We start from the raw sequence: 55,654 nt of genomic DNA, 5'->3' as shown, positions 1-55,654 counted from the left end.
GCGTTCGCCCAAGGCGCTGCGATCCACGCCTGCCCGCAGGGACCGGCCGATCAGCCGCTGGATTTCCTGGGTGCGGCCCGATTGCTTGCCCGCCGCGGCTTCGCGCCGGTTGCGGGTGTTGGTGGCGCGCGGCAGCATCCCGTATTCCGCCGTGACCCAGCCCAGTCCCGTGCCCTTCAGGAAGCGCGGCGGCGTTTCCTCCAGCGAGGCAGTGCACAGCACATGGGTATTGCCGACGCGGATCAGGCACGACCCTTCGGCATGGGCCATGACGCCGGTTTCGATTGAAATCGGACGCATTTGGCTTAGATTCCGGCCAGACGGGCGCATGGTTCATTCCTTTCGCGAAGATGCCGCCCCATACCGCCCCGGCGGCCCATCACGCAACCCTTCGAGGGACATGGACCAGAAGACACCCTTGCAGGACATGAACGACCGATCGCGCGAGATCTTCCGCCGCGTGGTCGAGATCTATCTGGAAACCGGCGAGCCGGTGGGTTCGCGCACCCTGACACGTGCCTTGTCCGAACGGCTCAGCGCAGCGACCGTCAGGAACGTGATGCAGGATCTGGAACTGATGGGGCTTCTGGACAGTCCTCATGTATCCGCCGGGCGGATGCCCTCGCAGCAGGGGCTGCGGCTGTTCGTGGACGGCATGATGGAGGTCGATACCGTCAACGCCACCGACCGCGCCGCCATCGACCAGACGCTGGGCAACGACGATCCGGAAACCGGCGTGCTGCTGGACCGGGTCAGCACCGCCCTGTCCTCGATCACGCGCGGCGCATCGCTGGTTCTGATGCCCAAGCACGAGGCGCCGATCCGCCATATCGAGTTTGTCAGCCTGGGGGCGGACCGGGCGCTTGTGGTGCTGGTCTTTGCCGACGGCCATGTGGAGAACCGCCTGTTCACGCCCCCCGTGGGCCAGACTCCGTCGTCGATGCGCGAGGCGGGCAATTTCCTGAACGCCATGGCCGAGGGAAAGACCCTGTCCGAACTGCGCGGCCATATCGGCCGGGAAATTGCCTCGCGCCGGCAGGAGCTGGACGTGCTGGCCGCCGAACTGGTGCAGTCGGGGATGGCGCTGTGGGACACCGAATCCCACGATCCGCGCTTGATCGTGCGAGGGCGTGCGAACCTTCTGGACCAGGAGGCCGCGGATCTTGACCGCATCCGCGTGCTGTTCGACGACCTGGAACGCAAGCGCGACATCGTCGAGTTCCTGGAACTGGCGGAAAAGGGCGACGGGGTGCGGATCTTCATCGGGTCGGAAAACAAGCTTTTTTCGCTTTCGGGTTCCGCTCTGGTGGTTTCACCCTATATGAATGCCGACCGAAAGATTGTAGGCGCGGTTGGCGTCATCGGACCGACGCGGCTGAACTATGGCCGCATCGTGCCGATTGTCGATTATACCGCGCAGCTGGTCGGGCGGGTGCTGTCCGGCCGGAAAGGATGAAAGACGATGAACGAGCAGAACGAACAGCCCATTGACGACATCCTGGCGGATCCGCTGGCCGATCCGGCGGGCGAGATCGCGGCCCTGACCGCCGAGCGCGACGAATTGCGCGACAAGTGGATGCGCGCCCTGGCCGATGCCGAGAACTCGCGCAAGCGCGCCGACAAGGACCGCCGCGACGCCGAGCAGTATGGCGGATCGCGCCTGGCCCGCGACCTGCTGCCGGTCCACGACGCCCTGACACGCGCCTTGGATGCGGCCGGCGACGAACAGCGCGCCGCGGCCGCCGCCCTCATCGAGGGGGTCGAGCTGACCCTGCGCGAGCTGTCCAACGTCTTCGCCAAGCACGGCATCACCGTCATCACCCCCGCCGCCGGCGACAAGTTCGACCCCAGCGAACACGAGGCCATGTTCGAGGCTGCCGTTCCCGGCACCATCGCCGGAGAGATCATCCAGGTGATGGACAATGGCTTCCGCCTGCATGACCGGCTGCTGCGCCCGGCCAAGGTCGGTGTTTCCTCGACCCCCGCAAGCTGATCCGGCAAGCTGGCCATCGGGGCGCCCCGGCCGCCGGGGCGCTACAACCTTCATCTGACTTGCCGAAATGTCCCGATGGCGCGACGTTGGGAAGACGTTCGGTTCATCGGGAGGGAAGGACCATGGCCAGCACTGATGGGGTAAAGATACACCCCGCCGTGGATCACGGCATAAAGCAAGGTAATTCCAGTTTTGCGGGCGGCACGCTGACCTGCAAATGCGCCACGAACCCCGTGAAGGTCCGGGTCGGCGCCCAGACCGCCCATAACCATGTTTGCGGCTGCACCAAGTGCTGGAAGCCCGATGGGGCGATCTTCAGCATGGTGGCGGTCGTGTCGCGCGACGCGATCCAGGTTCTGGAGAACGGCGACAAGCTGAAGGTCGTCAACAAGGACGCGCCGATCCAGCGGTATGCCTGCACCGGCTGCGGCGTTCACATGTATGGCCGGATCGAGAACAAGGACCATCCATTCTACGGCCTTGATTTCGTCCATACCGAACTGTCGGACGAGCCCGGCTGGTCGGCCCCCGAATTCGCGGCCTTTGTCAGTTCCGTCATCGAGTCCGGCGTCGATCCGTCGCGCATGGACGGCATCCGGGCGCGGCTGCGCGAACTGGGGCTGGAACCCTATGACGCGCTGTCGCCGCCCCTGATGGACGCCATCGCGACCCACCTGGCCAAGCGTTCCGGCGCCCTCGCTGCTTGACGGACCGCAGATCCCTGAACAAAACCAGGGGGCCGCGACGCGGCCCCTTCGGCCTTGACCGCCCGTGGCACCACGGGACGCCCGAACGAACAGGAGACAGACAATGAGAACCCGTGCAGCCGTGGCCCTTGAGGCTGGCAAGCCGCTGGAAGTGATGGAAGTCAACCTCGAAGGCCCGAAAGAGGGCGAGGTGATGATCGAGATCAAGGCCACCGGCATCTGCCACACCGACGAATTCACCCGGTCTGGCGACGATCCGGAAGGTCTGTTCCCGGCGATCCTGGGCCATGAAGGCGCGGGCGTGGTGGTCGAGGTCGGCCCCGGCGTGAAGTCGGTCAAGCCGGGCGACCACGTGATCCCGCTTTACACGCCCGAATGCCGCGAATGCCCGTCCTGCCTGTCGGGCAAGACCAACCTCTGCACCCGGATCCGCGCGACCCAGGGCCAGGGCCTGATGCCGGATGGGACCAGCCGGTTCTCGATGCTGGATGGCACGCCGATCCACCACTACATGGGCTGCTCAACCTTCTCGAACTACACCGTGCTGCCGGAAATCGCGGTGGCCAAGGTCCGCGAGGACGCGCCCTTCGACAAGATCTGCTATATCGGCTGCGGCGTCACCACCGGCATCGGCGCGGTGATCAACACCGCCAAGGTGGAAATCGGCGCCAAGGCGGTGGTCTTTGGCCTGGGCGGGATCGGGCTGAACGTGATCCAGGGCCTGCGGTTGGCGGGCGCGGACATGATCATCGGCGTGGACCTGAACAACGACAAGAAGGAAATGGCCGAACGCTTCGGCATGACCCACTTCGTCAACCCCAGGGAAATCGACGGTTCCATCGTCCAGCACATCGTCGAGATGACGAAGACGCCCTTCGACCAGATCGGCGGCGCGGATTACTCCTTCGACGCGACCGGCAGCACCAAGGTGATGCGCGACGCGCTGGAGTGCACCCATCGCGGCTGGGGACAGTCGGTCATCATCGGCGTGGCGGCCGCAGGCGCGGAAATCAGCACGCGTCCGTTCCAACTGGTCACCGGCCGGGTCTGGAAAGGCACTGCCTTCGGCGGCGCGCGCGGGCGCACCGATGTGCCGAAGATCGTCGACTGGTACATGGACGGCAAGATCGAGATCGACCCGATGATCACCCACACCATGCCGCTGGACGACATCAACAAGGGTTTCGACCTGATGCACAAGGGCGAGTCGATCCGCTCGGTCGTCCTTTACTGATCCTTCAGGGCTGCTTAGGTAAAAGAACGGCGGGGCCATGGTCCCGCCGTCGCCATGAGATAAAAGGAGCAGGCCGATGCGTCACCAGTGGCTGGACGATGACGACGACGAACCGGAAGAGGACGACCGCCGCCACGAGGGCGAGAAGGACGGCGGCCTGGGCCTTCCCGAAGGCGACAAGATCGGCAAGCTGTACTTCAAGTCGCGCACGGTGATCGTCGCGGGCACGATCAACGACAAGCTGGCGCAGCGCACCGTAGCCCATCTGCTGGCCCTGGCCGAGGACAGCGACAAGCCGATCAACATGCTGATCTCCTCGCCCGGCGGGCATGTGGAATCGGGCGACATGATCCATGACGTGATCAAGTTCATCCGTCCCACCGTGCGCACCATCGGATCCGGCTGGGTCGCCAGTGCCGGCGCGCTGATCTTCGTCGCGGCAAAGCAGGAAAACCGCTATTGCCTGCCCAACACGCGCTTCCTGATCCATCAGCCCTCGGGCGGGATCGGCGGCACGTCGTCGGACATGATGATCCAGGCGGAACAGGTGCGCCTGATGCGCGACCGGCTGAACCAGATCTTCGCCGACGCGACCGGCCAGACGGTCGAGCGGATCGAGAAGGACACGCAGCGTGACTTCTGGTTGAACACCCAGGAAGCACTGGACTATGGCCTGCTGGGCAAGGTCATCCGCAGCGTGGACGAATTGAAATGACGGGGCAGGGCGGAATCACCATCCGCCCCGCCGCCAGTGCCGACCAAGACGCCATCTGGGCGATCCTGGAACCGGTCTATCGCGCGGGTGAAACCTATTGCATCCCGCGCGACATTTCCCGCGATGACGCCTTGGCCGACTGGTTCGGCAAGCCCTTCACGGCCTTCGTGGCCTTGGCCGACGGCCGGATTCTGGGCACCAGCCATGTCGGCGCGAACCGGCCGGGCGGCGGATCCCACGTCGCCAACGCGTCCTTCGCCACGCATCCAGACGCGCGCGGCAAGGGCATCGCCCGCGCCCTGGTCGATCATGCCAAGTCCTGGGCCGCCGCGCAGGGCTTTGCCGCGATGCAGTTCAACTTCGTCGTCTCGACCAATGCCGACGCCCTCCATTTGTGGCAGAAGGCCGGATTTGCCATTGTCGGCCGCCTGCCGGGGGCGTTTCTTCACCCCAGCCTGGGGCCTGTCGACGGCCTGGTCATGTTTCAAAAACTGGAGGTGTCGCATGACGCTTGAAACCCTTTCGGAAAACCGCAGCTTCGGCGGCACGCAGGGCGTTTACCGCCACCGTTCGCAATCGACCGGCACCGACATGACCTTTGCGGTCTTCATGCCGGAACTGGTGGCGCATGAACGCGTGCCGGTGCTGTGGTATCTGTCGGGCCTGACCTGCACGCATGAAAACGCCATGACCAAGGCCGCCGCCCAGCAGTGGTGCGCCGAGGCGGGGATCGCCATCGTCTTTCCCGACACCTCGCCCCGCGGCGACGGAGTGGCCGATGACGAGGCCTATGACCTGGGCAAGGGTGCAGGCTTCTATGTCAACGCGACGCAGGATCCCTGGGCCCCGCATTTCCAGATGTGGCAATACATCGTCCACGAACTGCCCGAGCTGGTCGCCGGCAACTTCGCCATCGACGCCGAGGCGATGGGCATCACCGGCCATTCGATGGGCGGGCACGGCGCGCTGACCATCGCCATGACCCATCCCGAACGCTTCCGGTCCGTCTCGGCTTTCGCGCCCATCGCGAACCCCACCGAATCCGACTGGGGCCAGAAGCAGCTTTCGGCCTATCTTGGCGATGACCGCAGCTCCTGGCGCGCCCATGACGCGACGATCCTGATGACGGAACGCGGCTACCCCGGCGAGGTGCTGATCGACCAGGGCAGCGCGGATCAGTTCCTGGACAAGCTGCGGCCCGAATCGCTGGCCCAGGCCATGATGGCACGCCGCCAGCCGGGGCAGTTCCGGATGCAGCCGGGCTATGACCACAGCTATTTCTTTGTCCAGTCCTTCATGGCCGATCATGTGATGTGGCACGCCGAAAGGCTGCTGTAAAAGCTTGCCGAAGTTTCCCGTCCGTCCTGGCAATTCAGACCTAAGACTTTAGGGGCAATTGCCGGGACGGCTGATTGACGCAAGGCATTGTCCACCAAAGACTACCTCCAGGACGGCGATGGGAGGAGGGAACCCGTCGCACGCTTCCAACAGCGGAGGAACACATCCATGAAAAGATTGCTGAACAGCACGGTTGCCGTGCTGCTTCTGACGGGCACGGCAGGCTGGGCCAATGACAGCGTCCTGGCCGAAACCGCCAAGCCGGAACAATGGGCGATCCAGACCGGCAACTATGCCAACACGCGCTATTCCGAATTGGACCAGATCAACCGCGACAACGTGGGCGATCTGCGGGTGGCCTGGACCTTCTCGACCGGCGTGCTGCGCGGGCACGAGGGCAGCCCCCTTGTGATCGGGGACATCATGTATGTCCACACGCCCTTCCCGAACAACATTTTCGCCCTGGACCTGGCCAATGAGGGCAGGATCCTGTGGCGCTACGAGCCGCAGCAGGATCCCGAAGTCATCGCGGTCATGTGCTGCGACACCGTGTTCCGTGGCGTGGCCTATGCCGACGGGCTGATCCTGTCGCACCAGGCGGACACGACGCTGGTCGCCCTTGACGCCAAGACGGGCGAAGTGAAGTGGCAGGTCAAGACCGGCGATCCGGCCATCGGCGAGACGAACACCGCGACCGTCCTGCCGGTCAAGGACAAGGTGATCGTCGGCGTCTCGGGCGGCGAATACGGCGTGCGCGGCCGCGTCACCGCCTATAGCCTGGCCGACGGATCCGAGGTCTGGAAGGCCTATTCGACCGGCCCGGACGCGGAAATGCTGGTCGACCCCGAAAACACGACCCATCTGGGCAAGCCGATCGGCGCCGACAGCAGCCTCAACAGCTGGGAAGGCGACCAGTGGAAGATCGGTGGCGGCACCACCTGGGGCTGGTATTCCTATGATCCGGATCTGAACCTGATCTATTACGGGACCGGCAACCCCTCGACCTGGAACCCGTCGCAGCGGCCGGGCGACAACAAGTGGTCGATGACCATCATGGCCCGCGACGCCGATACCGGCATGGCCAAGTGGTTCTACCAGATGACGCCCCATGACGAGTGGGATTACGACGGCGTCAACGAGATGATCCTGACGGATCAAGAAATCGACGGACAGCCGCGCAAGCTGCTGACCCATTTCGACCGCAACGGCCTGGCCTATACGCTGGACCGCGAGACCGGCGAACTGCTGGTGGCCGAGAAGTATGACCCGGCGGTGAACTGGACCACCGGCGTGGACATGGATCCGAACTCGGAAACCTATGGCCGTCCGCAGGTCGTGGCCGAATACTCGACCGCCCAGAACGGCGAGGACACGAACACCACCGGCATCTGCCCCGCGGCCCTTGGTACCAAGGACCAGCAGCCGGCGGCCTATTCGCCCAAGACCCAGACCTTCTACGTGCCGACGAACCACGTCTGCATGGACTACGAACCCTTCCGCGTCGCCTATACTGCGGGCCAGCCCTATGTCGGCGCCACGCTGTCGATGTATCCGGCGCCCGACAGCCATGGCGGCATGGGCAACTTCATCGCCTGGGACAACGTCGAGGGCAAGATCAAGTGGTCCCTGCCCGAGAAGTTCTCGGTCTGGTCCGGCGCCCTTGCGACGGCTGGCGACGTGGTCTTCTACGGCACGCTCGAAGGCCACCTGAAGGCGATCGATGCCGAAACGGGCGAGGAGCTTTACCGCTTCAAGACCCCGTCCGGGATCATCGGCAACGTGATGACCTATGTCCATGGCGGCAAGCAGTATATCGGCATCCTGTCGGGCGTCGGTGGTTGGGCGGGCATCGGCCTTGCGGCTGGTCTGACCAACCCGAACGAAGGCCTGGGCGCCGTTGGCGGCTATGCGGCGCTGTCGGACTATACCGAACTCGGCGGCCAGCTGACCGTGTTCGAACTGCCCGGCGAAGCCTCGGCCTCGGCCGCGCCTGCTGCCGACCCTGCAGCGGAACCGGCCCCGGCGGAAGGCGGCACCAGCGGCTAATACTTTCGGCCCGCTAACGTAAAGTTGCGCTATCCAACATTCCCCCGAGGTTAATCTCGGGGGGAATTTTGCCTGAAGAGGACGGGTAAATTGGACTTTGGGAGGAAAGACAGCATGAAAGCCATCACCAGCCTTGTGTCGCTGGTTCTTGTCACAACGGTGGCAACGACCGCCCTGGCGCAGGACACGACAACCCAGACCCGCCGGCCGCCGAGGCAGGCGCAGGCGCGGCTGCCGCGACCTCTGGCGCTGCCCCGGCGGCGGAACCTGCGGCCGAGGCCGGGGATACGGCCGGCGGAAATGACGCGCCCGTCGAGATGGCCGAAGGTGAAACCACCCTGCCGAACGGCATGGACGTCACCGCTGTCACGCAGGAAAACGGCCGCTGGTACAATGCCGAAGGCATTCCGACCTTCAAGATCGAGAACGGCGTGGTCGATTTCGCCACCTTCAACGGCTTCCGCCGCTATCACGCGGAATGCCATGTCTGCCACGGACCCGACGGCGAAGGCTCGACCTATGCGCCCGCCTTGAAGAATTCGGTGCTGCGGATGGATTATTACGAGTTCCAGGAAGTGGTGGCATCGGGCAGGCAGGGCACCAACTCGGTCATGCCGGCCTTCGGGACCAACAAGAACGTCTGGTGCTATGTCGACGACATCTATGTCTATCTGCTGGCCCACGGGACAGGGGAAATCCCGCGCGGTCGGCCGGCGGAACGCGCCGACAAGTCCGAGGAATACACGGCGCAGGAAGATTCCTGCATGTCGATGTAAGATGGCTGTCATCCGCTGGCTGATGGTGGCATTGGCCCTGGGCGCGGCTCCGGCCACGGCCCAGGTTGCGGATCTGCGTTCGACGACGCAGTTCCGCGTCTGCGCGGACCCCGCCAATGCGCCCATGTCGACGCGCGACGGATCGGGGTTCGAGAACAAGCTGGCCGAGGCTTTCGGTGAATGGCTGGGCCTGCCGGTTGCCTATACCTGGTTCCCGTCGGGCATGGGCTTCATCGCCAAGACTTTGCGGGCGGGGGAATGCGACGTGGTCATGGGCTATGCCCAGGGCGACGAACTGGTGCAGAACACCAACCATTACTACACCTCGGTCTTTGGCATCATCACCCGCAAGGACAGCGACCTGGCGGGCGTCGACCACTTGTCCGACCCGGCGCTGAAGGGCCATCCGATCGGCGTGATCGCCGGATCGCCGCCCGCCTCGATCATGGCGCGGGCGGGGCTTGCCAAGGACATGCGGGGCGCCGACCTGTTCGTGGACCGTCGGGTCGAGGATCCGGTGGGCGACCTGATTGCAGGCGTCAAGGACGGCACGCTGGACGCGGCCGTGCTGTGGGGCCCGCTGGCCGGCCCCCGGGTCAAGGCCGATCCCGAATTGCAGTTCACGCCGCTGTTGAAGGAAACCGCGGGGCCGAAGATGTTCTATCGCATCACGATGGGGGTGCGTCTGCCGGAACAGGAATGGAAGCGGGAACTGAACAGCCTGATCCGCCGCCACCAGGACGAGATCAACGCCATCCTGACCGAGGCTGGCGTGCCACTTGTCGACGACTATGGCAAGGAACTGATCCAATGATCCGTGCGGTCCTGCTGGCCTTGCTGCTGGCGGGACCGGCCGCCGGCCAGGTGCCCGAACCGGACAGCTACCGGGGCGAGCCCTACCGGGCCCCCGTGCCCGAAACGCTGCAGGGCGCGACTGTCGTGGATGCGGCCCAGGCCTTGCGCCTGCACGCGGAGGGCGTGCCGTTCCTGGACGTCCTGCCGCGCAAGAAGCGACCCGAAGGCCTGCCCGAGGGCACGATCTGGCGCGAACCGCCGCATGACACCATCCCCGGAGCGATCTGGCTGTCCGATACCGGATGGGAGGCTCTGGCCCCGGCCGAACAGGCGCGGCTGGAACGCGGGCTGGAACAGGCGACGGGGGGCGATCGCGCCCGGCCACTGGTGATCTTTTGCCGCAGCGACTGCTGGATGAGCTGGAATGCCGCCCGCCGGGCGGTTGCCTTGGGCTATACCGCCGTCCACTGGTTCCCGGGCGGGATCGAGGGGTGGCAGCAGGCCGGTGGCGCGCCGCTGGTCAGGGCGACACCTGCCGACCCGTGAATTGCCCAAAGGCGCGGGGACCGGATGGCAGACCGATCTCGGCGGTGATGGCCAGGGTTTCGGCATCGACCACGACCAGCGTGTCGGATTCCCAATTGGCGACCGCCACGCCGTCGCCATCCGGCAGCGCGCCGATGCCTTCGGGATAGTCGCCGACGGCGATTTCATCCTGCACCGTCAAGGTGGCCGGGTCGAAGACCGTCAGCGTGCCGTCATACTGGTTGGTCGCGAAACCCCGTCCCCCCGCAAGGCCACGGCATAGGGATGGCTGCCGGTGGCAACCTGTCCCGCAAGCATCCCCGCCACCGGGTCGATCACGGACAGGCTGTCGCCCTGCACATCCGCCGTCCAGAACCGCCCGTCGTGCCAGGTGATGCCGAAGGGATGGGGACCGGCGGTCTTGACGCGGTGGAGCAGGGCACCGGTCCGCCCGTCGAAGATGCTGACCTGATCGTCGTCGCGATCCGCGGTGGCGACCAGGGCGCCGTCCGCGCTGGCCGCGACCCCAGCGGGTGCGGCGCCGGTCGGAACCTCCCACGCCTTCTGCAGGTTCCGGTCCAGGTGGATCAGTCGCGCCGCGACCAGTCGGTGACGAACAGCCCGCCTTGCGGCGCTGCAGCCAGCCCGAAGGCCCCTTCGCCCAGGTTGCGGCTGGCCTTCACCCCGCCGCGTTCGTCCAGCACGTAAAGCCGCCCGGTATCGGCGGCCATTACATAAGCCCGCGCCGCAACGGGGTCATAGGCCACCGCCGCGGGCTTTCCCGCCACCGGCGTCTGGGCCAGAACCTCGCCCGATTGCAGATCCACCAGTGTCACCATTTCGGCGTTCTGGCTGGTCACGAAGCCAAATCCCCCGCGAATGCGGGGATGCCGACAGGATCAGGGCAAGGACTGTGCGCCTCACTCGGCCTTGCCGAAGCGTTCGGCCAAGGCGTCGAGGCCCGCCTGATAGATGCCGTCCACGGCGGCCATGGCCGTATCGTCGTTCAGATTGGCCGGCGGATCGTTGTTGGGATAGCCGCGATAGAAGCCGCCCTTCCAGACCACTTCGGCCTTGCCGTCCTTGTCCTTGACCTGAAGGGTCGAGGAATAGTTCGTCACCGGCAAGACCTCGACCGCGACATCGGTGATCATGTACTTGTATTGCCGCTTTTCAGGGTCGATCGCCATCAGCTGTTCAGTGATGGTCGGGTCGCCGCTTTCGGCCTTCAGGTGCAGGATTCGCGTCGATTCGTCGGGAACATCGGCGGCGGCGCCTTCGGGCGTCATTTCGGTGCGGTCCACCGCAGGGTGCCAGCTCATGTCGTCGAACTTGCCGATGGCCTCCCACACCTCGTCGGGGGTGGCGTTCAGGACGACCGACTTCTCGGTCTTCAGCGAGAGGGTCCGTGCGCCTCGGCGGTGACGGTCAGGGCAGCGTCGCGGCGACGGCCAGGCCCAGGATCTTGTGCATCATCTGTTCCGCTTTCCTTCCAATCCCCGTCGACCATGCGACGACCGCCCCCGCCCGTCCATAAGACCTAAGACTGATCCAAATCTTCCCGGCCGCCGCGGGAACAAAAACCGTCTTGCCGCAGAGCCGGCCGCATCCCAACATGATCCCAGGGAGACGTAAAATGTTCAAGGGAATCATAGGACTTTTGGTTGGTGCCTCGGCACTGGCCGGGGCCGCATTGGCCCAGCAGCCCCAGCCCGAGATGCAGCTGATCCGGGCTGCCGTCCTGCGCGTCGACGAGGAAAGATTGCCCCCCATCTCGCGTCTCGACCTGCCGGTCGAGGACCAGGGATTCGCGGGCGCGCGCCTGGCGATCGAGGACAACGACACGACCGGCCGCTTCATGGGGCAGGACTTCGAGGCCGTCGAGGTCATCGCCAGCCCCGAAACCGCGGGGGCCGAGCTGGACAAGCTTCTGGCCGAGGGCATCCAGTTCGTCGTTCTTCTGGCCGATGACCGGACCACTCTGGCCCTTGCCGACCAGGCGGGCGACCGCGCGATGCTGCTGAACGCCCGCGCGCGGGGCGACAACCTGCGCGGGGCCGACTGCCGCTTCAACACCATCCACGTCGCGCCCAGCCACGCCATGCTGGCCGACGGGCTGGCGCAGTTCCTGATGTGGAAGAACTGGCCCGACTGGCTGCTGGTCACCGGCAGCCACCCCGAGGACGAGGCCCTTGCCGCCGCCTATCGCCGCGCGGCCGCCAAGTTCGGCGCAAGGATCGTCGAGGAACGCGTGTTCGAAGATACCGGCGGCGCCCGCAGCACCGATTCCGGCCATGTCCAGGTTCAGGCGCAGATGCCCGTCTTCACGCAGCGCGCCCCAGACTACGACGTGCTGATCGCCACGGACGAAAGCGACGTCTTCGCGCCCTATCTGCCCTATCTGACCTGGGATCCGCGCCCGGTGGCCGGATCGGCGGGGCTGGTTCCGCGCAGTTGGCACCCGGCGATGGAGGCCTGGGGCGGGATGCAGTTCCAGAACCGCTTCGAGCGCTTGGCGAACCGCCCCATCCGAGAGGAGGATTACCAGGCTTGGCTGGCGTTGCGCATCGTGGGCGAGGCCGCGACCCGCACCCAGTCCGCCGATCCCGCCGAACTGCGCGCCTTCATCCTGTCCCCGCAGTTCGACGTGGCGGGCTTCAAGGGCAAAAGCTGACCGTGCGGGACTGGACCACCAGGTCCGCCAGCCGATCCTGCTGACCACCGGGCTTCTGACCACTCGGTCAGCCCGCAGGACCAGTATCTGCACCAGACCAGTGCGCTTGACACGCTGGGGATCGACCGTCCCGAACCGAATGTTCATTCTGAGAGGTTCCATGCGCTCCATGAAGCGACTTCTGGTCCTGGCCCCCGCGATGGTTCTGCTGCCGAACCCGCGCTTGCCAACCGCGTCTTCGTCTCCAACGAAAGGGCAATGACGTCACCGTTCTGGACAGCGAGACGCCTGGAGGTGATCGGCACCTATCCCGTCGGCAACCGCCCGCGCGGCATCACCATTTCTCCCGACGGGACCGAGCTTTACGTCTGCGCGTCCGACGACAACCTGGTCCGGGTCTTCGATCCGAACACGATGGAGGAGATGCATACCCTGCCGTCCGGCCCCGACCCGGAACTGTTCGTGCTGCACCCGTCCGGCAACCCGCTCTATATCGCCAACGAGGATGACACTCGTCACCGTCGTGGACGTGAAGTCCAAGCAGGTGCTGGCCGAAATCCCCGTGGGGGTCGAGCCCGAGGGAATGGGCGTCAGCCCCGACGGCAAGATCGTCATCAACACGTCGGAAACGACGAACATGGCGCATTTCATCGACACCGACACCTTCGAGATCGTGGCCAATGTCCTGGTCGATTCCCGCCCGCTTTGCCGAGTTCAACCATGACGGCACGAAGCTGTATGTCAGCGCGGAAATCGGCGGCACGATCAGCGTGATCGACCCGCCACGCAGGAAATCACCAAGAAGATCACCTTCGAGGTGCCGGGCGTGCTGCCCGAGGCGATCCAGCCGGTCGGCGTGCGGGTGACGAATGACGGCAAGAAGGTCTTCGTGGCGCTTGGGCCGTCGAACCGCGTGGCCGTGATCGACGGCGAGACGGACGAGGTCAAGGACTACCTGCTGGTCGGCCAGCGGGTCTGGCAGATGGCCTTCACCCCGGACGAGAAATACCTGTTCACCACCAACGGCAACTCGAACGACGTGTCGGTCATCGATGTCGCCGCCGAGGAGGTGATCAAGTCCGTCCAGGTGGGCCAGCAGCCCTGGGGCGTGGTGGTCGCGCCCAACTGATCCGGTCCCAACAGATTCATCAACAAAGGATAAAACATGACCCGTTTGCTGACCGTTCTGATGATCATGGCCGGCCTGTCCGTCCCCGCGGCCGCGCAGGACGCCGCCACCACCGAAGGCGCCGCTGCGACCGAAGCCGCGCCCGATGCCGCCGCCGCACCCGAGGAAGACGAAGAAGAGGAAGAGGAGGAGGAGGCGGACGGCGAGGCGGCCGCCACCTATGATGCCCAGGGCAAGTTCGATTATGGCTTCTCCGGCATCATGGCGCGGGACAACCGCACCGACCTGGCGCCGCTGACTCTGGCATCGGGTTCGCCAGTCGCGGGGGACGAATACACGCTGAAATCGGGCGGTTTCTACCGCATCGCCATCAATGCCGACGGCAGCCAGGAGCTTGCGCTGTCGGGGGGCGACTTCTTCCGGTCGATCTGGATCAACGAGATCGTCATCAACGACATCGAGATCCGCCCGATGGGTGTCCACAGCATCGAGTTCGACAATGCCGGAACCGCTGTGATCAGCTTCGTGGCGATTACGCCGGGCCGCTATACGCTGTCGATCCCGGGGTCGTCGGGCGAAAGCCAGCAGGCCGTCTTCAACATCCAATGACCCGATCCGGGACCATGCGCCGACTTGACAGCGCAGGTCCCGCCTGACGAGGTGCGCAGGGGCGGATGTCAAATCCGCCCCGACAGCAATACAGGACCACCATGGACGCGCTTCGCATCACCGGCCTGTCGCACAATTTCGGCAGCGTCCAGGCATTGTCGGACGTGTCGCTGACCGTTCCGCGCGGCAGCTTCACCGCGCTTCTTGGGGTGAACGGCGCGGGCAAGACCACGCTGTTCTCGCTGGTGACGCGGCTCTACAGCAATGTCTCGGGCAGCATCGAGGTTGCCGGCCACGACCTGCGCCGCCAGCCTGCGCAGGCGATGGCCCAGCTGGGCGTCGTCTTCCAGAGCCGCGCCTTGGATTCGGACCTGACGGTCGCGCAGAACCTGGCCTATCACGCCGCACTGCACGGCATCGCCCGCCGCGCCGCCCGCGACCGGACCCGGCAGGTCCTGGCCCAGGTGGGGCTTGAGGCGCGGGCCGATGACCGGGTCTCGGCCCTGTCAGGCGGCCAGCAGCGCCGGGCCGAGATCGCGCGCGCGCTGATGCACCGCCCCGACCTGCTGCTGCTGGACGAGGCGACGGTAGGCCTAGACGTGAAGTCGCGGGCCGAGGTGCTGGCCCTGACCCGCCGCCTGATCGCAGCCGAGGGCGTGTCGGCATTGTGGGCCACCCATATCATGGACGAGATCCAGCCCGACGACGACCTGGTGATCCTGCACAAGGGACGCGTCCTCAGCCAGGGCAAGGCATCCTCAATTGCCGGACCCTCGGGCCTGACCCAGTCCTTCCTTGCCCTGACGGGAACCGCCGCATGACGGAACGCCGTTTTCCCGCATCCGCCTGGGCCACCGCCTTCCGCGGCATCGCCTGGCGCGAGACGCTGCGCTTCGTCCAGCAGCGCGGCCGGTTCCTGGCGGCCCTGGTGCGTCCGCTGGTCTGGCTGTTCATCTTCGCGGCTGGTTTCCGCGCCGTGCTGGGCCTGTCGATCACGCCGCCCTACCAGACCTATGTCCTCTACGAGGTCTATGTGACCCCCGGGCTGGTCGCGATGATCCAGCTGTTCAACGGGATGCAGTCATCGCTGTCGATGGTCTATGACCGCGAGACCGGGGCGATGCGGACGCTGCTGGTCAGCCCCTTTCCCCGCTGGTTCCTTTTGGGATCGAAGCTGATGGCGGGGGTGATCGTTTCGATCATCCAGGCCTATGCCTTTCTGCTGATCGCCTGGTTCTGGGACATCCGGCCGCCTGCCTGGGGCTATGTCGCGGTGCTGCCAGCCCTGGTCCTGTCGGGGCTGATGCTGGGCGCGTTGGGGCTGTTCCTGTCATCCGCGATCCGGCAGTTGGAAAACTTTGCGGGCGTGATGAACTTCGTGATCTTCCCGATGTTCTTCGCGTCATCGGCGCTTTATCCGCTGTGGCGGATGCAGGAAAGCTCGCCCCTGCTGCACGACATCTGCGCGGCCAATCCCTTCACCTATGCGGTCGAACTGATCCGCTTCGCGCTGTACCTGCAGATCAACTGGCAGGCCCTGGGGATCGTCGCGGGATGCCTTGCGGTCTTCTTCGGGGGCGCCGTCTTCATGTATGATCCCGCCAAGGGCCTGTGGGCCAGAAGGAAGGAGAGGGGATGAAATACCTTGTCGCACTGGCGATCCTCGCCGCCGCGCCCGCTTTCGCGGCCACCGGGACCGATCCCGAATGGCCCTGCATCCAGCGGAAGCAGCCGCATCTGTCGCTGGGCCAGGTCTGGACGGGTCCCGTGCCCGACGACCGGATCGCCGAACTGGCCCGCGACCCGCAGATTGACGCGCTTGCCGCCCGGCTGGAACAGCGCCGCCTGCCGATCGAGGAGGCCGAGGCCGCCATCGCCGACTTTGCCGCAGGGGCCGACGATGCCCGCCTGACCGCCCTGATGGTCGCGATCTTCAACAAGATCGAGCCTGACCGGTCCGCCTTGATCGACGGCATCGCCCGATACGGGCGCAGCCAGGTTTCGCTGTCCCAGCGGATCGAGGAACGCCGCGCGCAGATGGCGGAACTTGAAGCCGCCGCCGATCCCGACTTCGACGCCATCGACGCCGCCGAGGAGGCGCTTGACTGGGATCAGCGCATCTTCACCGAACGCCAGCAATCGCTGACCTATGTCTGCGAAACGCCGGTGATCCTGGAACAGCGCGCCTTCGCCCTGGGCCGCGCCATCGCAGGTCACCTGGGCGACTAGCGGGGCTTGGGCGCCTCCCACGGGCGCAGTTCGGCCTCCATCCAGGTGCCGTGGGCCGCGTTGGGGAAGACGATCCAGTCTTCGCCAAAGCGGTCGGCGTGGTCACTGGCAAGTTGGTGCTGCTCCTCCAGCGTGACGCCCGCGAAGCAGCCGTGGAAATCGTGCAGCGTGTCGCCCAGGTGCAGGATGATGCGGTGGTCGCGTTCCACGGCGGCGCGGCGCTCGGCCTTGGGCGGGCCGAACAGCAGGACCTGGTCCGCATGGACCTGCGGCAGGCCCAGGCGGGACAGGGTGGCGATGGTCGCCAGCTTGTTTTCCTCGAACCGGTCCGAGACATAGAAGATCGTCACGCCCAGCCTGTCGGCCAGGTGGAAGAAATCGCTCGCGCCCGGCAGCAGATGCGGCGTGCCCTCGCGTTCCCACATCTTCCAGGTCTCGAACCCGTCCAGATGTTCGCCCAGGGTCATGGCATGGGCCATGACGGCGGTATTGTCCAGGATCGTCTCGTCGATGTCGCTGACCACGGCCAGGCCCCTGCCGGTGCCGTTGGCGTCAACCGCCGCGCGCAGGCGCAGTGTCGCCAGGGCATAGCATTGGCGTTGCAGGGCCTTCACCTCGGCCGACAGTTGCTGGTAGCGGATCGCAATGGCGCGTTCCGAAGGGTGGTGGCGGGGCGGGCTTGTCATGGGCGAATCCTGTCCTGGGCGCGGGCCGGACCCTAGGGCCGCGCCCGCCCCAGGTCAAACCGTCGGAACGGCTGCTGGCAGGCGGGACGGCGCCTCGCGCACGGGCAGGTGGATCAGCGCGCTCAGCGCCCCGACCCCCACGCCGACCCACCAGACCATCGTGTAGTCGCCGTGCAGGTCGTACAGCTTGCCGCCCAGCCAGACGCCCAGGAAGGATCCGATCTGGTGGGACAGGAACACGAAGCCGTAAAGCGTGCCCATGTAGCGCAGCCCATAGATATAGGCGATCAACCCCGAGGTCAGCGGCACGGTGGCCAGCCACAGCGCCCCCATCACCAGCGAGAAGATCACCACGCTTGCGGGCGTGATCGGCAGCAGGATGAAGGCGGCGGCGGCGATGGTGCGCAGGGTATAGATGCCCGCCAGCAGGTATTTTTTCGTGTATCTCTTGCCCAGCCAGCCCGCCATGATCGAGCCCGCGATATTGGCCAGTCCGATCAGGCTGATCGCCACCGCCCCCAGGGCCGAGGTCGTGGTGATGCCGATGCTGGCCAGCGTGCCCATCGGATTGATCGGCCCGCACATCTCGGTGATCATGGCGGGGAAATGGGCGGTGATGAAGCCAAGCTGATAGCCGCAGGAAAAGAAGCCGACGAAGATCATCAGGAAGGACGGATCGCGAAAGGCGCGGCCCAGGACGCTGCCCAGGCTTTCCTCAAGCTCGTGGCGGCTGGCGGGCTTGCCGTCGCCCAGCATCGGCAGGAAGGCCATGCAGGCCAGCACGATCACCCCGAAGATGACGAACACCATCTGCCAGCTGTAGAAGCCCAGCAGAACCTCGGCCAAGGGGGCGCCGAAGACCTGGCCCGCTGACCCGGCGGCGGTGGCGATGCCCAGGGCAAGGCTGCGGTTCTCGTCGCTGGCGGCACGACCGACGACCGCCAGGATCACGCCGAAGCCCGTGCCCGCGATGCCAAAGCCCACCATCACCTCAAGCAATTGCATGGTGGCAGGCGAGGTTGCGAAGGCGGTCAGAATCAGGCCTGCCGAATACAGGATGGCCCCCAGGATGATCGCCCAGCGGTCGCCCCAGCGTTCGGCAAGCGCCCCGAAGATCGGCTGTCCGATCCCCCAGGCCAGGTTCTGGATGGCGATGGCCAGCGAAAATTCGGCGCGCGGCCAGCCGAAATCGGCGGCGATGGGGATCTGGAAGACGCCGAAACTGGCCCGGAGGGCGAAGTTGATCAGCAGGATCAGCGATCCGCCGATCAGGATGGGTGTGAAGAGACGAGAAGAGGGCATGACGGAACCCGCGCGGCCATGTGTCGCGGCCAGCGTTGAACCTGTCATGCCCCAAGATCAAGCCCTGTCGGCGTGATGCCTTTCATCAAGCGGGCTGATGGAAAGGCCCGCTTCGATCAGTTGCGCCGCGCCAACTCGTTGTTGATCGAGAATTTCGACGCGGGAATCGAGCCACCCTCGCGCATCTCGCCAAGGATGACGGTGGTCTTCTGGCCGCTGTCGTCGGTCACGATCCACTGGCGCAATTGCGTGGGGCCCGCGGTAAAGACCATCTGGATGTTGCCGTATTGCGGGTTTTGCGGATCCTGCGCGGTCACCACAGTGGCGTTCTTCGATTCCGTATGCGCCGTGACCATATTGGCGCGGCCCAGGTTCACGTTGGCGTCCAGGATGATCGACAGGGGCGTCTGCGACAGCGGATATTGCTGCGGGCCGCTCGACTTGGGATCGAACACCGCGACGTTGCCGCCCGAGGCCAGCACCAGCGTGTTGTCGTTGTTGTATTCGAAGCGCACCCGGCCCGGCCGCTGGATAAAGACCGTCCCGGTCGAGATCGAGCCGTCGGGATTGACCTGCGTGAACTCGGACGTCGCTGTCGTCATCCGGTTCAGGTAACGCGACAGTTCGTTCAGCGGAATCTTCTCGGCCAAGGCCGGAAAGGCAAGGCCAAGGACAAGGGCGGGCGCAAGGGCGAGCGATCTGATGTTCATGGCGCCGATCATATCCTTCCTGATGCCGGTTGCACATCACGACTGGCGGATGCGCAGGCGGCGAACGCTCTCGTGTATGTGAGGGTTCCGATCTCGTAGACGTTGAACGGAACGCACCGGGAACATATATTCCCGACATGGCACAGCGAACCCTTCAGCAGAAGCTGGCGATCCTGTCGGACGCCGCAAAATACGACGCCTCTTGCGCCAGCAGCGGGACGACGCGGCGCGATTCGCGCAGCGGCGGCATCGGGTCGGCAGGCGGGTCGGGCATCTGCCACGCCTATACGCCGGACGGGCGCTGCATCAGCCTGCTGAAGATCCTGATGACGAACTTCTGCATCTATGACTGCGCCTATTGCATCAACCGCGTCAGCAGCAACGTGGAACGCGCCCGCTTTTCCCCAGAAGAGGTCGTGACGCTGACGCTGGAGTTCTATCGCCGCAACATGATCGAGGGGTTGTTCCTGTCGTCGGGCATCATCCGCAGCCCCGACCAGACGATGGGCGACATGGTCCGCATCGCGCGGATGCTGCGGGTCGATCACGGTTTCAAGGGCTATATCCATCTGAAGACCATTCCCGACGCCTCGCCCGAACTGGTGGCCGAGGCGGGGCTTTACGCCGACCGGTTGTCCGTGAACATCGAACTGCCGCAGGATGCCAGTATCCGCGAGCTGGCCCCCGAAAAGCGCCCCGAGACGATCCGTGCCGCCATGGCGGACGTGCGCCTGGGCAGGGAGGCCGCGAAGGAAAAGACCCATACCGGGCGCCGCGCGGCGCGCTTCGCCCCCGCGGGCCAGTCCACGCAGATGATCATCGGCGCGGACGCGACCACCGACCGCGACATCCTGAAGACCTCGGCGAACCTGTATTCCGGCTATGACCTGAAGCGGGTCTATTATTCGGCCTTCAGCCCGATCCCCGATTCCTCGGCCATTCTGCCGCTGGTCAAGCCGCCCTTGATCCGGGAACACCGGCTGTACCAGGCCGATTGGCTGATGCGCTTCTATGGGTTCGAGGCCGACGAGATCGGCGCGGCCCATCCGTCAGGCAACCTCGACCTGTCGATCGACCCCAAATTGGCCTGGGCGCTTGCGAACCGGGCGCATTTCCCTGTGGATGTCGCGCGCGCGACCAAGGAGATGCTGCTGCGGGTTCCTGGCTTCGGCACCAAGACGGTGCAGCGCATCCTCGCCGCGCGTCGGAACGGCCCGGTGCGCTATGCCGACCTGCTTCGGATGGGCGCGATCATGTCCAAGGCCAGGGCCTTCGTGACGTTGCCCGACTGGCATCCGGGTGCCCTGACCGACAGCGCCTCGCTGCGGGCGCGCTTTGCCCCTCCGCCCGAGCAGTTGCAACTGCTGTGATCCGCGTCGACCTGCCCCGTTTCGGCCGGTTCCAGGCTTGGCGCGACGCGGCGCGGCAGCTTGCATCGAACCGCGTCAGCCCGACCGACGTGACCTGGGACGACGGGGGCCTGTTCGGGTCCGATCCCGTGCCGCCGCCTGGTCCGCAGCCGGTCACCGCCAGCAAGGATTTCCTGGACCTCGCCCGCACGGTCGCCAGCCATTCCGATCCTGAACGCTGGGCCTTGCTGTACACCGCGCTGATGCGCCTGCAGGACGACCGCGGCTTCATTGCCAACCCCGCCGATCCGTTGACCGACCGGCTGGGGCGCATGGCCAAGTCGGTGCGCCGCGACATCCACAAGATGCACGCCTTTGTCCGGTTCCACGAACTGCCAGCCCAGGGTCCGCGCCGCAGCTTCGGCGCCTGGTTCGAACCGGAACATCCGATCCTCGAGGCCGCGACGCCGTTCTTCGCCAAACGGTTTGCCGACATGGACTGGCTGATCGCCACGCCCGAAGGCACTGCCCGCTTTGACGGGACGATCACCTATGACCCGCCTGCAGACCGCCCAAACCTGCCCGAGGACGCCAGCCACGATTTGTGGCAGACCTATTTCGCCAACATTTTCAACCCCGCCCGGATCAAGACCCAGGCCATGCGGTCGGAAATGCCGGTGAAATACTGGAAGAACCTGCCGGAAACCGGGCTGATCGCGCAGATGCTGGCCGATGCGCCGCGCCGGGTGCAGGCGATGCGGGATGCCGGGGCCTCGACCGCGCCGGGTTTCGCGGCCAAGGTCACGGCGCGGATCCGCCAGGCGCCCGACGAAAGCATGCCCCAAGACATGGACAGCGCCGGCCGGCAGGCAAGCCGCTGCACGCGCTGCGACCTGTGCCATGCGGCTACGCAAACGGTCTGGGGCAAGGGCAATTCCGCCGCGCCCCTGATGATCGTGGGCGAGGCGCCCGGCGATCAGGAGGATCTGCAGGGCCTTCCCTTCGTTGGACCGGCAGGCCAGCTTCTGCACCGGACGATGGAACAGGCTGGGCTGGACGCCAGGCGTGTCTGGATGACCAATGCGGTCAAGCACTTCAAGTTCACACCGCGCGGCAAGCGCCGCATCCACCAGACCCCCAACGTATCCGAGATCAAGCACTGCCGCTGGTGGCTGGATCTGGAACGCGGCTTCGTGCAGCCCCGGCTGACGCTGGCAATGGGGGCCACAGCGGCCTTTGCGCTGACGGGAAACAACCGGCCGCTGACGCCGCGGCGCGGGCAGGTGGAACGGGCGCTCGATGGCGGGCCGGTGCTGCTGACCTGGCACCCCAGCCTGATCCTGCGGCTTGACGGCGACCGCGCGGCCGAGGCGCAGAAACAGTTCGCGCAGGATCTGGCGCAGGCCCGCCAGATGATCGCGGCCTGAAGCTTGTTTCCTTGTTCAGCCAGGGTGGAACTGCAGGCCCTTTACAAAGGCTGCCCTGTCAGCAGCCTCGGCATCGGTTCGACCGCCAGCCCCGCCGCCTGCCGCATGAAGCCACGCCGCAGCGCAGGCACGGCCGTAACCAGCCCCATCCCGATGCCGCGCGCCGCCGACAGCAGCGGATTGTCGCTGCCGAACAGCCGGTTCACCCCGTCCATGCCAAGCGCCAGGGCGGTCGCGTCGAAGCGCCGCCAGCCCTGGTATCGCTCCAGCACCAGTTCGGACCCGATATCCTCGCCGCGCCGGGCGGCATCGACCAGCACCTCGGCCAGGGCCGCGACATCGCGCAGGCCCAGGTTCAGGCCCTGTCCGGCGATGGGATGGACGCCATGGGCCGCATCGCCCACCAGGGCCACCCGGTCGGCGGCATAGCGTTCGGCCAGCGACAGGCTGAGGGGATAGGTGAAGCGCGCCCCGGCCAGGGAAATCCGGCCCAGGTAGTCGCCGAAACGCGGGCGCAGCACGTCCAGGAAGGCCTCGTCATCCAGGGCGGCGATGGCGCGGGCATTGTCATGGGTTTCGGACCAGACGACGCTGCTGCGGTTGCCAGGCAGGGGCAGGATCGCCAGCGGGCCGGTCGCCATGAAATACTGCTGCGCGATGCCCTCGTGCGGGCGGTCATGGGCGATCGCTGTGACAAGCGCGGTCTGGCCGTAATCCCAGCCCTGCCGCCGGATCCCCGCGCGCGCGGCCACGCCCGACCCACGCCCGTCGGCGCCCACCATCAGCCGGGCGCGGATGCGGCGCCCGTCGGACAACACGGCCTCGACGCCCGCGCCGGTTGCCTGATGGTCCGTGACCGACAGGCCGGTCAGGTGCTGCACGCGGTCCTGCATCGCCCGCAGCAGGGCGCGATACAGGAACCGATCCTCGAGCATGAAGCCCACCGGCCCTTCCTCGATCTCGGCGCTGTCGAAATGCAGGAAGAAGGGCGCGGCGCCTTCGCCGGGCCGGCCTTGGGACGCCTTGACCTGCCGGATCGGCTGGCTGTCGCCCGCCAGCCCGTCCCACAGCCCAAGCGCCTTCAGCAGCCGTTGCGAGGCCACGGCAAGCGCATAGGCCCGCCCGTCAAAGTTGTCGCCCGCCCGCGCATCGGCCGGGCGCGGATCGACCACCGCCACACGCAGCCCAGCTTGGGCCAGGGCCAGGGCCAGGGTAGGGCCGTTCAGCCCGCCGCCAGCGATCAGGACATCCACATCACTCATGGCCGCGATCATGCACGGGCCGGGCGCGAAGTCCATGCGGCGATCCGCCCCCGCCCCCTTCGGCAGCCAGGATCGCGTCAAGGCCGCTGCGATAGTCGGGGTAAAGCAGCGTGACCCCCAGTTCCTCCTTGATGCGCCGGTTCGAGACGCGCTTGTTGTCTTCGTAGAAGGACCGCGCCATTGGCGTCATCTCGGCATCCTCGAAGGCCACCTGGGGCGGCGGCGGAAGGTCCAGCAGGGCCGCGGCATGGGCCAGCACGTCCTGCGGCGGGGCCGGATCGTCGTCGCAGAGGTTATAGGCCCGGCCCGGCGCGGGCCGGTCGATCGAGGCCAGCAGGACCTGGGCGATGTCCTGGGCATGGATGCGGGAAAAGACTTGGCCCGGCTTGATGATCCGCCGAGCAGTGCCGTTCCGGACCTTCTCGAACGGGCCGCGTCCCGGGCCATAGATACCCGCCAGCCGAAAGATGTGCAGGGGCAGCCCGACCCGGTCGGCCAGGACGCGCCAGTCGCTCTCGGCCCGGATGCGGGCCTGGCCGCGAGGGCCGGTGGCGTCCAGCGGGCTGTCCTCGGTGACCCAACCGCCGTCGCGGTCACCATAAACGCCGGTGGTGGACAGATAGCCCAGCCACCGGGGGCGCGCCCGCGCCAGATCGTCTTGGAACGCTGCCAGGACAGGATCGCCCTGGGGTCCCGGCGCGGCCGACACCAGGATCGCGTCCGCCGTGGCGATTTCGCTGCGCAGCCGTTCTTCCTCGCCCGGCCACAGGACCGGCTCGGCCCCTGCGGACGCGACGCGGCGGGGATCGTTCCGCGTCGTGCCAAGAACCTGCCAGCCCCGCGCCCGCAGCAGGGGCGTCAGGAAGCCTGCGGAATAGCCATGACCGAAAACCAGCATCTTCATGACCGCACCGTAACGGCCCGTTCTGCCGGACGCCAGACGCTTGCCTGCGGCGGGCGTCGCTGGCAGGGTCGGGGGAAAGCAAGGACAAGACGAATGGACACGGATACCCGCTATCTTCCGGTTGACACTCCGGCGGCCCCGGGACGCCAGCAATTCACCGATGCCGGCGCGGCGGTTGCGCATCTGAAGGCGCTCTACACGCAATCGACGGGCTTCCTGCTGGATCGCTTCACCCGGGCGCTTGAAGGTGAAAAGCCCACGGCCCGCTATCGCGCCTTTTATCCGGAACTGCGCCTGACCGTGACCTCGCATCCTTCGGTCGATTCGCGGCTTGCCTTTGGCCATGTCGTGGCCCCCGGCAGCTATTCCGCCACGGTCACCCGGCCCGACCTGTTCGGCAACTACCTGCGCGAACAGATCGGGCTGCTGATCCGCAACCACGGCGTCCCGGTGACCGTTGGCGTCAGCGAAACGCCGATGCCCGTGCATTTCGCCGTTGCGCATCAAAGCGACCTGGCCGTGCCGCAGGAAGGGGTGCTGGACTTCTCGCTCCGCGATGTCTTCGACGTGCCGGATCTGAACACCATGAACGACGACATCGTGAACGGTGTGGCGGGTCCCATGCCCGACGGATCGCAGCACCTGGCGGCCTTCACGGCGCAGCGCATCGATTATTCCCTGGCGCGGCTGCAGCACTACACGGCAACGGCGGCCGAGCATTTCCAGAACTTCATCCTGTTCACCAACTACCAGTTCTACGTGGACGAGTTCGAGGCCTTCGCCCGCCGCGTCCTGGGCGACCCTTCGCTGGGCTATGACAGCTTCGTGGCCCCCGGCAACCAGGAGATCACCGATCCCGAAGCGCCCCTGGCCGCATTGGCCAAGCTGCCGCAGATGCCCGCCTATCACCTCAAGCGGGCGAACGGGCAGGGGATCACGCTGGTCAATATCGGCGTCGGACCGTCGAACGCCAAGACGGCGACCGACCACATCGCGGTGCTGCGCCCCCATGCCTGGCTGATGGTCGGCCATTGCGCGGGCCTGCGCAACAGCCAGCGGCTGGGCGACTTTGTGCTGGCCCACGCCTACCTGCGCGAGGATCACGTGCTAGACGCCGACCTGCCGGTCTGGGTCCCGCTGCCCACCCTGTCCGAGGTGCAGGTCGCCCTTCAGGAAGCCGTGGCCGAGGTCACGCAGCTGGAAGGCTACGAGCTGAAGCGCATCATGCGCACCGGCACCGTCGCAACCATCGACAACCGCAACTGGGAATTGCGCGACACGCCGATCCACCGGCTGTCCCTTGCGCGGGCCGTGGCGCTTGACATGGAAAGCGCGACCATCGCCGCCAACGGCTTCCGCTTCCGGGTGCCCTACGGCACGCTGCTGTGTGTCAGCGACAAGCCGCTGCATGGCGAACTGAAGCTGCCGGGCATGGCCACCGACTTCTATCGCAGCCAGGTCGCCAACCACCTGCTGATCGGCATCCGCGCCATGGAAAAGCTGCGAGAGATGCCGCTGGAACGGATCCATTCGCGCAAATTGCGGTCATTCCACGAGACGGCCTTTCTTTGACCTTGCGTCAACCGGCTAGCCTGCGCCCGCTTTCCCAGGAAACGGCGAAAAACTCTTGATCTGTTGGGCAAAACCGTGTGTAGCAGGCGATATGCCGCCAAAGGCGCAATTCGCAGCCCCCGCAGAACCGGGCAAGAGGAGACAGATTCATGGCAACGCCATCCGCGAAACCGATGACCAAGACCCAGCTCGTTGCCACCCTGGCCGAGGAAATGGGTTCGGACAAGAAATCGGCTTCGGCCGCACTGGACGCGATCGCCGCTGTCGTCGCCCGTGAAGTCGCCGCTGGCGGCTCGGTCACGATCCCCGGCATCGGCAAGATCGCCTGCCGCGCCCGTCCGGAACGCCAGGTCCGCAACCCGCAGACCCAGGAAATGATGACCAAGCCTGCTGACAAGCAGGTCAAGGTCACGGTCGCCAAGGCGCTGAAGGACAGCGTCAACAGCTGATCGACCTTTCCGGTCAAGAAAAGGGGGCCGCGCCATAGGGCGCGGCTCTTTTCTGTTTTGGCCTTCCTGCGACAATCCGTCTCTGCTAGCCCTTCTGCATCATCTGCAAATGGGGCCGGAATGGACATTCGCGCGATCGGGATGGGGGTGTTCTTCGCGGTGATGTGGGCCTCGGCCTTCACCTCGACCCGCATGATCGTGACCGAGGCGCCGCCGCTGTTCGCCCTTGCCCTGCGTTTCGCCATGTCCGGGGCGGCGGCCTTCGTCATCGCCCTTGCGATGGGCGAGACCTGGCGGGCGCTGACCCGCGCCCAATGGCGGGCCGTGGTGATCCTGGGCCTGTGCCAGAACGCGCTTTACCTGGGGCTGAACTGGGTGGCGATGCAGTGGATCGAGGCGGGGCTGGCCTCGATCATCGCAGCCACCATGCCGCTGATCGTGGCGATGCTGGGCTGGTCCCTGTTCGGCGAAAGGCTGCGGCCAATGGGCGTCCTGGGCTTGGCCCTGGGGCTGGCGGGCGTGGCGATCATCATGGGCGCGCGGCTGCAGGGCGGGGGCAGCGATCCGGTCGGCATCGTGATGTGCTTTGCCGCAGCCCTGGCGCTGGCCGTGGCCACGCTGACGGTGCGCGGCGCCAGTTCCGGCGGCAACGTGATGATGATCGTGGGCCTGCAGATGCTGGTCGGGTCCGCAACCCTGTGGATCGTCGCGCCCCTGGTCGAGGATTTCCGGGTCGATCTTCATCCGCGGCTGGTCTGGGCCTTTCTTTATACGGTGATCGTGCCGGGGCTGGTTGCGACCTGGATCTGGTTCAAGCTGGTGGGCCGCATCGGCGCGGTCCGTGCGGCGACCTTTCATTTCCTGACGCCCTTCTTCGGCGTGGCGACCGGCGCGCTGCTGTTGGGCGAGGAACTGGCGGCGGGCGACGTGATCGGCGTGGGGGTCATCATGGCGGGCATCCTGGCGGTGCAACTGTCCAAGGCGCCTGCCCCGGTGGTGCCCGTCCGGCGCCCGCCCCCCGCCTGAGGCGCGGGAACGGCCAACCCCGCTGCGGCGTTGATTTTCATGGAATGTTCACCATCTAGGACCCATGCGCGCCGATCAGATCCTGCACCCCACCCCGGCCGGTCTTTATTGCCCCCCCGGTGACTTCTACATCGACCCGGTCCGTCCGGTGCATCGCGCGCTGATCACTCATGGCCATGGCGACCATGCCCGGTCGGGGCACGGCGCGGTCCTTGCCACGCGCCAGACGCTGGAGATCATGGTGATCCGCTATGGCGAGGATTTCGCGGGTCAGCGTCAGGCGGCGGACGGCCCCGTCCGTGTGGGCGACACCACCGTCAGCTTCCACCCGGCGGGCCATATCCTTGGATCGGCGCAGATCGCCGTGCAGCCGGACCGCGGCCCGAAAATCGTCGTGTCGGGCGATTACTGCCGCCACCCGAATCCGGTCAGCGCGCCTTATGAACCCGTGCCCTGCGACATCTTCGTGACCGAGGCGACCTTTGGCCTGCCGGTTTTTCGCCATCCCGACCCGGCGGGCGAGATGACCCGCCTGCTGGCGAGCATGGCCGAGTTTCCCGAACGCCACCACCTGATCGGCGCCTATGCCCTGGGCAAGGCGCAGCGATTGATCATGCTGGCGCGGCAGGCGGGGATCGACGGTCCCATCGCCATCCATGGCGCGCTGCAACGGTTGTGCGATTACCATGTGGAACAGGGCATCAACCTTGGCCCCTTGGTGCCTGCCACCGCGAAACAGGTGGACGCGCAACTGGTCATCGCGCCGCCTTCGGCTTTCGCCTCGGCATGGGTGCAGCGGTTCCGCGATCCGGTGATCGGCTTTGCGTCCGGCTGGATGGCGGTGCGGGCGCGTGCCAGGCAAAGGGGCGTCGAACTTCCCCTGGTGATCAGCGACCATGTGGACTGGCCGCAGGTGACGCGAACCATCCGTGAACTGGCCCCCCAGGAAGTCTGGATCACCCACGGGGCCGAGGATGGGCTGATGCGGTGGTGCGAATTGCAGGGAATCCCGGCCCGCCCGCTGCGCCTTGTCGGATACGAGGACGAGCCGGAATGAGAGCCTTCGCAAATCTTCTGGAACGCCTGGCCTTCACGCCCGCGCGCAATGCCAAGCTGCGGCTTCTGCGGCATTACCTGGAACAGACCCCCGACCCCGATCGGGGCTATGCCCTGGCCGCCCTGACGGGCGATCTGAAGCTGCGCACCGTGACGCCCGGCCTGTTGCGCGGGCTGATGGTGGAACGCGTGGACGAACAGCTTTTCGCGATGTCCTATGATTTTGTGGGCGATCTGGCCGAAACCATCGCCTTGTTGTGGGACACGGACCGGGACGAGGACGTGCCCTTGACCCAGGCGGTGGCGCTGCTGTCGGACACCGGCAAGGCGGGCCTGCCCGCGGCCATCGCCGCGATGCTGGACCGGCTGGGCCCGTCGCAGCGCCTTGCCTTCCTGAAGCTTGCCACGGGCAACATGCGCATCGGCCTGTCGGCCCGCATGGCGCGGATGGCCTTGGCGGATATGGGCGATCCCGACGTGGCCCAGATCGAGGAGATCTGGCACGGGCTGACCCCGCCCTATCAGCCCTTGTTCGACTGGATCGCGGGCGGCACGCGTCCCGAACATGCCGCCCGTGCGCCTTTCCGCCCGGTGATGCTGTCCACGCCGGTCGATCTGGACCAGCTTGGGGCCTTCGATCCCGCCAATTACGTCGCGGAATGGAAATGGGACGGCATCCGCGTACAGGCGATCAACGACGGCGGGGTGCGCAGGCTCTATTCCCGCACCGGAGAGGATATCAGCAACAGCTTTCCCGACCTGATCGAGGCGCTGAACTTCGACGGCACTGTGGACGGTGAACTGCTGGTCAGGCGCGGTGAGGATGTCGCGGTCTTCGGCGACCTGCAAAAGCGGCTTGGCCGCAAGCAGGTGGGACGCGGGATGCTGGAAAGCCACCCTGCCGGTCTGCGCGTCTATGACCTGATGATCTGGCAGGGCCGCGATCTTCGTGAACTGCCGCTGATGGAACGACGCGCCGTGCTGGAAAGCGTGGATTTCGGCAGCGACCGCATCGACGTGTCGCCCCTGCTGGATTTCACCACCTGGGACGATCTGGCGGCCCTGCGCGCCGATCCCCCGGCGGCGGTGATCGAGGGCGTGATGATCAAGCGCCGCGACAGCCCTTACGTCGGCGGGCGCCCGCGCGGGCCGTGGTTCAAGTGGAAGCGCGATCCTCATGTGGTCGACGCCGTCCTGCTTTATGCGCAGCGCGGCCATGGCAAGCGGTCGGGCTTCTACAGCGATTTCACCTTCGGCCTGTGGGAGGCGGACCAGCTTGTCCCGGTCGGCAAGGCCTATTTCGGCTTCACCGACGAGGAACTGCGCGAACTGGACCGCTTTGTCAGGAACAACACCACCGAACGCTTTGGCCCGGTCCGGTCGGTCGCGCCCAAGCTGGTGCTTGAGGTCGCCTTCGAGGGGCTGAACGCATCCGGCCGCCACAAGTCGGGCGTCGCCATGCGCTTTCCCCGCATTAGCCGCATCCGCTGGGACAAGCCCGCGTCCGAGGCCGATCACTTGTCCACGCTGAAGGCCATGATCCCGTGACCCTTCCGCCCGAATTTCAGGACTGGTTCGCAGCCCAGGGCTGGCAGCCCCATCCCCACCAACTGGACCTTCTGGCGGCCCAGGGCGACACGCTGCTGATCGCGCCGACCGGGGGCGGCAAGACGCTGGCAGGCTTCCTGCCCTCGCTGGTCGACCTGAAGGATGGGCACAGAGGGCTGCACACGCTCTATGTCTCACCTCTGAAGGCGCTGACGGCGGATATCGCGCGCAACCTGGCGCGCCCGGTGGCCGAGCTCAACCTGCCCGTCCGGGTCGAGGATCGGACAGGCGACACGCGATCCTCGCAACGCGCGCGCCAACGGGTCGATCCGCCGCAGATCCTGCTGACCACGCCGGAATCGCTGGCCTTGATGCTGTCCTATGAGCAGGCGCCGCAGATCTTCGGCAGTTTGCGCCGCGTGGTGCTGGACGAATTGCACGCGCTTGCGGAAAACAAGCGCGGCGACCAGTTGATGCTGTGCCTGGCGCGGCTGCGGAGCCTGGCCCCCGGCCTGACCGCCACCGGCCTGTCCGCCACGGTCGAGGATCCGCGCGCCTTGGCCGATTTCATGGGCGGCGCGGCGATCATCCATGCCGATCCCGGCCCTGAACCCGACATTGCCATGCTGGCGACCGCCCGCCCCGCGCCTTGGTCCGGCGGAGGCGGTCATTACGCCGTCCCCGAGGTTCTGGCCGAGATCAGGCAGGCCCGCACCACCATCATCTTCATCAACACCCGCGCCCAGGCCGAACTGTTCTTCCAGGCCCTGTGGGCCGCCAATGACGACAACCTGCCCATCGGGTTGCACCACGGCAGCCTTGCACGCGAGGCGCGGCAACGGGTCGAGGCCGCGATGGCCGCAGGGGAACTGCGCGCCGTGGTGGCGACGGGCAGCCTGGATCTGGGCATCGACTGGGGCGCGGTCGATCTGGTGATCCAGGTCGGCGCGCCCAAGAACGTCAAGCGGCTGGTCCAGCGGATCGGGCGGGCGAACCACCGTTATAACGCGCCCTCGCGCGCGCGGATCGTGCCCGCCAACCGCTTCGAGGTGGTCGAATGCATCGCCGCCCTTGAAGCCGTCCACGAGCATGATCTTGACGGCGATCCGCGCGGCCCTGGCCCCTTGGACGTGCTGTGCCAGCATATCCTGCTGACGGCCTGCGCGGGGCCCTTCGATGCCGACGCGCTGCTGGCCGAGGTACGCACCGCCGGACCTTATCGCAGGCTGACCCGGGCGCAATTCGACGACTGCCTGGATTTCGCGGCAACCGGGGGATACGCGCTGCGGGCCTATGACCGCTGGCAGCGTCTGATGCAGCGCGACGGGCTGTGGCGTCTGCGCGATCCGCGCGCGGCCCGCGAGTTGCGCATGAACGTGGGCACCATCGTCGAGGCCGAGATGCTGAAGGTCCGGTTCCGGCGCGGCGGCGGCCTGTTGGGCGAGGTCGAGGAAGGCTTTGCCGCGACCCTGGTGCCCGGCGACACCTTCCTGATCGGCGGGCAGACCGTCAGGTACGACGCCCTGCGCGAGATGGTGGTCGAGGTGACGAAGCAGCCGACCCGGCAACCACGGATCGCGCTGTATTCTGGGATGAAGCTGGCGACATCAACCCAACTGTCGCACCGGGTCCAGGCGCTGATCGGCGATCGGTCGCGCCATTGGGTGCTGCCGCCGGACACCGCCGACTGGCTGGCGCTGCAGGAAAAGATCAGCACGCTGCCGCAGCCCGGCGTGCTGCTGAGCGAAAGCTTTCCCTTCCAGGGCAAGTGGCACTTCGCCCTTTATGGCTTCGCCGGGCGCAACGCGCTGCAGACGCTGAGCCTGCTGATGACCAAGACGATGGAGGATGCGGGCCTTGGCCCCCTTGGCTTCATCGCGACCGACTATGCGCTGCTGATCTGGTCGTTGGATGCAGTGACCGATCCCGCGCCCTTGCTGGATCGCGAAGCGCTGCGCGCGGGCTTGGGCGACTGGCTGGGGGGCAATGCCGTGATGAAGCGGACCTTCAAGAACGTCGCCGTGATCTCGGGCCTGATCCAGCGGAACATGCCGGGACAGCGCAAGTCGGGCAAGCAGGCGACCTTTTCCAGCGACATTCTTTACGATACCTTGCGCCGCTACGACCCCGACCACCTGCTGCTGCGCATCACCGCGGACGAGGCGCGGCGGGGCCTTGTCGATTTCGACCGGATCGAGGAGATGCTGGACCATCTGCCCCATCACGACCACCGCATGACGGGCCGCGTGACACCCCTGGCCGCGCCCTTGCTGCTGGAATACGGCCGCGTGCCGATCACCGGCGCGGGCCGCGACCGCATGGCCGAGGCCGAGGCCCAGGCCCTTATGGCCGAGGCGGGGCTGGCGTGACCCACGCCTTCGACTTTGCAGGCCACGCGCTCGAGGCGCGGCCGTCCGGCGCCCTGTTCTGGCCTGAACGCCGCTGGCTGGTCGTCGCCGACCTGCACCTGGGCAAGTCCGAACGGATGGCCCGGCGGGGCGGATCGCTGTTGCCCCCCTATGAGGTTCTGGCCACGTTGGACCGTCTGGAGGCCGAAATCGCGGCAACCGATCCCGAAGCGATCATCAGCCTGGGCGACGGCTTCGACGACGATGCCGCCGCGCTTGCGCTGCCCGACATGCTATGCGACCGGCTGCGCGGCATGGCCTGGAACCGCCGCTGGATCTGGGTCAGCGGCAATCATGATCCTTCTCCGGTCTGCCCGCGCCTGCCCGGAGAGACGGTGGACGAATTGGCCGACGGCCTGACCCTGCGCCACCAGGCGGGGCAGGGGCCGGATGTGTCGGGCCATTTCCACCCCTGTGTCAGGCTGGCCGGCGAACGGCGGCGCTGTTTCCTTGTCGGGCGCAACCACCTGATCCTGCCCGCCTTCGGCGCCTATACCGGCGGTCTTGCCATCGACAGTCCCGTGCTGGCGGGCCTGGTTCCGCAAGGCATTGCCATAGCCTGCGGCAACCGCGCCCTGGCGGTGCCTGTGGGCCACCCGATGCGCAGCGGAACATCGCGCCGCAGGTCATGAAAAAGCCGGGCCGCCGCAGGCGCCCGGCTTTTCATCCGTGGACAGGATCGGTGTCAGAAGCTGAAGTTCACGCCGACCTTGACGTTGTGATGCTCGGGCGTGGCATTGGTCGCAATGGCATCGGACCCCTCCGTGAAGGTGATCTCGGTCTTGCCGAAGTTCCGATACTGCCATTCCGCAAAGACCGAAAGGTTGTCGCGGATTTTCCGTTCCACACCAAGACCCAGGGAATAGCCGTCCGCAGTATAGCCTTCGGTGATTGACCCGCCATCCCCGTTGACCGAGGCGGACAGAATATAGTCAAAGTCCCCGCGCACATAGCCTGCGGTCCCATAGACAAGGGTCTGCGGGTTCACGGCATAGCCGGTCTTGAACTGGAGGCCGACGATGTGGTTGACCTTGGATTCGATGCCGACCGTGTAATCGTCGCCGTCCACACTATCCGAACCGGATTTGTCATCGCTGATGTCACCCCCTTCAAGGGTGAGTTCAGGACCGAAAACCCAGTTCCCGCGCTGCCAGCGATAGCCCAGGTGCACCCCAGCACCCAGGCCTTTGACCTTGAGGGTCGTCAGGTCGCTGAGGCTGCCCAGAAAGGCATCGTCTTCATAAATGTCGGCACCCACCTCATCATCACCACCGAAGGCATAACCGATATGTCCACCCACATAGCCGCCCGCCCAATCGCTGGCCGAGGCCGATTCGCGGACCGGGGCAGCCACCACCGGATCGGCAACAGGGGCGATATAGCCCCCGGCAAGGGCGCCCGATGTGCCTGACATCAGGCCGAGGGCGGAAATCGCCAGGAACGAGGAATGACGCATCTGATGCTCCTTCTTTCAGGAAATCCCAATCGCAGCGCCGATCGCCCCGTCGAACAAGGGGTTTAGCGCAATTTGTCTGTCACGCGATCATACATCCTATACGTGTGGACCGGAACCCCGCGCCTTGAACAAAGGCGCGGCATTTCCGCAACAGCGTCAGGTGTCCAGGTTCTCGACGCTCAGCGCGTTCTGCTGGATGAACTCGCGCCGTGGTTCGACCACGTCGCCCATCAGCTTGGTGAACAGATCCTCGGCCTCGGCCACGTCCTCGACCCGGACCTGCAGCATGGTGCGCGCGACCGGATCAAGCGTGGTTTCCCACAACTGCTCGGGGTTCATCTCGCCCAGACCCTTGTAGCGTTGCAGCGACAGGCCCTTTTCGCCTTCCAGGAAGATCGCCTGCAGCAGCCCCAGCGGCCCGAAGATCGGCTGGTCGCGGTCCTTGCGCACCAGGCGGGCAGGCTGGCCATAGATGTCCTGCAGGGCCTGCGTCATCTCGCCCAGGCGGCGGCTTTCGGCGCTGCGCAGCATCTGGCCGTCCAGGGTCCGGCTTTCCTCGACCCCGCGCAGGGTGCGCGTCAGGCGAATGCCTGCATCCTGTGTGGGACGGCCAGTCCAGCCGCGTTCGTATTCCTCGGCGATGAGGTCCAGCCGGGCGGCCACCGCATCGGCTGCGCCTTGCGCGTCCTGATCGACGCGACCCGGCAGCAGGGCACCAGCGATGGCTGCCTGCTCGGTGACATGGGGCGGATAATGCGTGGGATAGGCGCGCAGCAGGCGACGGGCGATCCGCGCCTCGCCGACAACGCGGGCCAGGTCGGCGCCCACGATTTCTTCACCCGAACCAAGCTTCAGCGCCGCGCCCTCGACCCCCTGCTGGATCAGGTAATCCTCGAGCGCGGCTTCGTCCTTGAGGTAAACTTCAGACCGGCCGCGCGACACCTTATACAGCGGCGGCTGCGCGATATACAGGTGGCCCGCGTCGATCAGTTCCGGCATCTGCCGGAAGAAGAAGGTCAGCAGCAGCGTGCGGATATGCGCGCCGTCGACATCGGCATCGGTCATGATGACGATCTTGTGGTAGCGCAGCTTGTTCAGGTTGAATTCGTCCCGCCCGATCCCCGTGCCAAGCGCAGTGATCAGCGTGCCGATCATTTCGGACGACAGCATCCGGTCGAATCGCGCCCGTTCCACGTTCAGGATCTTGCCGCGCAGGGGCAGCACCGCCTGGTTCTGCCGCGACCGGCCCTGCTTGGCGGACCCACCGGCCGAGTCACCCTCGACGATGAACAGTTCCGACAGCGCCGGATCCTTTTCCTGGCAATCGGCCAGCTTGCCGGGCAGCGAGGCCACGTCCATCGCCGTCTTGCGGCGCGTCAGTTCGCGCGCCTTGCGGGCGGCTTCGCGGGCCAGGGCGGTCTCGATGATCTTGCCGACGATCGACTTGGCCTCGGTCGGGTTTTCCTCGAACCACTCGGCCAGCTTTTCGCCCACCAGGTTCTCGACTGCCGGGCGCACCTCGCTGGAGACCAGCTTGTCCTTGGTCTGGCTGGAGAACTTGGGATCGGGCACCTTCACGGACAGCACGCAGGTCAGGCCTTCGCGCGCGTCGTCGCCGGTGAAGTCCACCTTTTCCCGTTTCGCGATGCCGCTGTCCTGGGCGTATTTGCCGATCACGCGCGTCAACGCGCCGCGGAAGCCCGCCAGATGCGTGCCGCCGTCGCGCTGCGGGATGTTGTTGGTGAAGGGCAGCACGGTTTCGTGGTAGCTGTCGTTCCACCACATCGCGACCTCGACCCCGATGCCGTTGCGCTCGCCGGCCATGAAGATCGGCTCGGGCATGACGGCGGTCTTGGAGCGGTCGAGGAACTTCACGAATTCCCGCACGCCGCCTTCGTAGAAAAGCTCGGTCTTCTGGACCTCGGCATGACGCTCGTCTTCCAGGATGATGCGGACGCCGCTGTTCAGGAAGGCCAGTTCCCGCAGACGGTTTTCCAGCGTCTTGTAGACATAATCGAGGTTGCTGAACGTGCCGGCCGGATCGTTGGTCTTGGTCGATGCCAGGAACCGCACCTCGGTGCCCTTCTCGCCCGGCGCGGCATCGCCCACCACGCGCAGATGCTCGACCGTGTCGCCATGTTCGAAGCGTGCGTAATGTTCCTTGCCGTTGCGCCACACGCGCAGTTCCAGCCAGTCCGACAGCGCGTTCACGACCGACACGCCCACGCCGTGCAACCCGCCCGAGACCTTGTAGCTGTTCTGGTCGAACTTCCCGCCCGCGTGAAGCTGGGTCATGATGACCTCGGCCGCGGAAACGCCTTCGCCGGCATGGATGTCGGTGGGAATGCCGCGGCCGTTGTCTCGGACCGAGACGCTGCTGTCGGCGTGGATTTTCACCTTCACATAATCGGCATGGCCGGCCAAAGCCTCGTCGATGCCGTTGTCGACGACCTCGTAGACCATGTGATGAAGGCCTGACCCGTCATCGGTATCGCCGATATACATGCCGGGCCGCTTCCTGACGGCTTCCAACCCTTTGAGAACCTTGATGGAATCAGCGCCGTATTCGGCGGTCTGCGGGATCGTGTCGGCCATGGGTGAAATTGTCCTGTTCCTGTGCAGCCGATATAAGCATCCGGCAGGGGAAAGTCACGGGAAAGACCGGATTTTATTGCGATTCCGGCAGGGTTCAGCCGGCAATTTCGCGGGCCGCGGACAACCCGTCCGTCTTTGTCACGCCCAACCGGCGGGCACGGGGTCCGAAGGCGTCGAAAAGTTCGGGGCCGGTCCCGGTCAGCAGGCTTTGCGCGGGCAGGCCGCAGATGCGGTCGTAAAGCGCCGCGCGCCGGTCGGCATCCAGATGGGCCGCGACCTCGTCCAGCAGCAGCACGACCGGCTGGCCAGACAGCGCGCGGGCATTGGCCAGCACCAGCGACAAGAGCAGCGCTTTCTGTTCCCCGGTCGAGGACAGCGCGGCAGGCATGTCCTGCGGTCCCCAATGCGCGCCCAGGTCGGCGCGGTGCGGCCCGGACAGGCTGCGGCCCGCCGCCATGTCGCGCGAACGCATCGCGGACAGGCGATCGGCGATGCTGTCGGGATCGGGGTCGTCGGCCTGACCTTCGCCCGGCAGCAGCAGCAGGGTCGCGGCGGGAAAATCGCCATCGTCCTGCGCGGCCATGATCGCCGTCAGCGCCCCCTGGCGATTGCGGGTCAGGGCCGCGCCCGCATCGCCCATCTGCGCCTCCAACGCACGATACCAGCCCGGATCCGCGATCTGGTCCTTCAGCAGGCGATTGCGTTCGCGCATCGCCTTGTCATAGGTCAGCGCCAGATCCGCATGGTCGGGAAACAGCGACAGCGTCACGCGGTCCAGAAAGCGCCGCCGCGCCTCGGGTGGGTCGGACCACAGCCGGTCCATCGCGGGAACCAGCCAGATGATGCGCAGCAGGCGGCCAAGCGCGGTCTGCGCCACCGGCTTGTCGTCGATTGCAACGCCGCGCGGCTGGCCGGGCGGTGCCTGCGTTTCAATGGCGTGATCGCCCAGGGCCGCGCGGATCCGCCAGCCCGCGCCGGGGCCCTGCCGCGCCTGTTCGGGGGCAGGGGCCGCGCGCAAGCCGCGGCCGGGGGCCAGCATGGACACGGCTTCCAGAATATTCGTCTTGCCCGATCCGTTCGGGCCAAAGATCGCCAGCGGCTGATCGTTCAGGTCCAGGTCAAGCCGGGACCATGACCGGAACTGCGCCAGCGAAACCTGCCTCAGCGTCACACGCGCATCGGCATGACGACATAAACCGCGCTCTGGTCCCCGCCTTCGCGGATCAGCGCGGCATCGCCCGAGCCGTTGAACATGAACACCGCATTGTCGCGATCCACCTGGCTGGCGATTTCCTGCAGGTATTTGGCGTTGAAGCCGATCTCCAGCGGGTCATCGGCATAGGCCACGATCAGTTCCTCCTCGGCCGCGCCCGCATCGGGGGCATTGACCGACAGGATCAGCCGGTCCTGGTCCAGGGCCAGCTTGACCGCGCGGGACCGTTCGCTGCTGACCGTCGCCACCCTGTCCACCGCGCGGGCAAAGTCGGTCGCATCGACCTCCAGCTTGCGGCTGTTGTTCAGGGGGATCACGCGCGAGTAATCGGGGAATGTCCCGTCGATCACCTTCGAGGTCAGCGTCAGCGTGGGCGTGGCGAAGCGCACCTTGGTCTCGCTGACCGACACCGCGATATCGGTATCGTCGTCATCCAGCAGCTTGCGCAATTCGGCCACGGTCTTGCGCGGCACGATCACGCCCGGCATTTCGTCCGCGCCCACCGGCAGGGGCGCGTCGATCCGCGCCAGGCGGTGCCCGTCGGTCGCCACGCAGCGCAGCATCGGCTGGCCGTCAACCTGGGCCACATGCATGTAGACGCCGTTCAGGTAATAGCGCGTTTCCTCCGTCGATATCGCGAACTTGGCCTTGTCGAACAGCCGGCGCAGCATGTCGGCCTTGGCCTTGAAATTAGCGCTGTACTCGGACGACGCCATGACGGGGAAATCCTCGCGCGGCAGCGTGGCCAGGCTGAAGCTGGACCGCCCCGCCTGCACCGACAGCCGTCCGGCCGCATCGTCGCTGCTGATCTGCACCAGGGCGCCGTCCGGCAGCTTGCGCGCGATCTCGTTCAGCATGACCGCGCTGACGGTAGTGGCGCCGGGGCGTTCCACCTGGGCAGGGGCCTGGTCCACGACCTCGGTGTCCAGGTCGGTGGCCCGGAAACTGACGCCGTCGGGCGTGGCCTCGATCAGGACGTTTGCCAGGATCGGGATGGTGTTGCGACGTTCCACAACCGACTGGGCCTGAGAGACGGCCTTGACCAGAACCGCGCGCTCGATCGAGAATTTCATCGCATTTCCCTGTGCCTGTGGCCATCCCGGCCCGTAAACGGACCTGATTTGTAACCAGCCCTGAGGATGCTCACAAGCGTTTCCTGTGTCAGGCTTCCAGCAGGCGCTTCAGCAGGGCGACATCCTCGGCCAGAGCGTGATCCTCGGTCACCAGCTCCTCGACCTTGCGGATGCCGTGCATGATCGTGGTGTGGTCGCGCCCGCCGAAGCGGCGGCCGATTTCCGGCAGGCTGCGGCTGGTCAGTTGCTTGGACAGATACATGGCGATCTGGCGCGGGCGGGCGACGTTTCGGGCGCGCTTAGGGCCCACCATGTCGGCCAGGCGGATGTTGTAATGTTCGGCAACCTTGCGCTGGATGTCGTCGATGGAGATCTTGCGGTCGTTGGTGCGCAGGATGTCGGCCAGGCATTCCTGGGCGACCTCCAGCGTGATCTCGCGGCGCAGAAGGCTGGCATGGGCGAACAGGCGCTGCAGCGCGCCTTCCAGCACGCGGACGTTGGTGGTGATGCGGTGCGCCAGGAATTCCAGCACGCCCGCGCCGATCTCCAGGTCAGGCTGCTGGGTGCGGAACACCTCGGTCTTGGATTGCAGGATGCCCAGGCGCAGTTCGTAGGTCGTGGGATGCACGTCCACGATCAGGCCCGAGGACAGGCGCGACTTGATGCGTTCCTCGAGGCCCTTGATCTCGGCAGGCGCGCGGTCGGCGGAAATGACGATCTGCTTGCCCTGATCGACCAGGGCATTGAAGGTATGGAAGAATTCTTCCTGCGTGCTGTCCTTGCCGGCGATGAACTGCACGTCGTCGACCATCAGCATGTTCACGTTGCGGAACATGCCCTTGAAATCCATGATCGTGCTTTCGCGCAGCGCCTGGACGAAGCGGTACATGAACTGTTCGGCAGAGAGATACAGCACCTGCGCCATCGGGTGGCGGCGGTGATATTCATGGGCGATGGCGTGCATCAGGTGGGTCTTGCCCAGGCCCACGCCGCCATACAGGAACAGCGGGTTGAAGCCAACGGGACCGCCCTCGGCCACGCGGCGCGCGGCGGCATGGGCCAGTTCGTTGGGCTTGCCCACGACGAAATTGCCAAAGGTATAGCGGGGATCCAACGGGGCGCCCAGGTCGGTGCGACCCACGCGGGCCGTGGCCGGGGCTGCGGCCGACGCCACGGGGCGGGCGGGCTTTGCCGGGGCGGCAGGGGCTGCGGCGCGGGCGCGCCCGGGCGCGGTCTGCGGCACCACCTCGAAGCGCAGGCGTTCCACGGGGGCGCCGTGGCGGCTGAGCTCGCCCAGGATGTCCTTGGCGAAATGGCGGTTCACCCAGTCCGAGATGAAGCGCGTGGGGCTGGCGAAATGGGCAATGCCCTCGTCCACGCCCGTCAGGCGCAGGGGCTTGATCCAGTGGTTGAAGTTGTTCGGCCCCACGCTTGTCTCAAGCGCGGCGCATGCCTGTCCCCAGATCTCGTCCATGGTCTTGCCCTATCTATCCTGTCCCCAGCCTTCGCCGGACCTTCCGGCGAAACAGGATCCGCGACGCGCATCGGAACGGCGGAACTGCGGCAACACCCCACCCTGCGGCCCCAGCGGGCCGCCTGACGGGGCTTTCGCCCAAGATCCCATCCAAGACACGGGCATCCGCGCAGCCGGTGGCAGCCGTCTGCAAGAAACCCGAGGGCCATGAAAAAGGCGCCTGTTGCCTTCTGGCCCGACCGGTTCTGCGAGCCCTTTCGGATTCGCGGGCAACCGGCCCGTCCCCCAACACTGCGACGTGAATCGCCCCATGACGTTAGCAATGGCGCGGCGGCTGCTGCAACCGAACTATCTGCTTGACAGAAGCTTTGCCCAAACGAATCTGGCAAGGCCTTTGACTCATAAGGAAAGAATCCTGAACGCCTTGATATGTAGGCATTTTTGCAACATTTGCAGATGCAGAAACAAAAAACGGGCGCGGATTTTCATCCGCGCCCGAGCATCATTTCGGACCCCGCAGGACCCGCGATTCCAGCAAGATCCGGGCCGGATCCGGCCCTGGAATCAGACCGCCGAAAGGGCCTTCACGCGCGACGCGAGGCGCGAGATTTTCCGCGATGCAGTATTCTTGTGGACCACGCCCTTGGTCACGCCGCGCATGAGTTCGGGCTGGGCCGCCTGAAGCGCCGCCTTGGCTTCATCGGCATTGCCCGAGGCGATGGCTTCTTCCACCTTGCGCAGGAAGGTCCGGATGCGCGAGCGGCGGGCCTTGTTCACGTCGGTGCGGCGCTCGATCTGGCGGGCGCGTTTCTTGGACTGGGGCGTATTGGCCATGGGTTCTTGATCCTATCGGTCTTTCAGCGTTTCGTTCGCGCAAAAGACCCAAGGAACCGCTTCACGGGGAAGCGGTCATGATTCTTGCCTAAGCGGGCCCACGCGCATGTAAGCCGGGGCGTATAGGGCATGGCAGCCGAAAAGGAAAGGCCGAAAAGAACGGCTTGAATCAGCGGTCCCGGAACTGGGCTTCGCGCTTTTCCAGGAATGCGGCCATGCCTTCCTTCTGATCCTCGGTCGAGAACAGCGCCTGGAAGTTGCGCCGCTCGAACAGGATGCCTTCGGTCATGCTGGTCTCATAGGCGCGGTTGACGGATTCCTTTGCCGCCTTGACCGAGATCTGGGATTTCTCGGCGATCTTGCGGGCGGCCGCCATGGCCTCGGGGATCAGCTTGGCGGCGGGGACCACGCGGCTGACCAGGCCCGACCGTTCGGCCTCGGCGGCGTCCATGAAGCGGCCGGTCAGATGCATGTCCATGGCCTTGGACTTGCCCACGAAGCGGGTCAGGCGCTGCGTGCCGCCGATCCCCGCGATGACGCCCAGGTTGATTTCCGGCTGACCGAACTTGGCGGTGTCGGAGGCAATGATGAAATCGCAGATCATCGCCAGCTCGCAGCCGCCGCCCAGGGCATAGCCGCTGACGGCGGCGATGATCGGCTTGCGGATGCGGGTGATGGCGTCGATCCGGGCGCCGAACAGATCCTCGTCATAGGCGTCGACAAAGGTCTTGGTCGCCATTTCCTTGATGTCGGCGCCGGCGGCGAAGGCCTTTTCGCTGCCGGTCAGCACAACGCAGCGGATCTTGTCGTTGCGGTCGGCGTCCGCCAGGGCCTGGCCCAGTTCGGTGATCAGGGCGGTGTTCAGCGCGTTCAGCGCTTCGGGGCGGTTCAGCCGGATCAGGGCGACGCTGTCCTCGATCTCGACGATGATGGTTTCATAGGCCATGGGCAGCGTCCCGTTGCAAAAGCGTTTTGCCGGACCCTATCAAACCTGCGGCGGGAAAGCCAAGCGCGCTACCGCTGGCAGCCGGGGCAGAAGAAGCTGGATCGCCCGCCCTGCACGATCCGCCGGATCGTGCCCGCGCAGCCCGGGGTGGGGCAGGGCGCGCCTTCGCGGTCATAGACGCGGAAGCTGTGCTGGAAATAGCCCAGTTCGCCGCTGGCCTGCCGGTGGTCGCGCAGGGACGACCCTCCCGCTGCGATGGCGTCCGTCAGCACGTCGCGGATATGGCCCACAAGCGCGGCGATCCGCGCGGCCCCGATGCGCCCTGCCGCCCGACGCGGGTCGATGCCCGCGCGGTGCAGCGCCTCGGAGACATAGATGTTGCCCAGGCCCGCGACGATCCGCTGGTCCAGCAGCGCCTGCTTGACCGGCATCCTGCGGCCCGCGAAGGCACCAGCCAGATAGGCGGGCGTGAAGGCGTCGTCGAAAGGTTCCGGCCCCAGGTGGTCCAGCAGCGGATGGGCCGACCCCTCGCGGATCAGATCCACCATGCCGAAACGGCGCGCATCGTTGAAGGTGATCGTGCTGCCCCCGTCCGTCACCAGCACCACATGATCGTGGCGCGGCAGGATCGCCGGGTCGCGGTGGAAATCGCCCAACGACCCCCCCTGGACCAGCATCCGTCCGGACATGCCCAGATGCATCAGCAGCGTGCCGCCCCGGTCCAGGTCGGCCAGCAGGTATTTCGACCGGCGCCGCAGGGCGGTGACCGTGGCGCCCGTCAGGACCTGCACAAGATCGACCGGCATGGGCCAGCGCAGGTCGGGGCGTCGAACTTCGGCGCGTGCGATGCGTTGGCCTTCCAGGTGCGGCAACAGGCCGCGGCGGACGGTTTCGACTTCGGGCAGTTCTGGCAATCTGGTCCCTTTCGATCCATTGTGCGCCGCGCAGGCCGGGCTTATCTGGCGATGAAACAGCGGATCGGCAAGCGGATGAGCGACAAGAAGCAGACCCATTTCGGTTTCCGGACCGTGGACGAAGATGCCAAGGCCAGCATGGTCCACGGCGTCTTTTCCAGCGTCGCGTCGCGCTACGACTTGATGAACGACCTGATGAGCGCGGGCATCCACCGCGTCTGGAAGAACGCCATGATGGACTGGCTGGCCCCGCGCGACGGCCAGCACCTGCTGGACGTGGCGGGCGGCACGGGCGACGTGGCCTTCCGCTTCCTGGATCGCGCGCCGGGCGGGCGCGTCACCGTCTGCGACATGACCGAATCCATGCTGGTCGAAGGGCGCAAGCGCGCCGACGCGGTGGAAAAGGGCGACCGGCTGGCCTGGGTCACGGGCGATGCGATGGCGCTGCCCTTTGCCGATGCCAGCTTCGACCGCTACACGATCAGCTTCGGCATCCGCAACGTCACCCGCATCCCCGACGCCCTGGCCGAGGCTTACCGGGTCCTGAAACCCGGCGGGCGGCTGATGGTGCTGGAGTTCAGCCAGATCCCCGTGCCCGCGATGCAATGGGCCTATGACCGTTATTCCTTCAATGTCATCCCGGCGATGGGCCAGGCGGTGACGGGTGATCGCGACAGTTATCAATACCTGGTCGAATCGATCCGCAAGTTCCCCGACCAGGACACCTTCGCCGACATGATCCGGGCGGCGGGCTTCGGGCGCGTGCAGTATCGCAACCTGTCGATGGGCATTGCGGCGCTGCATTCCGGCTGGAAGCTGTAATGCGGGGTCCGCACAATCTTTTGCGCCTGATCCGCACGGGCGCCACCTTCGAGCGCACGGGCGCCATGAGCGCGGTGCTGGACGCGGTCGAGGCGCCGCCGCGCCTGCGCATCGCCGCCCGCGTGCTGGGCTGGCCCTTCCGCTGGCTGGGCTACAGGGGCGACCCGAACCTGCCGCCGATCACCCGCGCGATCACCGCGCTTGGACCGGCCTACATCAAGTTCGGACAGATCCTGTCGACCCGGGCCGATGTCGTGGGCATCGGGATGGCCAACCAGTTGCGGATGCTGCAGGACCGCCTGCCAGCCTTCCCGGCCGAGACGGCCAAGGAGATCATCCAGGCCGACCTGCGCCAGCCGGTGGATCTTCTGTTTTCCGAATTCTCGGAACCCGTGGCGGCGGCGTCCATCGCCCAGGTCCACCGTGCACGGGTCCGCGCCACCGGGCGCGAGGTCGCCGTCAAGGTGCTGCGCCCCGGCATCGGCGCGGCGTTCCGCCGCGATATCGACGCCTTTCACTTTGCCGCCGGGATCATCGAGATGCTGTCGCCGGGCAGCCGCCGCCTTCGCCCGCGCGAGGTGGTGCGCCACTTCGAAGCCACTGTCACCGCCGAACAGGACATGCGGCTGGAAGCCGCCAACGCGTCCGAGTTCGCGGAAAACACCAAGGGCGATGCGGGCTTTTCCATTCCGCAGCCATTGTGGCACCTGTCCTCGCGCCGGGTGCTGACCTCGGACTGGGTGGAAGGGCTGCCGATGGGCGACCGGGCCGCCCTGGTGGCGGCGGGGCATGACACCGGCCGCATCGCCGCCCGGGTGATCCAGCTTTTCCTGCAGCACGCCCTGCGCGACGGCTTCTTCCATGCCGACATGCATCACGGCAACCTGAAGGTCGGGGCGAATGGCGACGTGCTGGCTTATGACTTCGGCATCATGGGCGAGATCGACGAATATACCCGCCGCATCTATGCCGAGATCCTGTATGGCTTCATCCAGCGGGATTACCGCCGCGTCGCCCGCGTCCATTTCGAGGCAGGCTATGTCCCCCGCGACCGCGACGAGGCGCAGTTCGCCCGCGCCCTGCGCGCCGTGGGCGAGCCGATCTTCGGGGTCAATGCCAGCCAGATCTCGATGGCGAACCTGCTGGCCTATCTGTTCGAGGTGACCGAACGCTTCGGGATGCAGACCCAGACCCAGCTGATCCTGCTGCAGCGCACCATGGTCGTGGTCGAGGGCGTGGCCCGGTCGGTCGATCCGAACCTGAACATCTGGGACGCGGCAAAGCCCGTTGTGTCAGACTACATCCGGTCGAATATCGGGCCCAAGGCGCTGGCTGGCGACATGGCCCGCGTGGCCCAGACCGTGGGACGCTATGGCCCGCTGCTGCCGCGCATCGTGGAACAGGCGCTGTGGGAACGCGCCCATCCCGAAGATGCGCGGCCGGCCCAGCCGGTCTTTATCAGGCGCGGCGCGCCGGGCTGGCTGACGGTCGTGCTGGCGCTTGGCGCCGGGGCCGCGCTTGGGATGTCGCTGGTCTGACGCCTTGTCGTCCAAGGCGCCCGGCCCGGCGTCCGCCCGCCAAGATGGGCCGATTGGCCGGATGGGGCAGGGCGTCACGCGCCCCGCTCGCGCCTGCCCCCCTTTGCCGGCGTCAGAAGCACAGGATCTCGGCTTCGGCCTCGGCGCGTTTCAACTGGGCCACGATCTCGGTCATCTGGGCCATGCTCTTGAACATGCCGGCCCGTTCGCCGTTCATCTGCTGCATCCGCAGAACGGTCTCTGCCTCAACATATTGCTCGAACGGCAGGACTTCGGCGATCTGGTCGATCGAGCAGGAACAGCGGTCCAGCATGTCGCGGGTCTGGCCGTTGCTGGCCATGCAGGCAAAGACATATTCGGCCCGCGCATTGGTCGGATAATCGTTGACCGCCTGCGCATGAACCGGCGCCCCCGCAACCAGGGCCGCCGCTACGCCGATCAAGACCCCCCTCATTGCAGCGTCATCCTGTTCAGATAGCCGGGTTCCGCCCCTTGGGTCTCCGCCCGGAATTCGCGGATGGGCTGCTTGGGATCGCCCAGCACGAAGGTCAGCGTCAGCGTCTGGAACCCGCCCATCCGCGCGCCGTTCGGGTCGTCGGCAAAGGGCGTGAAGCTGGCGACCGACTGCTGGCCCTGCTGGGTGATCTGGCCGCCGCGGAACAAGGCGTCCTTGATGCGGTTGCGGATATAGAAGGGGCTTCCTCCGGTCAGGCCGGCCATGTCGCGGGCCGTCTGTTCCAGGAAGAAGGTCAGCACCGGATCCCCGCCCGAGATGGGGAACGGCCCGATCTGCCGGGTGCGTCGGTCGGTCTTCTGGGTCAGTTGAAGAACCGGCTGCTGGTCTGACGGATCGATCGTTTCCGCCAAGGTGACGCTGCCGTTGTCGATGGGCAGGAAGCCGGGTTGTTCCGGTCCCTCGACATGGACCGTCCAGCGAAGTTCCTTTTCGCCCAGCGACCAGGGGCCGCGTTCGGCGAAGACCGCGTCCCCCGCCTCGCCGGCATGGGCATAGCCCGCGCCCAAAATCGACAGGCCCAGCCACAAAGCCGCGGCAATGGCTTTTCTCATCATGTTCCTCCCACTCCAAGGGTCAGAGTTGCGCCGCCCGCGGCCAAGGACAAGCCCGCCCCCCGGTGCATCGGCCTTTGGTCGCAGATCATGCCAGAATCCCGCCCAGCATCTCGGCCAACTCGGTTGGGCGCACGGGCTTTTCCATCAGATGCACCTGCATGGCCGCGCAACTGCGGGCGATCTGGGGATCGCGATGGGCGGTGATCATCACTGCGGGGATCGGCTGCCCCGCCCCTTGCCGCAGGGCCGCGATGGCATGAACGCCGGTATCGCCGTTCTCCAGGTGGTAGTCGGCCAGGATCACGTCGGGCGGATCGTCGCCCATCGTCGCCAAGGCCTCGGCCGTGCCGCCGGCAAGGCGGGCCACCATGCCCAGCCGGTCGCGCAGGATCATCTCGTATCCCCGGCGCATCCCCTGGTCATTCTCGACCACCAGGGCCACGCGCCCGCGCAAAGGCAGAAGCGAGTTTTCGGGCCGGGGCGGCGCACCGACCTGTTCTTGGTCCACGACGGGCAGGCCCACACGGAAGACGGTGCCGCGCATGGCCTCGGAATCAAGGCGGATCGGGTGGTTCAGCTTGGCGCAGGCGCGGCGCACGATCGACAGGCCCAGCCCCATGCCAGGAGTGGCGGTGTCGTGTGACAGCCGCTGGAACTCATCGAAGATGCGATTGCGGTCCACCGCCGGGATGCCGACGCCGGTGTCGTAGACGCATAGCCAGCACATCCCGCCCCGCCTGCGCGCACCCACCACCACCCCGCCGCGATGGGTGTACTTGATCGCGTTCGAGACGAGGTTCTGAGCGATGCGGCGAAGAAAGACCGGGTCGCTTTCGACCACGGCATCGGTCGGCACAAAGGACAACCGCAGTCCTTTGGCCTCGGCCAGGGGCGCGTATTCGATGGCGAGCCTGCGGAACAATTCGCCCAAGGGGACCGGCTGGCGGTGGAACTCGATCCGTTGGCTGTCCAGGCGCGAGATGTCCAGAACGGCGTGCATCAGTTGTTCCACCGATTCGAAGGCACCCGAAAGCCGGTCGGTCAGTTCGCGCTGCTGGTCGTCCAGTTGCGTGTCGGCAAGCGCGGACAAAAACAGCCGCGCGGCCGAAAGCGGTTGCAGCAGGTCATGGCTGGCCGCGCGCAGGAAGCGGGTCTTGGACCGGTTCGCTTCCTCGGCGCCGGCACGGGCCACGGCCAGTTCGCGGTTGCGCTGCGACAGGTCGGCCAGCGCGCGTTCCAGGTCGCGGGTGCGGACCATCACCTCTTGTTCCAGGGCCACGGCGGCCTGGAACATCGACCAGGCCGAGCCGCGCGATTCCTCAAGCCTGTCGATGCGATCGATCAGGACCTGGTTGATGCGGGCCAGCTTTTCGACCCGGCGTTCTGGACCGTCGTCTTCACGCAGCATGGGGATCACGCGGCATCGGGCGCCGCATCGGCATTGGGCATGAAGGCCAGGCCCACGAAGGTCTGGTTCACATGCATTCCGCTGTGCTGTTCGCCATAGGTGTTGAACCCGGCCACGCGATAGCGGGTCAGCAGTTCCGACATCTGGTCGCGCAGCCCTTCGCGTTCCAGGGCCAGGCGGCGCAGGATGCAGTCGAAACCCAGCACCATCAGCGGCGGTCGGGGCAGGGCGGCCAGGGCCTCGGCAAAGCCCTGCGTCATGTCCTCGGCCCGGCCAAGGGTCAGGACGGTGCCGGTGTCGATGGCCGACATCAGCGACAGGCCCCCATCCTCGGTCTGGGCACTGATGGCGCGGACATGGTGATGCCGGCCCATCCGCAACAGCAGCGGGTGGCGGGCGAATTCGCTGGGCGTCAGGGCGTCGGTGGCGATGCCGGTCAGGCGGGCATATTCCTCGGCCGCGGGTTCGGCGTTCAGTTCCAGGATGCGGCGCTTTTCGGGGATCGCGGCGGTCACCACGACCCGGGTCGCCGTGGGGCTGAAATGGGCAAAGGTCACCTCGCTGACCGCAAGGTCGGTTTCCACCAGCAGGAAGATCGCGGCATTGGTGACGACCTGCCCGTTGGCCAGAAGCCAGGTCTGCTTGAAGGACAGCCCGTCGCCCGCCGATCCGCCCAGGGTCGGGACCGAAGGCAGGGCCGCATCGATGGTGGCCACAAGCGCGTCTTCCTGCCCCGCCAGCCCGTCCACCAGCAGCAGCCCGAACAGCGACCGCTGCGGATCGGGACCAAAGCCCGCCTGCAACCGGCGCAGCGCCGCCATCCAGTCCGACACCGGAAGCGCGTCCAGCCGCGGCAGCACCAGGGTCGAGGCCCGGAAATGCGCGGCCGGAAAGCCGATCGCCACGATGCTGCCCGAGGCATAGCCCCGCGGCCCGATCTCGCCCGCCGAGGAACAGCCGGCGATGACGCAGCCCTCGGGCAGGCCCGCGCGGAGGGCTGCGTCAAGCGCGGCCAGTTCGGAACCGTCCGCGCCGAAGACCAGGACAAGGCCCGGATCGGCTCCGCGCAGGCCGTCCAGCAGGATCCGGCCGGGATCGGCCTCTCCGCGGTCGGCCTGCACGGCCACCGGCCCGATGGCGCCCTCCTTCGCGACCGGGCCGGTATCCATCAGCCCGCCTCGAACAGCCGGACCGTGTTGGCAAGCAGCACCGCCTGGGTGCGCCGCCGCGCGTTGATCTTGGACATGATCGCGGTGATATGGGTCTTCACCGTCGCCTCGGCGATGGACAGGTCATAGCTGATTTCCTTGTTCGCCTTGCCCTGGCAGATCAGCCGCAGGATCTTCATCTGCTGTGGGGTCAGGGTGGCGAAGCGGCGGGCCAGTTCCGCCTTGGCCTCGTCCTCGGCGCAGGCCTGGTCGGGGGCATAGCCCTCGGGCGTGACATGCTCGCCCTCCCACATGCGGCGCAGGCTGTCCACCAGGGCCTCGCGGCTCAGCGACTTGCTGATATAGCCCTGCGCCCCCGCCGCCATCGCGGCCGAGATCATGGCGCTGTCCAGATCGGCGGAAATCATCGTGATCGGCACGTCGGACAGTTGCCGGCGCAGGGTCACGATGCCTTCGGCGCCGCGCGCGTCGGGCAGGTTCAGGTCCAGGATCACCGCGTCGGGCGCGCCCTGTGCCTTGATCCCTTCCAGGGCCGCGCCCAGGCTTCGGGCCGTGCGGACGTTCTTGAGGCCGAAGCTGATCTTCAGCGTCAGCGCAAGCGCATCGCACATCAGCGGATGGTCATCGACAATAAGGATTTCGCGCACCTGATCGGCGCTTTGCCGTGGCGTCTGCGGCGCTTTGGCCTGCATGGCTGCGGCTGTCATGGGTCTCCTCCTCGGATGGTGCCGCGATCTCCCCTCCGCGGCAATCCATCCGAGTTTAGGCCTCTGTCCCCGCAAAGCAAGCCCGCATCTGCGACCAAGGTCGGGTGCGTCAGGCTGCCCGCGGGTTGCCGATCCAGTCCCGTGCGTCGGTCACGGTGGCATAGCCGAAGGCCAGCCCGCTCATCATCGCGGCATGGACCTGGGCCGCGGGGACGGTGGTGCCCTGGAATTCAAGGTCGCGGGTCGCGCAGGCGTCGGCGATGACCGTGGTCCTGTAGCCCAGGTCGGATGCGGCGCGGGTGGCGGCGTCGATGCACATGTGGCTCATGGCGCCGACGATCACCACGTCGGTGATGCCGTTGTCGTCCAGGATTCGCTGCAGGTCGGTGTCCTTGAAGGCGTTGACGTTGTTCTTGGTCAGCACAACCTCGTCGCCTTGGGGTGCGGCGGCGGGGTTGATGTCGGCGCCAGGGCTGCCGGGATGGAAGAAGGGGGCCGAGGCATCGGCGAATTCATGGCGCACATGGACGATCAGGTCGCCGCGTTCGCGGGCGGCATCCAGAACGGCACGCGCATTGGCGGCGGCCTGTTCCATTCCTTCCAGCGGAAACCTGCCGCCGGGGAAATAGTCGTTCTGGATATCGACGGCAATGGTGGCGCGTTTGGACATGATCGTTTCCCTATCCGTTGACGGCTTCGAAGGTCTGGTCCCAGCGGTTCCCCTCGGTATCCTCGGCCCGGACATGGATCGGCTGGCCGTTGGGCGCGTAGGCAAAGCGGAACACGGGATCCTCGCTGACCGAGATCCCGGCCTGCATGGTGAACAGCAGCTCGTCCCCCTGCCGAACCTCGAGCCGGTCGATGAAATGGGCGGGGATGTTCAGAAGCGTCACCTGGTCGCGCTGCAGCCCCGAGAAGTTCGGGTGCCGGATCATCAGCGTGCCGACCGTGCGGCCGTCCTGGCTGTCGCTTTTCCACCGCATCTGGCCCATCGTGGATTCGACCTCGGCCATGTCCTTGCCCGCGGGGGCCGAGCAGCCGCCCGAGGCCTTGACGAAGCGGCCCGCCATGACGCGGTTGCCGTTGCCCGTATCGGCGATGGCGCGGACGTCGGAATAGCTGTCCACGCGGACGCGGAACTCGAAGTCCAGCGGCATCATCGCGGGACCAAAGCTGTATTCGGCGGCCACGGGGGCGGGGTTTTCGTCGATGACCATCGTCACCGCCTGCACGGGTGGCGCATCGGCGGGCTGGGTCAGGCGGATGGGCACGATCGCCGCCTCATGCGCGCGGATGGGGGCGTCCAGATCCAGGACGGCCTCGTCCAGCGGCACCTCGGCCTCGATCCCCAGGACCGAGGCGCGCAGATCCTCCCATGTGGGGGAATTCTGCAGGGGGTTTTCCTGCGCCGCCACGGGCGTGGCCAGAAGCAGCGCGGCAAGGATGTATTCCTTCATGGCTAGTCTCCTTTCCTCATGCGGCGATAGATCAGGTCGGCGGTGTCCGCGCCGGCATCGGCTTCGGCACGCGCCACCACCTGCGGGTGCAGCGGCGACAGCGAGCAGACCGGGTCGGTCGCCCGCGCATCCCCGGCAAGGGCCATGGCCTGGCAGCGGCAGCCGCCGAAATCCACGGTCTTGCGGTCGCAGGACTGGCAGGGTTCCGGCATCCAGGCAGTGCCGCGGAAGGCGTTGAAGCTGTCAGAGTTCTGCCAGATGTCGCCCAGGTCGCGGTCGCGGACGTTTTCAAAGCGCATCCAGGTGATGGTCTGCGCGGCATGGCAGGGCAGCACGGTGCCGTCCGGCCCGACGTTAAGCCCGGTCGAGCCCCAACCGCCCATGCAGGCCTTGGGGAAGACCGCATGGTGGTCGGCGGGAACATAATCGATGACCATGCGGCCCCGCAGCCGGACCCGCGCGTCGTTAACCATCTGCCGGGCGAATGCCGCCTGTTCGCGCGTGGGCATCAGGGCCTTGCGGTTCAGGTCAGCCCAGCCGTGGAACTGCACGGTCGCGACCTCGATCCGGCGGGCGCCAAGCGTTTCTGCCAGCTCGATCATGTCGGGCAGGCGTTCCAGGTTCTGGCGGTGGACCACGGCGTTGATGGTCAGGGGAAAGCCGATGTCCTTCACCCAGTCGGCGAAGTGCATCTTCTTGTCCCAGGATCCCGGATGGCCGCTGATCCGGTCGGCCATGTCGGGGCGGATGCCCTGCAACGAAAGCTGGACGTGATCCACGCCCGCGCGGTCCAGTTCCTCCAGCCGGTCGCGGGTGATGCCGATCCCCGATGTGATCAGGTTCACATAAAGACCCGCATCCCGCGCATGGGACACGATCTGCGCCAGATCGCGCCGAGCGCCGGGTTCCCCGCCCGAGATATGGACCTGCAAGACGCCCAGATCGGCGGCCTGTCGGAAGACGCGGCCCCAGTCGTCGGCCGTCAGTTCCTGCGCGGCCCGGGTCAGTTCCACGGGATTCGAGCAATAGGGGCAGGCCAAGGGACAGCGATGCGTCACCTCGGCCAGCATGGCCATGGGCAGGCCGGGGCTGACGGGGTTGCCGTCCAGGTCGCGGGGTTGGTGTTGCTGGTCCTTCATGGCTGCCTCACAAAGACCATGCGGCGTTCGATCAGCCCGGTCAGGAAATCGCGCACGTCGCCCGCGATCTGGTCTTCGGGCGCATGGTAACGCGCGGCAAGGGTGCTGACGATGGCCGCCATGCTGCGGCTGCCGTCCAGTTCGCCCAGGATCGCGTCGCCGATGGCATCCAGTTGCATCGCCCGTTCGGGGGCTTGCAGCACGCGGATGCCGCGCACGCGGTCATCCTGCAGCCGCACCCCGCGCGGCAGATAGGGAATGTCATGGGGACGGATCAGGGCGGCTGGCCGAATGGCGGCTGGCTGGGCGTTCATGGGGCCATTCCTTCGCCCGGCCGCCAGGCGCCCGGCGGGATGTTGCCCTCGACATAGCCGTGCCACAGCGCGTCGAGCTGCGCCCACAGCACGTCTGTCTTGAAGGTCAGGGCCGCCGCCGCGGCGTCCTGCTTTTCCTTGGTGTCGGCGTTGGTCAGCACATAATCCAGGCCGAACTTCACATCCTCGGGCGCTTCGGTCAGGCGTTTCTTGAAATAAGACAAGCTGCTGTCGTCGGCGAAATCGTAATGGGCCAGCAAGCCTTCGATCCGCTGGGCGTGGATCTTGGGCGCGAACAGTTCCGTCAGGCTGGCCGCCACCGCGTCCAGCAGGGGCATGTCGCGCACGAAGCGGACATAGGCATCCACCGCGAACCGTGTGGCGGGCATGATGCCCACGCCGCTGGCGACGTAATCCGGGTCCAGCCCCACCGCCTGTGCAAGCGCCAGCCAGCGCCGAATGCCGCCGCCTTCGGTCACGCCCCCGTCGTGGTCCTCGATCCGCTTGCGCCAGGCGCGGCGCAGGTCGGGATCTTCGACCCGGCTCATGAAGGCCGCGTCCTTCATGGGGATGCGGGACTGGTACATCCAGCGGTTGATGACCCAGGCGCGAACCTCGTCTGGGGTGCAATGGCCGCCATGCAGGCGTTCGTGGAACGGGTGGCGGTCGTGATAGCGTTGGGCGCCGATGGCGCGCAGCCGGGCCTCGAAATCCTCGCGCGATTGCGCCTGTTCCTGCACATCTTTCACAGCGTGATCTCCATTCCGTCGCGGCCGACCTGCCAGCCGCTGGCTTCCGCCTCGCGCGTCTGGGTGCTGGCCGGATCGACCAGCGGGTTGGAATTGTTCATGTGGACGAAGACCCTCTGGCCGACAGGCAGGTCGCGCATCGCAGCCATGGTTTCCAGCACGGGCATGTGGCCCATGCGGCGGCCGGTCTTCTGGCCCAGGCCCATGCGGATCATCTCGTCATCGTCCCACAGCGTTCCGTCGAACATCAGCAGATCGGCACCGGCAATGCGGCCCGACAGCCAGTCCGGCAGCTCGGCGCAGCCGGGGATATACAGCGCGCGCCGCCCGTTCGCGGACAGTTCGACCCCCACCGTCGTCTCGCCGACCAATCCGGTCTCGACCACATCGCCTTCCTGATACAGCGGCACCTTGCCGGGCACCGCGAACAGGGTCGCCGTCAGGCCCGGCGCGATCTCGACCCCTTGGTCCAAGGCCACCGGCTGCCGCGCCACCAGATCGGCGCGCAGGGCCGTCAGCATCGGGTTCTGGGCCAGCACCTCGTGGATCGCGGGTGTCGCGAACAGGGTGAAGGGCTGGCTTTCCCGCAGCGTCAGCAGGCCCGCCACATGATCGATATCGCCATTCGTCAACAGCACCGATCGCAGCGGCATGTCGCGCAATCCGGTCGGATGCAGCGCGGGCGTGGCCGCCAGTTGCACCCGGATATCGGGCGAGGCATTCAGCACGGCCCAATCCCGCCCATCCGCGCTGACCGCGATCGAGCTTTGCGTCATCGCCGGGATGCGCCCGGCCCGTGCGGCATGGCAGTTGTCGCAGCCGCAGTTCCATTGCGGCAGGCCCCCGCCGGCTGCGGCACCCAGCAGAATGATCTTCATGATGTCCCTGACGAAAAGGCCCCGCCCGATCGTGTCGGACGGGGCCGTTCATGATGCCCGAGGCGTGGCGCCTCAGAACAGGACCGGTTCGTCCTCGGCCGGGGCGTACATGTTGATTTCCATGCCGCAGGCGATTTCTTTCAGGGTCGGTTTCGTCCAAGCCATGCATTTCCTCCAAATCCACGGCCGCCATCACGGCGACTGTTTGTCATGTTAGAGGAGAGACAACGCCTTTCAACACGACTAAGGTCGCAAGGTCACGAAAAGTTGGCCGTCTGGCGGATGCTTTGGGAAGTTTCGGCAATGCTTTATGCCATTTTGACCATCTGTCTTGCGGCGGATTCCCGGTCCTGCGGGACGGTGACGCCGGTCGGCCATGCTTTTGCGACCCAGGCCGACTGCAAGGCCGCCGCCCCGCGAATCGCCCGCGACTGGCTTGGCGACCAGTCCCCCTGGACCTTGGACGGTCTGGCCTGCACGACGCTGGACGACCTTCCCATTCTGCCGGTCCAGTCTGTCGCAGACGGCGTTCATGTCCATATCGGCCAGATCGCCCAGTTCGAGGACAGCCCCGACGGCTGGATCGCCAATCTGGGCTTCGTGGTCGGGCAGGACAGCATCGCGGTGATCGACGCAGGCGCCTCGCGCCGGCAGGGCGAGGCGCTGTTTGCGGCAATCCGCCGGGTCAGCGACAAGCCGATCAGCCACCTGATCGTCACGCATATGCATCCCGACCACGCCTTCGGGGCCGAGGTCTTCCGCGAAGCGGGCGCGACGATCGTCGGGCATGAAGGCTTGGCCGGCGCCATGCAGGCGCGGGGACCGGCCTATCTGGAAAACCTGACGCAGCTTTACGGCGCCGCTGCAATGGCGGGGACGCGGATCGTCCTGCCGGATGTCGCGGTCGCGGACAGCCTGGACATCGACCTGGGCGGGCGGGTTTTGACGCTGAAGGCCGTGGCCACCGCCCATAGCGACAACGACCTGACGGTGCTGGACCGGGCAACCGGCACCTTCTTCGCGGGCGACCTGGTGTTTCGCGGCCTGACGCCGATCGTGGACGGGTCGCTGCCCGGCTGGCTGGACTGGATGGCGGTGCCGCAGGCCGGGGGTCCCGTGGTTCCCGGCCACGGCCCCGTCGCCGCAAGCTGGTCCGAGGCTGTTGCGGCCCAGCGGGATTTCCTGACGACGCTGGCCGAGGAGACCCGAAAGGCGATCCGCGACGGCCTGCCGATGTCCCAAGCGGTGCCGGCCATCGTCGAGGCCCTGCAACCCTTTGCGGGCAATTGGGCTTCCTTTCCGGACTCGGCGGCGCGCAATGCCACCGCAGCCTTCAAGGAACTGGAATGGGAGTAAGGGTTTGACAGATCGCGCCTAGTCAGGCGACCATTGCAACCAAGGCTCGCACAAAGGTTGCGGGCAGATGGA

56 protein-coding genes and 2 pseudogenes (1 of these 58 only partly in view) are annotated in these 55,654 nt (G+C 66.4%); 29 read left to right on the top strand and 29 right to left on the bottom strand.

What is annotated here, in order from left to right:
- Positions 1–330 carry the beginning of a ribonuclease PH gene (gene rph, locus FIU66_RS13800; protein ID WP_167623301.1) on the bottom strand. The gene continues 384 nt to the left of window position 1, outside the view, so the window shows 330 of its 714 coding nt (coding positions 1–330); the start codon lies at positions 328–330; its stop codon lies beyond the left edge, outside the window.
- Positions 331–400: 70 nt separating this feature from the next.
- Here rph and hrcA point away from each other — a divergent pair, with 70 nt between their 5' ends.
- From hrcA to FIU66_RS13745, 11 genes are all read left to right on the top strand, one after another.
- A complete protein-coding gene (hrcA, locus tag FIU66_RS13795) occupies positions 401–1,456 on the top strand; it encodes a heat-inducible transcriptional repressor HrcA (RefSeq protein ID WP_167623300.1) in 1,056 nt (351 codons plus the stop codon).
- A 6-nt stretch (positions 1,457–1,462) separates the two neighbouring features.
- Entirely contained in the window at positions 1,463–1,993 is a 531-nt protein-coding gene (locus FIU66_RS13790; protein ID WP_167623299.1) for a nucleotide exchange factor GrpE, read from the top strand.
- A gap of 122 nt (positions 1,994–2,115) precedes the next feature.
- A complete protein-coding gene (gene gfa / locus FIU66_RS13785; protein ID WP_167623298.1) occupies positions 2,116–2,700 on the top strand; it encodes an S-(hydroxymethyl)glutathione synthase in 585 nt (194 codons plus the stop codon).
- 103 nt (positions 2,701–2,803) lie between these two features.
- Entirely contained in the window at positions 2,804–3,934 is a 1,131-nt protein-coding gene (locus tag FIU66_RS13780; protein WP_167623297.1) for an S-(hydroxymethyl)glutathione dehydrogenase/class III alcohol dehydrogenase, read from the top strand.
- 76 nt (positions 3,935–4,010) lie between these two features.
- On the top strand, positions 4,011–4,649 hold the full coding sequence (locus tag FIU66_RS13775) for an ATP-dependent Clp protease proteolytic subunit (RefSeq protein WP_167623296.1): 639 nt from the start codon (positions 4,011–4,013) through the stop codon (positions 4,647–4,649).
- Positions 4,646–5,164, top strand: coding sequence for a GNAT family N-acetyltransferase (locus FIU66_RS13770; protein ID WP_167623295.1), 519 nt, complete (start codon positions 4,646–4,648; stop codon positions 5,162–5,164). Before FIU66_RS13775 ends, FIU66_RS13770 begins: the two co-directional genes overlap by 4 nt.
- Complete coding sequence (fghA, locus tag FIU66_RS13765; RefSeq protein WP_167623294.1) at positions 5,154–5,987, top strand: S-formylglutathione hydrolase; 834 nt, start codon at positions 5,154–5,156, stop codon at positions 5,985–5,987. The genes FIU66_RS13770 and fghA overlap by 11 nt, the downstream gene beginning before the upstream one ends.
- Positions 5,988–6,155: 168 nt before the next feature.
- Complete coding sequence (locus FIU66_RS13760; protein ID WP_167623293.1) at positions 6,156–8,033, top strand: methanol/ethanol family PQQ-dependent dehydrogenase; 1,878 nt, start codon at positions 6,156–6,158, stop codon at positions 8,031–8,033.
- A 317-nt stretch (positions 8,034–8,350) separates the two neighbouring features.
- Positions 8,351–8,809, top strand: a complete 459-nt coding sequence (locus FIU66_RS13755; protein WP_167623292.1) for a c-type cytochrome, methanol metabolism-related — start codon at positions 8,351–8,353, stop codon at positions 8,807–8,809.
- Between the two features lies 1 nt (position 8,810).
- Positions 8,811–9,623: a substrate-binding domain-containing protein gene (locus FIU66_RS13750; RefSeq protein ID WP_167623291.1), complete on the top strand. Its 813-nt coding sequence runs from the start codon at positions 8,811–8,813 to the stop codon at positions 9,621–9,623.
- The gene (locus FIU66_RS13745; protein WP_167623290.1) at positions 9,620–10,150 is read left to right on the top strand and encodes a PQQ-dependent catabolism-associated CXXCW motif protein; all 531 of its coding nucleotides are present in this window, start codon (positions 9,620–9,622) and stop codon (positions 10,148–10,150) included. The genes FIU66_RS13750 and FIU66_RS13745 overlap by 4 nt, the downstream gene beginning before the upstream one ends.
- Here the strand turns inward: FIU66_RS13745 and FIU66_RS18265 are convergent.
- The 3 genes from FIU66_RS18265 to FIU66_RS13730 are packed head-to-tail and all read right to left on the bottom strand — an operon-like array spanning position 10,125 to position 11,481.
- Positions 10,125–10,688 (bottom strand): YncE family protein, encoded by a 564-nt coding sequence (locus tag FIU66_RS18265; RefSeq protein WP_167623289.1) that lies wholly within the window; start codon positions 10,686–10,688, stop codon positions 10,125–10,127. The two genes, FIU66_RS13745 and FIU66_RS18265, sit on opposite strands and share 26 nt — an antisense overlap.
- A 28-nt stretch (positions 10,689–10,716) precedes the next feature.
- Entirely contained in the window at positions 10,717–10,989 is a 273-nt protein-coding gene (locus tag FIU66_RS13735) for a YncE family protein (RefSeq protein ID WP_167623288.1), read from the bottom strand.
- Positions 10,990–11,049: 60 nt separating this feature from the next.
- Complete coding sequence (locus FIU66_RS13730; protein WP_240544703.1) at positions 11,050–11,481, bottom strand: SRPBCC family protein; 432 nt, start codon at positions 11,479–11,481, stop codon at positions 11,050–11,052.
- A 284-nt stretch (positions 11,482–11,765) separates the two neighbouring features.
- Between FIU66_RS13730 and FIU66_RS13725 the strand changes: the two are divergent.
- From FIU66_RS13725 to FIU66_RS13700, 6 genes and pseudogenes are all read left to right on the top strand, one after another.
- Positions 11,766–12,959, top strand: a pseudogene (locus FIU66_RS13725) (ABC transporter substrate-binding protein); the annotation flags it as partial.
- A gap of 54 nt (positions 12,960–13,013) precedes the next feature.
- Positions 13,014–13,932 (top strand): annotated as a pseudogene (locus tag FIU66_RS13720) (YVTN family beta-propeller repeat protein); the annotation flags it as partial.
- A gap of 36 nt (positions 13,933–13,968) precedes the next feature.
- A complete protein-coding gene (locus FIU66_RS13715) occupies positions 13,969–14,541 on the top strand; it encodes a hypothetical protein (protein ID WP_167623287.1) in 573 nt (190 codons plus the stop codon).
- Positions 14,542–14,642: 101 nt separating this feature from the next.
- The gene (locus FIU66_RS13710; protein ID WP_167623286.1) at positions 14,643–15,362 is read left to right on the top strand and encodes an ABC transporter ATP-binding protein; all 720 of its coding nucleotides are present in this window, start codon (positions 14,643–14,645) and stop codon (positions 15,360–15,362) included.
- Positions 15,359–16,180, top strand: a complete 822-nt coding sequence (locus FIU66_RS13705; RefSeq protein WP_167623285.1) for an ABC transporter permease — start codon at positions 15,359–15,361, stop codon at positions 16,178–16,180. Before FIU66_RS13710 ends, FIU66_RS13705 begins: the two co-directional genes overlap by 4 nt.
- Positions 16,177–16,770, top strand: a complete 594-nt coding sequence (locus FIU66_RS13700; protein WP_167623284.1) for a hypothetical protein — start codon at positions 16,177–16,179, stop codon at positions 16,768–16,770. Before FIU66_RS13705 ends, FIU66_RS13700 begins: the two co-directional genes overlap by 4 nt.
- Here FIU66_RS13700 and FIU66_RS13695 read toward each other — a convergent pair.
- The 3 genes from FIU66_RS13695 to FIU66_RS13685 all read right to left on the bottom strand — a co-directional run bounded on the left by FIU66_RS13695 (position 16,767) and on the right by FIU66_RS13685 (position 19,468).
- Positions 16,767–17,456 (bottom strand): 5'-nucleotidase, lipoprotein e(P4) family, encoded by a 690-nt coding sequence (locus FIU66_RS13695; RefSeq protein WP_167623283.1) that lies wholly within the window; start codon positions 17,454–17,456, stop codon positions 16,767–16,769. The genes FIU66_RS13700 and FIU66_RS13695 overlap by 4 nt on opposite strands.
- A 54-nt stretch (positions 17,457–17,510) precedes the next feature.
- A complete protein-coding gene (locus tag FIU66_RS13690) occupies positions 17,511–18,758 on the bottom strand; it encodes an MFS transporter (RefSeq protein WP_167623527.1) in 1,248 nt (415 codons plus the stop codon).
- 116 nt (positions 18,759–18,874) lie between these two features.
- Positions 18,875–19,468, bottom strand: a complete 594-nt coding sequence (locus FIU66_RS13685; protein ID WP_167623282.1) for an outer membrane lipoprotein carrier protein LolA — start codon at positions 19,466–19,468, stop codon at positions 18,875–18,877.
- Positions 19,469–19,605: 137 nt separating this feature from the next.
- On the opposite strand from FIU66_RS13685, the gene FIU66_RS13680 reads away from it, so the two are divergent.
- Together FIU66_RS13680 and FIU66_RS18305 are read left to right on the top strand one after the other, a co-directional pair.
- Positions 19,606–20,838, top strand: coding sequence for a putative DNA modification/repair radical SAM protein (locus FIU66_RS13680; RefSeq protein ID WP_167623281.1), 1,233 nt, complete (start codon positions 19,606–19,608; stop codon positions 20,836–20,838).
- A complete protein-coding gene (locus tag FIU66_RS18305) occupies positions 20,835–22,244 on the top strand; it encodes a UdgX family uracil-DNA binding protein (RefSeq protein WP_167623280.1) in 1,410 nt (469 codons plus the stop codon). Before FIU66_RS13680 ends, FIU66_RS18305 begins: the two co-directional genes overlap by 4 nt.
- Before the next feature lie 41 nt (positions 22,245–22,285).
- Here FIU66_RS18305 and FIU66_RS13670 read toward each other — a convergent pair whose 3' ends face one another.
- On the bottom strand, positions 22,286–23,506 hold the full coding sequence (locus tag FIU66_RS13670; RefSeq protein WP_229849225.1) for a UbiH/UbiF/VisC/COQ6 family ubiquinone biosynthesis hydroxylase: 1,221 nt from the start codon (positions 23,504–23,506) through the stop codon (positions 22,286–22,288).
- The gene (locus FIU66_RS13665; protein WP_167623279.1) at positions 23,499–24,410 is read right to left on the bottom strand and encodes an SDR family oxidoreductase; all 912 of its coding nucleotides are present in this window, start codon (positions 24,408–24,410) and stop codon (positions 23,499–23,501) included. The genes FIU66_RS13670 and FIU66_RS13665 overlap by 8 nt, the downstream gene beginning before the upstream one ends.
- Positions 24,411–24,503: 93 nt before the next feature.
- Here FIU66_RS13665 and FIU66_RS13660 point away from each other — a divergent pair, with 93 nt between their 5' ends.
- The 7 genes from FIU66_RS13660 (at position 24,504) to pdeM (ending at position 33,101) form a co-directional block, all read left to right on the top strand.
- Positions 24,504–25,982: an AMP nucleosidase gene (locus tag FIU66_RS13660; RefSeq protein ID WP_167623278.1), complete on the top strand. Its 1,479-nt coding sequence runs from the start codon at positions 24,504–24,506 to the stop codon at positions 25,980–25,982.
- Between the two features lie 149 nt (positions 25,983–26,131).
- Complete coding sequence (locus FIU66_RS13655) at positions 26,132–26,431, top strand: HU family DNA-binding protein (RefSeq protein ID WP_167623277.1); 300 nt, start codon at positions 26,132–26,134, stop codon at positions 26,429–26,431.
- A gap of 120 nt (positions 26,432–26,551) precedes the next feature.
- Positions 26,552–27,457: a DMT family transporter gene (locus FIU66_RS13650; protein WP_167623276.1), complete on the top strand. Its 906-nt coding sequence runs from the start codon at positions 26,552–26,554 to the stop codon at positions 27,455–27,457.
- A gap of 64 nt (positions 27,458–27,521) precedes the next feature.
- Positions 27,522–28,514 carry a ligase-associated DNA damage response exonuclease gene (locus FIU66_RS13645; RefSeq protein WP_167623275.1) on the top strand — a complete coding sequence of 331 codons (993 nt, stop codon included), beginning with the start codon at positions 27,522–27,524 and terminating at the stop codon, positions 28,512–28,514.
- Positions 28,511–30,061: a cisplatin damage response ATP-dependent DNA ligase gene (locus tag FIU66_RS13640; RefSeq protein ID WP_167623274.1), complete on the top strand. Its 1,551-nt coding sequence runs from the start codon at positions 28,511–28,513 to the stop codon at positions 30,059–30,061. The genes FIU66_RS13645 and FIU66_RS13640 overlap by 4 nt, the downstream gene beginning before the upstream one ends.
- Positions 30,058–32,430, top strand: coding sequence for a ligase-associated DNA damage response DEXH box helicase (locus tag FIU66_RS13635; RefSeq protein ID WP_167623273.1), 2,373 nt, complete (start codon positions 30,058–30,060; stop codon positions 32,428–32,430). Before FIU66_RS13640 ends, FIU66_RS13635 begins: the two co-directional genes overlap by 4 nt.
- Complete coding sequence (gene pdeM, locus FIU66_RS13630; RefSeq protein WP_167623272.1) at positions 32,427–33,101, top strand: ligase-associated DNA damage response endonuclease PdeM; 675 nt, start codon at positions 32,427–32,429, stop codon at positions 33,099–33,101. Before FIU66_RS13635 ends, pdeM begins: the two co-directional genes overlap by 4 nt.
- Positions 33,102–33,154: 53 nt before the next feature.
- Here the strand turns inward: pdeM and FIU66_RS13625 are convergent, their stop codons facing one another.
- From FIU66_RS13625 to mutM, 8 genes are all read right to left on the bottom strand, one after another.
- On the bottom strand, positions 33,155–33,925 hold the full coding sequence (locus FIU66_RS13625) for an outer membrane protein (protein WP_167623271.1): 771 nt from the start codon (positions 33,923–33,925) through the stop codon (positions 33,155–33,157).
- Positions 33,926–34,081: 156 nt separating this feature from the next.
- Positions 34,082–36,520, bottom strand: coding sequence for a DNA topoisomerase (ATP-hydrolyzing) subunit B (gene gyrB, locus FIU66_RS13620; RefSeq protein WP_167623270.1), 2,439 nt, complete (start codon positions 36,518–36,520; stop codon positions 34,082–34,084).
- Between the two features lie 94 nt (positions 36,521–36,614).
- Positions 36,615–37,691, bottom strand: a complete 1,077-nt coding sequence (gene recF / locus FIU66_RS13615) for a DNA replication/repair protein RecF (protein WP_167623269.1) — start codon at positions 37,689–37,691, stop codon at positions 36,615–36,617.
- Positions 37,688–38,806: a DNA polymerase III subunit beta gene (gene dnaN / locus FIU66_RS13610; RefSeq protein ID WP_167623268.1), complete on the bottom strand. Its 1,119-nt coding sequence runs from the start codon at positions 38,804–38,806 to the stop codon at positions 37,688–37,690. The genes recF and dnaN overlap by 4 nt, the downstream gene beginning before the upstream one ends.
- Positions 38,807–38,894: 88 nt before the next feature.
- Positions 38,895–40,280: a chromosomal replication initiator protein DnaA gene (dnaA, locus tag FIU66_RS13605; RefSeq protein ID WP_167623267.1), complete on the bottom strand. Its 1,386-nt coding sequence runs from the start codon at positions 40,278–40,280 to the stop codon at positions 38,895–38,897.
- Positions 40,281–40,844: 564 nt separating this feature from the next.
- Positions 40,845–41,114 (bottom strand): 30S ribosomal protein S20, encoded by a 270-nt coding sequence (gene rpsT, locus FIU66_RS13600; protein ID WP_167623266.1) that lies wholly within the window; start codon positions 41,112–41,114, stop codon positions 40,845–40,847.
- 169 nt (positions 41,115–41,283) lie between these two features.
- Entirely contained in the window at positions 41,284–42,060 is a 777-nt protein-coding gene (locus tag FIU66_RS13595; protein WP_167623265.1) for an enoyl-CoA hydratase, read from the bottom strand.
- Positions 42,061–42,128: 68 nt separating this feature from the next.
- Positions 42,129–42,974 carry a bifunctional DNA-formamidopyrimidine glycosylase/DNA-(apurinic or apyrimidinic site) lyase gene (gene mutM / locus FIU66_RS13590; protein ID WP_167623264.1) on the bottom strand — a complete coding sequence of 282 codons (846 nt, stop codon included), beginning with the start codon at positions 42,972–42,974 and terminating at the stop codon, positions 42,129–42,131.
- A gap of 75 nt (positions 42,975–43,049) precedes the next feature.
- Here mutM and ubiE point away from each other — a divergent pair, with 75 nt between their 5' ends.
- Positions 43,050–43,796, top strand: coding sequence for a bifunctional demethylmenaquinone methyltransferase/2-methoxy-6-polyprenyl-1,4-benzoquinol methylase UbiE (gene ubiE / locus FIU66_RS13585; protein ID WP_167623263.1), 747 nt, complete (start codon positions 43,050–43,052; stop codon positions 43,794–43,796).
- Positions 43,796–45,334, top strand: coding sequence for a 2-polyprenylphenol 6-hydroxylase (gene ubiB / locus FIU66_RS13580; protein ID WP_167623262.1), 1,539 nt, complete (start codon positions 43,796–43,798; stop codon positions 45,332–45,334). The genes ubiE and ubiB overlap by 1 nt, the downstream gene beginning before the upstream one ends.
- Before the next feature lie 112 nt (positions 45,335–45,446).
- Here ubiB and FIU66_RS13575 read toward each other — a convergent pair whose 3' ends face one another.
- From FIU66_RS13575 to pqqA, 12 genes are all read right to left on the bottom strand, one after another.
- Entirely contained in the window at positions 45,447–45,788 is a 342-nt protein-coding gene (locus FIU66_RS13575) for a hypothetical protein (RefSeq protein ID WP_167623261.1), read from the bottom strand.
- Positions 45,785–46,405, bottom strand: a complete 621-nt coding sequence (locus FIU66_RS13570; RefSeq protein ID WP_240544702.1) for an ATP synthase subunit C — start codon at positions 46,403–46,405, stop codon at positions 45,785–45,787. Before FIU66_RS13570 ends, FIU66_RS13575 begins: the two co-directional genes overlap by 4 nt.
- Before the next feature lie 85 nt (positions 46,406–46,490).
- Complete coding sequence (locus FIU66_RS13565; protein WP_167623260.1) at positions 46,491–47,813, bottom strand: hybrid sensor histidine kinase/response regulator; 1,323 nt, start codon at positions 47,811–47,813, stop codon at positions 46,491–46,493.
- Between the two features lie 5 nt (positions 47,814–47,818).
- Positions 47,819–48,982, bottom strand: a complete 1,164-nt coding sequence (locus tag FIU66_RS13560; protein ID WP_167623259.1) for an FIST N-terminal domain-containing protein — start codon at positions 48,980–48,982, stop codon at positions 47,819–47,821.
- A complete protein-coding gene (locus FIU66_RS13555) occupies positions 48,982–49,689 on the bottom strand; it encodes a response regulator transcription factor (RefSeq protein ID WP_167623258.1) in 708 nt (235 codons plus the stop codon). The genes FIU66_RS13560 and FIU66_RS13555 overlap by 1 nt, the downstream gene beginning before the upstream one ends.
- A gap of 109 nt (positions 49,690–49,798) precedes the next feature.
- The gene (locus FIU66_RS13550) at positions 49,799–50,359 is read right to left on the bottom strand and encodes a cysteine hydrolase family protein (RefSeq protein ID WP_167623257.1); all 561 of its coding nucleotides are present in this window, start codon (positions 50,357–50,359) and stop codon (positions 49,799–49,801) included.
- Positions 50,360–50,369: 10 nt separating this feature from the next.
- The gene (locus tag FIU66_RS13545) at positions 50,370–51,146 is read right to left on the bottom strand and encodes a quinoprotein dehydrogenase-associated SoxYZ-like carrier (protein ID WP_167623256.1); all 777 of its coding nucleotides are present in this window, start codon (positions 51,144–51,146) and stop codon (positions 50,370–50,372) included.
- Positions 51,147–51,148: 2 nt separating this feature from the next.
- A complete protein-coding gene (gene pqqE / locus FIU66_RS13540) occupies positions 51,149–52,285 on the bottom strand; it encodes a pyrroloquinoline quinone biosynthesis protein PqqE (protein WP_167623255.1) in 1,137 nt (378 codons plus the stop codon).
- Entirely contained in the window at positions 52,282–52,599 is a 318-nt protein-coding gene (pqqD, locus tag FIU66_RS13535; protein ID WP_167623254.1) for a pyrroloquinoline quinone biosynthesis peptide chaperone PqqD, read from the bottom strand. Before pqqD ends, pqqE begins: the two co-directional genes overlap by 4 nt.
- Positions 52,596–53,348: a pyrroloquinoline-quinone synthase PqqC gene (pqqC, locus tag FIU66_RS13530; RefSeq protein WP_103172591.1), complete on the bottom strand. Its 753-nt coding sequence runs from the start codon at positions 53,346–53,348 to the stop codon at positions 52,596–52,598. The genes pqqD and pqqC overlap by 4 nt, the downstream gene beginning before the upstream one ends.
- Positions 53,345–54,226, bottom strand: a complete 882-nt coding sequence (gene pqqB / locus FIU66_RS13525) for a pyrroloquinoline quinone biosynthesis protein PqqB (RefSeq protein ID WP_167623253.1) — start codon at positions 54,224–54,226, stop codon at positions 53,345–53,347. Before pqqB ends, pqqC begins: the two co-directional genes overlap by 4 nt.
- Before the next feature lie 72 nt (positions 54,227–54,298).
- Complete coding sequence (gene pqqA, locus FIU66_RS13520; protein ID WP_076522366.1) at positions 54,299–54,391, bottom strand: pyrroloquinoline quinone precursor peptide PqqA; 93 nt, start codon at positions 54,389–54,391, stop codon at positions 54,299–54,301.
- Between the two features lie 153 nt (positions 54,392–54,544).
- Here pqqA and FIU66_RS13515 point away from each other — a divergent pair, with 153 nt between their 5' ends.
- Entirely contained in the window at positions 54,545–55,582 is a 1,038-nt protein-coding gene (locus FIU66_RS13515) for a quinoprotein relay system zinc metallohydrolase 2 (protein WP_240544701.1), read from the top strand.
- Positions 55,583–55,654 lie beyond the last annotated feature (72 nt).

This window comes from Paracoccus sp. AK26, from assembly GCF_011801365.1.
Lineage (GTDB): Bacteria > Pseudomonadota > Alphaproteobacteria > Rhodobacterales > Rhodobacteraceae > Paracoccus > Paracoccus aerius.
Note: the sequence above shows the minus strand (reverse complement) of the source record. Positions and strands in the feature narration are given on the sequence as shown.

Coding starts and splice junctions, on each gene's coding strand:
- FIU66_RS13705 (WP_167623285.1), top strand. CDS start 15,359: ATGACGGAACGCCGTTTTCCCGCATCCGCCTGGGCCACCGCCTTCCGC.
- FIU66_RS13700 (WP_167623284.1), top strand. CDS start 16,177: ATGAAATACCTTGTCGCACTGGCGATCCTCGCCGCCGCGCCCGCTTTC.
- FIU66_RS13560 (WP_167623259.1), bottom strand. CDS start 48,982: ATGGATACCGGCCCGGTCGCGAAGGAGGGCGCCATCGGGCCGGTGGCC.
- gyrB (WP_167623270.1), bottom strand. CDS start 36,520: ATGGCCGACACGATCCCGCAGACCGCCGAATACGGCGCTGATTCCATC.
- pqqD (WP_167623254.1), bottom strand. CDS start 52,599: ATGAACGCCCAGCCAGCCGCCATTCGGCCAGCCGCCCTGATCCGTCCC.
- FIU66_RS13655 (WP_167623277.1), top strand. CDS start 26,132: ATGGCAACGCCATCCGCGAAACCGATGACCAAGACCCAGCTCGTTGCC.
- FIU66_RS13790 (WP_167623299.1), top strand. CDS start 1,463: ATGAACGAGCAGAACGAACAGCCCATTGACGACATCCTGGCGGATCCG.
- FIU66_RS13550 (WP_167623257.1), bottom strand. CDS start 50,359: ATGTCCAAACGCGCCACCATTGCCGTCGATATCCAGAACGACTATTTC.
- FIU66_RS13555 (WP_167623258.1), bottom strand. CDS start 49,689: ATGACAGCCGCAGCCATGCAGGCCAAAGCGCCGCAGACGCCACGGCAA.
- FIU66_RS13775 (WP_167623296.1), top strand. CDS start 4,011: ATGCGTCACCAGTGGCTGGACGATGACGACGACGAACCGGAAGAGGAC.
- FIU66_RS13625 (WP_167623271.1), bottom strand. CDS start 33,925: ATGCGTCATTCCTCGTTCCTGGCGATTTCCGCCCTCGGCCTGATGTCA.
- FIU66_RS13665 (WP_167623279.1), bottom strand. CDS start 24,410: ATGAAGATGCTGGTTTTCGGTCATGGCTATTCCGCAGGCTTCCTGACG.
- hrcA (WP_167623300.1), top strand. CDS start 401: ATGGACCAGAAGACACCCTTGCAGGACATGAACGACCGATCGCGCGAG.
- FIU66_RS13755 (WP_167623292.1), top strand. CDS start 8,351: ATGGCCGAAGGTGAAACCACCCTGCCGAACGGCATGGACGTCACCGCT.
- FIU66_RS13660 (WP_167623278.1), top strand. CDS start 24,504: ATGGACACGGATACCCGCTATCTTCCGGTTGACACTCCGGCGGCCCCG.
- dnaA (WP_167623267.1), bottom strand. CDS start 40,280: ATGGACGAGATCTGGGGACAGGCATGCGCCGCGCTTGAGACAAGCGTG.
- FIU66_RS13595 (WP_167623265.1), bottom strand. CDS start 42,060: ATGGCCTATGAAACCATCATCGTCGAGATCGAGGACAGCGTCGCCCTG.
- FIU66_RS13780 (WP_167623297.1), top strand. CDS start 2,804: ATGAGAACCCGTGCAGCCGTGGCCCTTGAGGCTGGCAAGCCGCTGGAA.
- FIU66_RS13695 (WP_167623283.1), bottom strand. CDS start 17,456: ATGACAAGCCCGCCCCGCCACCACCCTTCGGAACGCGCCATTGCGATC.
- pqqE (WP_167623255.1), bottom strand. CDS start 52,285: ATGAAGGACCAGCAACACCAACCCCGCGACCTGGACGGCAACCCCGTC.
- FIU66_RS13710 (WP_167623286.1), top strand. CDS start 14,643: ATGGACGCGCTTCGCATCACCGGCCTGTCGCACAATTTCGGCAGCGTC.
- FIU66_RS13745 (WP_167623290.1), top strand. CDS start 9,620: ATGATCCGTGCGGTCCTGCTGGCCTTGCTGCTGGCGGGACCGGCCGCC.
- FIU66_RS13645 (WP_167623275.1), top strand. CDS start 27,522: ATGCGCGCCGATCAGATCCTGCACCCCACCCCGGCCGGTCTTTATTGC.
- ubiB (WP_167623262.1), top strand. CDS start 43,796: ATGCGGGGTCCGCACAATCTTTTGCGCCTGATCCGCACGGGCGCCACC.
- pqqA (WP_076522366.1), bottom strand. CDS start 54,391: ATGGCTTGGACGAAACCGACCCTGAAAGAAATCGCCTGCGGCATGGAA.
- FIU66_RS13690 (WP_167623527.1), bottom strand. CDS start 18,758: ATGCCCTCTTCTCGTCTCTTCACACCCATCCTGATCGGCGGATCGCTG.
- FIU66_RS13575 (WP_167623261.1), bottom strand. CDS start 45,788: ATGAGGGGGGTCTTGATCGGCGTAGCGGCGGCCCTGGTTGCGGGGGCG.
- FIU66_RS13750 (WP_167623291.1), top strand. CDS start 8,811: ATGGCTGTCATCCGCTGGCTGATGGTGGCATTGGCCCTGGGCGCGGCT.
- FIU66_RS13670 (WP_229849225.1), bottom strand. CDS start 23,506: ATGAGTGATGTGGATGTCCTGATCGCTGGCGGCGGGCTGAACGGCCCT.
- dnaN (WP_167623268.1), bottom strand. CDS start 38,806: ATGAAATTCTCGATCGAGCGCGCGGTTCTGGTCAAGGCCGTCTCTCAG.
- FIU66_RS13640 (WP_167623274.1), top strand. CDS start 28,511: ATGAGAGCCTTCGCAAATCTTCTGGAACGCCTGGCCTTCACGCCCGCG.
- pqqB (WP_167623253.1), bottom strand. CDS start 54,226: ATGAAGATCATTCTGCTGGGTGCCGCAGCCGGCGGGGGCCTGCCGCAA.
- fghA (WP_167623294.1), top strand. CDS start 5,154: ATGACGCTTGAAACCCTTTCGGAAAACCGCAGCTTCGGCGGCACGCAG.
- FIU66_RS13545 (WP_167623256.1), bottom strand. CDS start 51,146: ATGAAGGAATACATCCTTGCCGCGCTGCTTCTGGCCACGCCCGTGGCG.
- FIU66_RS13565 (WP_167623260.1), bottom strand. CDS start 47,813: ATGCTGCGTGAAGACGACGGTCCAGAACGCCGGGTCGAAAAGCTGGCC.
- rpsT (WP_167623266.1), bottom strand. CDS start 41,114: ATGGCCAATACGCCCCAGTCCAAGAAACGCGCCCGCCAGATCGAGCGC.
- FIU66_RS13680 (WP_167623281.1), top strand. CDS start 19,606: ATGGCACAGCGAACCCTTCAGCAGAAGCTGGCGATCCTGTCGGACGCC.
- FIU66_RS13570 (WP_240544702.1), bottom strand. CDS start 46,405: ATGATGAGAAAAGCCATTGCCGCGGCTTTGTGGCTGGGCCTGTCGATT.
- FIU66_RS13685 (WP_167623282.1), bottom strand. CDS start 19,468: ATGAACATCAGATCGCTCGCCCTTGCGCCCGCCCTTGTCCTTGGCCTT.
- ubiE (WP_167623263.1), top strand. CDS start 43,050: ATGAGCGACAAGAAGCAGACCCATTTCGGTTTCCGGACCGTGGACGAA.
- FIU66_RS13760 (WP_167623293.1), top strand. CDS start 6,156: ATGAAAAGATTGCTGAACAGCACGGTTGCCGTGCTGCTTCTGACGGGC.
- FIU66_RS13770 (WP_167623295.1), top strand. CDS start 4,646: ATGACGGGGCAGGGCGGAATCACCATCCGCCCCGCCGCCAGTGCCGAC.
- FIU66_RS13715 (WP_167623287.1), top strand. CDS start 13,969: ATGACCCGTTTGCTGACCGTTCTGATGATCATGGCCGGCCTGTCCGTC.
- gfa (WP_167623298.1), top strand. CDS start 2,116: ATGGCCAGCACTGATGGGGTAAAGATACACCCCGCCGTGGATCACGGC.
- FIU66_RS13650 (WP_167623276.1), top strand. CDS start 26,552: ATGGACATTCGCGCGATCGGGATGGGGGTGTTCTTCGCGGTGATGTGG.